Below are 54,159 nucleotides of genomic sequence, written 5' to 3'. Positions count from 1 at the left end.
CTGTCATTCCCTCTCAGGGTCTTGCGTTACGCGCGGTTCGCCAAGTACCGCTGGCGTCAGCGCCTTGAACACGAACAGCCCGCCCAAGCCTGCGGCCAAGCCCAGCACGATGGCGAACAGCGTGGCGCCGCCCGCCAATCCGAGCCGGTCGATCAAGAAGCCCGCCGCGACCGGCAGCAGTCCCGCCGGGATGTAGCCGCCGATGTTGAGCACTGCATTCGCCTCGGCGCGTCGTTCGTCGGGCACATGCAGGCCAATCAGGGTCAGGCCGCCCAACTGGCCCAGGCCCTGTCCGGCACCCGCCAGTAGCGCGGCCGCCACCAGTATCGGCGCGAGCGAGGCATGCACGGCGATGCCCAGGCTCGCCATCGCCAGTGTCGTGGCCGTGGTGCTGCCCAGGAAGATCGAGCGTATCGGCCAATGGCGAACTGCGAACTGCACGCCAGTGGCGGTCAGGAACATGGCGCACGCCATGCCGCCGGCGATCATGGGGCTGCGCACGTCGAGCAGCCGGGACAGTAACGATGGCCCCAGCGCCAGCACGAACGAGGTTGCCGTGATGCCCGGCCCGAAGGTGGCGATGCCGTAAGCCAGATGCCGTCGATTGCCGACGGGCACCGTGGGCAGCCGAAGCCGCAACGGTTGGCTGCTGGATCGCAGCGGACGCTGCAAGGGCAACAGGCAGACAACGATCAGCACACTGCCGAGGACAACCAGCTCGGTGACGAACACCGGCAGGATCGGATGGGTCATCGTCTGCGCCAGGCCGCCCGCGAGCAGCGGCCCCAACCCAGCCCCGAAGACCATCGACACCGAGGCCAGCAAGGCCGCCTGGCGCCTGCGTTCGCTGCCGGCCAGGTCGCCGACCGCCGCCATGCCGGCCGATACCGTTATGCCAACGGCAATGCCCGTCAGCAGGCGGGCAATGCCCAGCGCCAGCACCGACTGCGCACCGGCGAACAAAAGGCAGGCCGTCAGCGCGGCCAACAGCCCCGGCAGTAACACCGGCTTGCGGCCATAGTGGTCGGACAACTGCCCGGCCACCAGCAAGGTGCCCAACAGGCCGGCGATGTAGAGGGCGAAGATCACCGTCAGCGTGCCGGTGGAGAAACCGAGTTCCTGCTGCCAGTGGACGTACAGCGGCGTTGGCGAGTTGGACAGCATGAACACAGCAGTCACCAACCACGCGGCCGTCCACATTCGCCAAACGGGTTGGCCGGTCGCGAAGCGCGTGTGCTGCGTCTCATCGGCGACCATCCGCTCACTCATACCTTCACGCGCACTCAATACCGGCTCGGCCATGACTTCAACCTCTATAGATCGCGGCGCACAACTCCTGCGGTATCCGTCCGCCTGGGGATTGGCCGTCCAAACCGGAGTTGGTGAAAGCCACCAGACTGAGCTTGCACGCAGGATCGACAGACCACGAATGCCCGTAGGCCCCGCCCATGCGCCAGGTGCCGGGCGTTTCCGCAAAGCCTGCCGTCGCCGGATCGCGGAGGAGGGAGAAGCCCAGGCCAAAGCCGCGTCCCGGCCAAGGCGCGAGATCCATGCCGAGCGCATGGTCGGTGGCCATTACATCGACCAGTTCGGCAGGCAGAAGCGGCTCGCCGCCCCGCCGCAAAGTTTCGAGGAGGCGCAACACATCGCCCGCCGTACCGATCATGCCCGCGCCACCGGAGGGGAAGGCGTTCGCATCGAAAGCACGAGAGGGCGATAGGCGCAGTCCCTCGACTCCTTCCCAGAGAGGGATGGTTTCGGAATCCGCCATCCGGCGCGGGCCGGACGCTTCGTTGATGTAGGGTTCGGCCAGACGTGCGGCATCAACGACCGAGAAGCCGGTATCGGTGATGCCGAGCGGTGCCATGACCAGTTCTCGCACCGCTTCGGGAAGCGACACGCCCATGACCCGCGCGATCAGGGCGCCCACGACATCTGTTGCGAGGGAATAGCTCCACGCCGTTCCCGATGCGAACAGAAGCGGCACCGAAGCGATGCGGCGGATGTTCTCCTCAAGCGAGAGGTTCGACAGATCCATGCCGTCGGATACGCCGGCGCGGTGATAGGGCCCGTCCACCGGTTCGAGAAAGCCGTAGCCAAGCCCCGCCGTGTGGCTCAACAGATGGCGCAGGGTGATCTGCGCCTGCGAGCCGTCCGCCAGTTTCGGCCGGAAGTCCGCGAGCCATGTATCGACGGGTTCGTCGAGGGCCAGTCGGCCCCGTGCGACCAGCACCATCGCCGCGATCGATACGTAGAGCTTGGAAACGGAGGCCAGCCGGAACAGCGTGTCCTCGCGCATCTTCCGGTTTGCTTCGCGGTCGGCGAAGCCAATGGCCCGTTGATAGGCGATCTTCCCTTCGAGGGAGAGGAGGACGACGGCCCCGACAAGCCGTTGTTCGGCCATCGCCGTGTCGATGGCGGCATCGATGCGATCCGGGAGACCATCCATCTTGATCGCTGTGGAGGTGGATGTAGGTGCATTCATGTTTTTGTCCTCACTAAGTCTCGTTGTCCGACGTGTTGACGGCTTGTCCAGCGACGCCGACCGCCCCGATGGGGAACTGCGGGAGCACGTACTTCGCCAATTCCTCCAGCACCTCGGCGGCGGGTCGTCGCAGCGGCTTCAAATTCAGTGCGACGTGCGACACGCCTTGCGCCTCTTGTCGCTTCCACAAGGCGATCAGTGCATTCCTGCCAGTGCGGATGCCGCGGCCTACCTGCAAGGGCGCGTCCGGGTTCTCGTCGAGGTCGAAAAAGACGCCATAGCCGTAGGGCTTGAACACCTGCCCATCGCTACTGGCGCGCCATTGCGCGAGTACGTCCGGCAGGCGGTCGAAGTCGCTTTGATGCCAGATCCAGCCGTCCATGTGCCGAGCAAGCCAGTCAACGTCCTGGCCGCAGCGACCGATCGCCAACGTCGGCAGGCGGTTGCCCACGGGCTTGGGCACCAGGTCGAGGTTTCCATCGAGCTGCCCGTAGTGCGCCGTCTGATGCATGGGGAAACGCTGCTCGGTCACGACGCGCAGCAGCGCATGCGCTTCCCGATAGCGGTCCGCTCTGTTGTCATAGCGCTGGGCCAAGGCTGGGTACTCCGTTGCCCGGTCGCCCGTGGACAACCCCAGCAACAGCCGGCCGCCGGAGAGCTGATCGACACTGGCTGCCTGCTTGGCGATCAACACGGGATCGCGCAAGGTCATCACCATGCCGGCCGTGCCGATGGCGATGTGCCGGGTGATTGCCGCCAGCCAGCCGGCATAGACCATCGGATCGTGGATTTGCCCCACGTCCCCGAAACTGGGGTCGAGAAACGGCACGTCGCGCAGCCAGATCGCCGCGAAACCGAGTGCATCAGCTTGGGCAGCCAGGGCCGCGTGCCCCTCCAGCGTGGGCGCGGGTGCATCCGGGTAGCCTTCCAGTGGGGCGATGAATCCGAAGGTGAGCCGTCCCGGCTGAAAGACCCGCGCATAGGCCCGATGCCGTGCAAGGTCGGCGGGCAAGGAGTCTGTCCCGATTGGGTTCACGCCGCCGCTCCCGCTTCTTCATGCGCGCGTGAGCGGCCGAGCAAGACGAACACCAGCAATGCGGTCAGCGCCGACGAAGCGGCCAGGACGTACAAGACCCAGCGGAATGCGTGATCGTAAGTCGCCAGCAGCAAGGCGCGCTCTCCGGTAACGAGGGCGCTGGCCTGCGCCAGATCGCCGAGCGCGGCACGATTGGCCGCCTCAATCACAACGGCTGGATCAGCCGTGCCCAAGGCGTCAAGCAACCCGCCTTGGATCAGGAACGCCAGCAGCGCGCCCGCTACCGCAATGGCTATGCCGTCGGCCGAGACGCGCACGCAGTTGAAGATCCCGGTCGCCATTCCCGCGCGTTCTTTCTCTACGACGCTCACGGCCATGCCATCCATCAATCCCCACGGTAGGCCGATGCCGATGCCGATCAGCGCCAGCGGCGCCACCAGCGCAGGGCCGGCGCCGCCGGCCAGCACCTGGCCCAGCCAGACCAGCCCGACTGCCACCAGCAGCAGCCCGACGCCGGAAAGCACACCGGAAGTGAACCAGCGCGACAGCAGCGCGGCAAGGAACGGCACGACCAGCAGCGGTGCGGCCAAGGCAATCATCATTTGTCCCGCTTCAAGAGCACCCAGTCCGTCGATGCCGATGAAGCGGCCCGGCAGCATCACGATCAGAGTGACGAAGAAGAGGGCCGGCGACGCCGCCAGCACCTGCACGCCGACGAAACGCCCACGACTGAACAGCGACAGGTCGAGCATTGGGCGTGCGACGCGGCGCTCGATGCGCACGAATGCGATAAACAGCACGACCGAAGCCAGCAGTGCGCCGAGTACCGAAGCGCTGCGCCAGCCTTCTTCCGGCGCCAGCAGGATGCCGTAGGTGAACAAGGTCAGCGCGGCGGTGAAGCTGAGGGCACCGGGCCAGTCCAGCCCAGTAGAGTCCGGGTCTCGGGACTCCGTGGCGCTGACCGACACCAGCCCGAAACCGGCCACGCCGATCAACGCCGTAGCCAGGAAAACCCAGCGCCAGCCGGCCACTTCCACCAGCCAGCCCGCCGCCAGCGGCCCGAAGGCCAGGCCGATGCCGAACGTGGTGCCGAGCAGGCTGAACACGCGCGTGCGGATCGGGCCTTGGAAGGTCTGCGCCAGCGAGGACATGGCACCGGCGAAGGCGGCCGCACCGCCCAGTCCCTGCGCCAGACGCAGCCCGTCGATCCAGCCGACCGTCGGCGCAAGCGGGATGGCGAACGTCATCAACGCGAACAGCGCCAAGCCAACCAGCCACACGCGCTTGCGGCCATAGGTGTCGGTCAGGCTGCCGGCCGCCATCATGGCGCTGCCGTAGGTCAGGATGTAGCCGTTGACCACCCAGTTCAGTTGCACCGCCGTCCCACCCAGTTCCTGGCTGATAGACGGCAGCACGACGGCCGGCCCGGTGAAGCACAGCGGGATCAGGATGCCGGTGAGGCAGGCGGCGAGCAGTTGCAGCCAGTCGCGGCCAGTGGTGCCGCTTGTGGCGGCCTGGGCTTGTGTCATGGAAAACGTCCGCAAAGAGTCCGGGGAGGGACAGGCAGACGTCAAAGCCTTATCTCGAAAGCCAAGACAGCCGCATCTAACCTGTGCAGCCGTCAGCGTAGGGGCGTGCATAGTTAAGATAAATAGGCTAAGGTTCCGAACATATCGGACAAATATTCTTATATTGGCGGCAAAATGGACTCCCTCAATGGCATTGCGTTCTTCGTGCAGGCGGCCGAAGCCCGCAGCTTTTCGGAAGCCGGGCGCGTGCTCGGCATCTCGTCCTCCGCCGTGGGCAAGAGCGTGGCCCGGCTGGAGGAGCGGCTGGGCGTGCGCCTGCTTCACCGCAGCACGCGCAGCATTACGCTGACCGCCGAAGGCACGCTGTTCCTGGAGCGTTGCCGGCGCATCCTCTGCGAGGTCGAAGCGGCGGAATTGGAACTGTCGGAAACTCGGCAAGCACCCCAGGGCAAGCTGCGCGTGAGCCTGCCGCTGGTCAGTGGCCTGGTCATGCCGGCGCTGACGGCCTTTATGCACCGCTACCCGGCCATCGAACTGGACGTGGATTTCTCGGATCGGATGGTCGATGTGATCGAGGACGGGTTCGACGCCGTTATCCGCACCGGGGAGCCGACGGACTCCCGGCTCTTGTCCCGCCCATTGGGTACCTTCAAGCTGCTGCTGGTCGGCGCGCCCCGATATTTCGCGGCGCACGGCACGCCGCGCGTGCCCGCTGACCTGACGGGTCATGCCTGCCTGCAACACAAGTTTCCGAGCACCGGCAAGTTCGAGCCGTGGCCTTTGCGCATGCCAGAGGGCGAAGCAGAACCCGTCCTCTCGGCGTCGATGGTGTGCAACACCACCGAGGTCCTGGTTCACGTCGCCCAAGATGGTCTTGGAATCGCCTGCCTGCCGGACTTCATGGTGCGCGATGCCATCGCGGCGGGCGAACTGATGACGGTGCTGGACGACTTCAACCAGCATCAGGGCACCTTCCGCATGCTTTGGCCGTCGAGCAAGCACCTCGCGCCGAAGCTGCGTGTCTTCATCGACTTTATGGGTGCGGAGCTTTTCAGGACCTGACAGCATCCGACCAGTTCGGGGATGTGCCTGCCAAGGCTATGACCCCATGCTCGATCGCCCAAGGAAGATGAGCAGTAAGTTCTTCTACAACGGCCGCGGAAACGACGAAGAGGTAGTTCCATGCTCAGCCTCCTTGGCGGTCGGTTAGTTCATGCGTTCAAGTTCGGGGCGCGGCCCTGCTCTCGTCACTGCGCCGAGGCCTTCCCCGGCCCCTTGTAGCGCGACAGCCAATAGGCGTACTGGGTCGGCAGCACGCCAGCCGGCTTGTCCTCGCCCAGGGCCAGTGCGATCTGGTACGGGTAATGCGGGACGGCCAGGTGGGCGCGGCCCGTCATCACCAGGTCCACCTGCCTGTCTGCAACCACGCGCTCGGCGGTGTGCGGATCGTCGATGCACCAGCCCGATGCCACCGGCAGCCCAGCTTCGCGACTCACGCGTTCGGCGACCGGCGCCAGGAAGGCCTGTGTGCCCCACGGAACCCTGCCGCCCGGGATCACAAAGTTGATGCTGACGTTGAGCAGGTCCAAGCCACCCTGACGCATGTGCTTGACCAGCTCAATCGACTCGGCCACGGTTTCCTCGTCCTTGCCGTCGTACTCGATGACGCCCAAGCGCGCAGTCAGCGGCAGGTGTTCCGGCCACATCTCGCGTACCGCCGCCAACGTCTCCAACAGGAAGCGGGCGCGGTTGTCGAAGCTGCCGCCATACGGATCGATGCGCTGATTGGAATAGGCCGAGAAGAAGCTCTGCGCCAGGTAGCCGTGAGCGAAATGCAGCTCCAGCCACTCGAAGCCAGCATCCCGCGCGCGGCGTGCGGCTGCGGCGAAGTCGGCTTTAACCCGGGCGATGTCATCCAGCGTCATGGCCTTGGGCACGCGCGGCAGGCCGGCGCCAAAGGCGATCCCCGACGGCGCGATGGGCTGCCAGGCGTGCGGATTGTCCTCGGGGATGTGGTCGTCACCTTCCCATGGGCGATTGGCGCTGGCCTTGCGGCCGGCGTGGCCGATCTGGATGCCGGGCACCGCTCCAGCGGCCTTGATAGAAGCAGCAATGCGGGCCATGCCCTCGGCCTGGGCGTCGTTCCACAGGCCGGTGCAACGGGGGGTGATGCGGCCTTCCGGCGAGACGGCGGTGGCCTCGACGATCACCAGACCGGCGCCACCGCGGGCGATGGATGGGTAATGCACCTGATGCCAGTCGTTGGTGACGCCATCGATGGCGCTGTACTGGCACATCGGCGGCACCGCGATGCGGTTGCGCAGAGTGACGTCCTTCAGTTTGAACGGGGTGAACAGTGCGGACATGACGTTTCTTGACCTATTTCAAATTTCGAATGGAAGCGTGCCTTCAGTCAGTCGTTGCAGCGGTGGCAATGCCCTGCGCTGAGTCGGCTGGTGCCTGCGTCCTGTCGAGCCAGCCACTCCACAAGGTCAGCAGAAGGCCCGCGCCAACCATGACGGCGCCGACCCATGGCGTTGCGCCCAGTCCCAGACGCGAATCCGCCACCAGCCCGCCGATGAAAGCGCCGAGCGCGATACCTGCGTTGGCGGCCGAGACGTTGATGGTGGAGGCGATGTCCACGTTTCCAGGCCGGTGGCGCTGGGCAAGCTGCACGACATAGAGTGCCAAGCCCGGTACGTTGCAGAACATGAGCGCGCCGAGCACGCTGAGCGTGAGGATCGAGCCGATGATGGACGAGGCGGTGAAGGTGAAGATCAGCAGCACCGCCGCTTGCGCACCGAGCATCAGCGCCAGCGTCGGCACCACGGCCTTGTCGGAAACGCGCCCGCCGAGGAAATTGCCGACGATCACCGATACGCCGTAGAGGGCCAGCATCCAGGTCACGCCATTCGGCGTGAAGCCGGTGATGTGCGCCAGGATGCTGGGGAGATAGGCGAAGGCGACGAAGGTGCCGCCCCATGCGCAGAAGTTCATGCCGAATGCGATCAGCAGCCGACCGCTGCCCAGCACCTTGACCTGTTCCATGAGACTGCCGGCCGGCGCGATGTCGATCTTCCGTGGCAAGGTAGCTGCCATCGCAACCAGCGACACAAGGCCGATCGCTGCGACGAACCAATAGGACATCGGCCAGCCCATGCGTTGGCCGATGAGGGTCGCGAGTGGCACACCGGCTGCGACCGCGATCGTCAGGCCGCCAAACACGATCGCGACTGCCGAAGCCCTCCGGTCTTCCGAAACGAAACTCGCGGCGATCGCAGCACCAACGCCGAAAAAGATGCCGTGGGGCAGGGCGGAGACAACACGTGCGGCGATGAGGAACTCATAGCTCGTGGTCAACGCGGCGGCTGCATTGGCGATGACGAACACCACCATGACCGCCAACATCAGCGTCTTGCGCGAAAGGCGTCCCGTCAGCGCCGCGAGGACCGGCGAACCAAAGCTGACCCCCAGCGCATAGCCGCTGACGACCAGGCCGGCCCGCGCCAGGTTGATTCCGAAGTCATCGGCGATCTGCGGCAGAACGCCGACGCTCGCGTACTCGGTGGTGCCAATGGCGAAGCCCCCGACCATCATGGACAACAGGGCGGGCAAGGCGCCGCGCTGCGTGGAAACAGCCTGCATGAGAACTCCGGAATAGATCAGATTGATTGACCTTTCCGAGCGTAAATAGATTGATTATGATGAAATAGATGCTTCAGTGAATTTCATCTTGGAAATGGATTCATCTAATGTCTCGCCAGAATATCAATCGCGCTTTCGAGATGGAGGTGTTCGTCGCGGTGGTCGCGGCCGAGGGCTTCACTGCAGCTGCCGAAGCACTGGGCATGACGGCCTCGGCCGTGAGCAAGCTCATCGGCCGGATGGAGGTTCGCCTCGGAGTGAAGCTGATGCACCGGACCACGCGCAAGCTGCTGCTGACGCCAGAAGGCACTGCCTTCCACGAACGTTGCCTGCGCATCCTGGACGACATCGATTGCGCCGAGCACGAAGCAGCGCGGGCCGATGCGCCGCGCGGGCGCGTGCGGATCAACAGCCAGGTGGCGTTCGGCATCCACTACCTACAGCCGCACCTGCGGGAGTTTCTTGAGTGCTACCCGAATGTGCAACTGGATGTGGTCCTGAGTGACACGGTGGTGGACCTGCTCGACGACCGCAGCGATGTCGCCATCCGCACCGGGCCGCTGCCGGACTCGCTGCTGACGCAACGCCGGCTCGGTACCAGCGGCGTCGTGGTGGTGGCATCGCCCGACTACCTGGGGCGTGTTGGCACGCCCGCACACCCGGAAGACTTGCGACGGCACCAACGCCTCGGTCTCAGCTATGCGCGGCACGTGGACGCCTGGCCTTTCATCGACCGCGATGGTGTGGGAACTGCGATTGCTCCGTCGGGTCAGTTGCGCATGGGCGATGGCGAGAGTCTGCGCCAGATGGCCCTGGCCGGACTCGGTGTGGCCCGGCTGGCGCGCTACCACGTCGGTGCCGATCTGGCGGCGGGTCGGCTAGTGCCGCTGTTGGAGGACTGGAATCCCGGCGACGTGGAGGATATTCATGCGGTCTTCGTCGGTCCTGGCCGGCATATGCCGGCCAGAGTCAGGGTGTTGCTCGATTTCTTGGCCGAGCAGGTCGCTCAAGATTTGACCTGAAGCACTGGGCAAAAAGCCTATCCGATGGCAGGCCCCCGCTGCCGCCCAATCTCCCAAGATACCCCGCCGCCGCGCACCGTGGCGGCGATCTGCTGCCCCAGCCTCTGCTCGATCACCGGCTTCCACGGCACGAGGCTGAACCCCATACCGTCGTCGAGCAGCGCATAGCGCCCACTGGTAAGCATGACGCTGCGCCGGTAGATGCCGGCCACGCGCCGCGCGTCGGCCACCGGGCGATGCTCTAGGCCGGTTTCGGCGGCAATGTCCTGTGCGGTCTTCACCAGCTCGCGCGCCCGTAGCTTCGCCAACAGGTTGCGGGCGAGGATCACGCGCTGCCCACGCCGCTCGGCCAACCCATGTTCGGCCAGGAAGTCCGCGCGCTGCTGCATGGCCTGCCTGGCGTCGCCGCCAAAGCCCAGATTGCCCAGCCCGCGTCCACCGCCAATCAGTTGCTGGTCAAGCCATGTAGCGCCGATCACGCGGGCCTGCCGCTCGATGGGCAGGTGCGATTTCAGTTCCACTGCCACGCCGCCCAAGCGCTGGGCGTCGTACTGGCGGCCCCGCTCAGGCAGGTCGTCCGGCACCTTCCATAGGCCGTCGGCCGCGCGCTCCACGATGCCAGCACGGCGCAGGGCTTCAAGCCGGCGGACATGGGCGGCGACCACTTCCTGCGGGTCGCGTCCAGCCTTGGCCCGGCCTTGCTCGATCGCCAGGTGGTGATCGACGCGGTACAGGCCATTGTTCGCCAGGGTGACGATGTTCTTGTCGGCTGCGCGCATCTCGGCCGAACCTTTCACTTCTACCACCGCGCCGACTGGGTACTGCTCCAGCTCCGACCGCGGCGGCAGCGCGACGTAGTGCGCTTTGCCATCGGTGCCATCGACAATCAGGTAGCCCTTGTCGTACAGCTCGTCGGCCAGTCCCTTGCCGGACACGCGACCGACGATGACGCGGCCATCTTCGCCGGGCTGGAACACCGCCAGTTCGCGCTGTTTGCCGCTCATGGCTCGCTGCATCGTGCGGATGATGTCTCCACGCTCGCCCATCGCCCGCAGGGTCGGTTCGGCATCGGTATGGACGGTCCACACGGTGGGCTGAACTTCGGTCGCCAGCCCCATGCGCTGCAAGCGTTGGAGGCGGCCGACGAGCAGTAGGCGCTGGCGTTGCAGCCGAGGTTCGTTGAAGCGTTCGGTTTGCACCAGACCATCCACGGCCTCGCGCTGCAAGGTGCGATCCAGGCTGGTCCAGCGCTCCTGCTCCACTTCGCGGCTAAGCGTTCGCTGGATATCCAGCTCGCTGCGTGGCCCCAGCCATTCAGTGGCGAGTTCAGCGGCGCGCTCGCGCATGCCCTGGGTGATGTATTGCTGCGAGATGATGAGGTCTTTTCCGGTGTCGTCTTTGCCACGCAGCACGACATGGGTGTGCGGGTTGTCGGTGTTCCAGTGGTTCACCGCCACCCAATCCAGGCGCGTGCCCAGGTCGGCTTCCATGCGGTCCATTAGATGGCGGGTGTAGGTGCGCAGGTCATCGAGCTGCTCGGCATCCTCGGGCGAGACGATCAGGCGGAACTGATGACGGTCTTCCCGCCCGCGTTCTTCGAAGGCAGCGGTATCAGCCTCGTCTGTCATCGGACCATACGCCTTGCCGGTGTCCTGCTCACGGCCCACACCTTCGCGCTCGATGTAGCGCAGGTGGGTGATGGTCGAGCGCGCGCCGGCCTGCTTGAGATACACCAGCCGCACCTTGACCGTGGCGCGCCGGGACGACGCAGATAGCGACTGGCCGGTGAATCGCGCCGCCACATGACCGCGCCCCAGCCGTGAGCCGGGCGTGTTGCCGCGCTTGCCGCCGGTGGCGTTGGCTGCCTTGGTGGCCTGGCGCAGCACCTGCGAAACAAAGGCATCACCACGCTGCTTCGGCTTGCCGGGACGGATGCGGAAATGGTCCTCACCGTCCGAATTGCCGCGCCTGCTCATGGCGTGGCTCCAGGGCAGGCCAGCGGGTAAGAGCGTGGCATGCACGCGATTTCTCCAAGGCCGACAAGGCTTTGGACCGACTCGCGGCACGGTGCCGCGATAGAGCGCGTGCCGCGCCAACCCCACGTGCAGACTGGCGTTGTGCGCACCTTGGTGCCGCACCCTTCAATCTTGCCCTGCATCTTTCCCCGGCCTGACGGCACGGGGATGCGATGCCCCGGCGGCGCTGCGCGGTGCGCGGCCGGCCAGCCGGCGAACGCCCGCCATGCCACAGGCAAGGCGCGTTCGGGGCAAGCGGTCTGCACGGGGGAATACACGGCGCAACGCAGTAGTCGATGCCGTGCAAAGCGCGGCGCGAATGCGCTCGCGCTGCACGCACGGCGACATGGCGAGCCCATTCGCAGCGATACGCCTGATAGCACGTCAATGGCGTGCTGTATTGCGCCGGACGCGAGGTGGGCAGAACGTCGGCCAATGCGCCAGCGAGGCCGGAAGTGGGGCAAAGTCATCGCCGCTTCTCCAGGTAAATCGGCTGCGCGGTACCGATCACGGTGGATGCTTGGATCGGTCCGAAGTAGCGGCTGTCGAACGACGCTGGATTCGTCGTGCTCAACAGGAACAGTTCACCGGGGCGAAGACGCCGGCAATGTGGCCAGGATGACAGCGGTCGCCCCCTGCGGTCGCCAGGTAGTGCGGCGGCCGCAGGCACGCCGTCGATGCGCACCATGCCCTCCACGATGCAGACGTGTTGCGGCGCGACAGCACCCACACGTTTGAGCAACGGGATGTGCGATGGCAGGTAGCCGCGCTGCGCAGCAAGTGCCGCCACGTGAGCCGGAAGCCGGGCCAGCACGATGCTGTCCACGGGCAAAGGACGTGACGGCGAGCCGACAGGTTCGATGCGATACCAACCGACCGGAACACTGTCGGATGGGTTGTAGACGACGTGCGCCGCAGGCCGCACGAAGGACGCCCAGGCCAGCGCAGCGAGGCCACAGGCGGACAAGACGGCCAGCACGATGCGAACGCGCAGGCGCGAGCGAGGTTCTGGCGTGATTCCAGGCGCAGTGCCGGCTGTGATGGGCGTCATCGCAGCGCCCTCCCGGCCAGCCAGGCGGCGTGCCGCTCGGCGGTGTAGTTCGGCAGTGGCAGGCGAGCCGCCAGACGGTTGCCCAGCGTGCGCCAGTACGCGGGCGACACGTCGATGGCGGCAATGCCCATCGCCTCGATGGCGTCGATCTTCACCAGCACCGCGCGCACCTTCTGTTCGCCCTCGGCGTGCAGCAGCAGGCGCGCGCCGGGCTGCACGCCGGGGATGCGCTGCACGGCATCCAGCGGCGTGCAAGCCTGCATCACCATGAGCTGCCAACGTGTGGTGCCGTAGTCGTTCGATTCCCAGCGGATACGGCAGAAAATGGATGCCGGCAGAAACATTGCGCTGCGCCGCCAGCGGTCGAGCTGGAGGGTGCGCGCCGCGTCGCCAAAGCGCAGATAGAGATTGATGCGCTGCTCCACGAAGGCCAGCGCCACACGAGTCAACGGCACATTGCCGGCCTGGCCGGCGAGTGCGTGCAGCGACGGCGCTGCCGTGATTGTTGTGGCAGCTGTGGCCGCCAGAGTGGGGGCATTCATGGTGTGTTCTCCGGGAACTCGTGTTCCAGCAAGCCGCGCAGCAATTCGGCCACGGTTGTGTTCTGCGTAAATGCGGAAACCTTGATGCGGGCGCGCAGTGCGGGCGTCACGTCGAGGGTCAGGCGAGCCGTGTAAAGGTCGCTCTTGTTGAGGTCGCCACCGTCGCCCTGGCGAATCCACGCCTCGGCGTGTGGATTGGCGGGCGGACGCGCGCCGATGGCGATGCGTTTGCCAGTGCGTTTGTCTGGTCCGCTGCTCATGATGGCCACCGCAGCAGTTCATCGACCAATGCGGTGATTTCGCGTGCTGCGGCGCCGTCCGGTGTCAGCTCACGCGCCAGCCGACCCGCGGCCACGCTGTCGGCGAAGACGATGCGTTGGCGTATCTCGGCGCGCAGCGCGGGCAAGGGCTGATCGGCGAGCGCGCTGCGCGCCTCGCGTCCGATCACGGTGGTGCTGACGCGCCGATTGATGACGAAGGCCGCGCGCAGCGCAGGCCTGAACACCTGGGCTTCGCGGATCAGTGCCACCATCTCGGCGCTGGCCCACAGGTCGTAGGGACTGGGTTGTACCGGGATCAACACGCAATCCGCAGCCAGCAGCGCTGAGCGCGCCAAGGCGGCGATCCGGGGCGGCCCATCGATCACGACGTGATCGGCCCGCCTGGCAAGTTCTGGCGCTTCCTGGTGCAGGTTTTCTCTTGCCAAGCCTACGGCGCTGAACAATCGGGGCAGTCCTTGTTGGCTGCGCCGTTGCGTCCAGTCCAGTGACGAGCCCTGCGGATCGGCATCCAGCAGGATCACTGATTGCCCTCGCATCGCCAGTTCGCCAGCGATGTGGGTGGCGAGCGTGGTCTTGCCGACGCCGCCTTTCTGATTGAGCAAGGCGGCAATCATGGCGCAGCCCTCCCTGATGGGAAACCGGCCCGTTTCTGCTTTGCAGAACGTCTTTGGTTTTGGCTTCGGGTTTGCCGTTGCTTTCGGCTTTCAGCAGTTGTCCACCGAAACGGCGCGCCTCTACTAAAAGTTAGTGAATTTAAGTTAGGGAAGTTAGAAGGGCCGCAAACCCGCGCCGTTATTGGCTTTCCGACGATTTCGCACGCCTGATAGCACGATAGGGACACGCCCGATAGCACGATACCTCGCACGCCTGATAGCACGACGCCATTCACAGGCTGTACCGGAGTTATCCCCGTGGCGTTGGCGGCACGGGCCTGAAGGTCAGCAACTCCGCTCCGTCGTCCGGCATGCGCTCGATGCCCAGGATGTAGCCGGGCAACGATTGCCGCGCCACCAGGGCGCGCAGATCGCAGGCGAAGTCGTAGGGCTTGGCCGTGCTGCCCGACTTGCGGTGCAGATGCCGGAAGTCGAACTGCCAGCCGCCCGGCTGCTTGCCGCCATGCTTTCGCACCAGCCGGTACAGCCAGCGTTCGATGCCGCCGGTGAGCTTGAAATACGCCGGGTCGATGGTGAGCACCAATGCCGCGTCCAGCACGCCCGCATAGAACCAGTCCGGCAGGATCAGTTCGATTCCCAGCGGCACGCCGTTGGCGTCCGCCAGTTCCTTCCACTCGTTGATCCACGAGAAGCGATGCAAACGCCTGCCGGTCGTCTCGCGGATCGACGTGGCAATCGTGGTCGATTGCAGGCGATCCAGTGCGGCCTTCAGGCGCTGGTAGTCGCGCAGCGACTTGCCGCGCCCGATGAAGCGCAGGATCTCGTAGGGTGTGGCCTGCATCAGCCGCGAAGGGCGCAACCCCGCATCCTTGGCTTCGACGATCTGGCTGGCCGCCCAGATCAGGATGTCGGCATCCCAGATCGTGGCGATGCCATGCTCTGCCGTTCCCTCCACGCGGATCGTGACGTTGCCGCTGCGGAAGTCGATCGGCGCCACGCGCCGCGACTTCGCCAGCGAGAAGAACGGATAGGCCATCAAGTCCTGGCTGTCGCGCGGTGCCATGTCGCCCGGCAGCGCGCGGAACAGGTCGAGCTGTTCGCGGGGCCGCAAGGCTTGCCCTGACGGGCTGGGCATGGCGATGGCTACCGGCACGCCGCCAGTCAGCGCGCACGGCTGTCAGCCGAATGGTGTTCGGCGTACTCGGGGTCGGAAGTGGCCTCGAAGCTGCGGCTATCGGCCCAGGCGTCGAGGTCGGCTACGGCGTACATGACGCGGCGGCCGAACTTGCGGAACTTCGGCCCGCCCCCGATCACGCGCTGTTTCTCCAGCGTGCGTGGCGACAGCCGCAGGTAGTTGGCGGCTTCGTCGTTGGTCAGATAGCGTTGGGGCTGCGCAGGCGCAGCGACAGCAGCGGCGGCAGGCCGCAAGGGAGCAGGTCGCATGGTGAGAACCTCCATCGGTCAGGAAAGCCCGACCACACAGCGCGGCCGGATGGAGGCAGTCTCAAGAAGGCAGCGCGTCCTGCTCAGGGTCGTTTTGCAGGGAGTGCGGAACGACCCTCCCCAGGTGATTCGAGCTGTGCCAGGCGGCGGTAGCCGCCGCGCATCAGCTCTTTGCCACGCTGCACCAGGCGGCGCATCCTGGAGCGCAGGCCGCCATCGGTGTACCAGCCCTCGGCCGCCGCATCGGCGCCGAACAGCCCTTCGGCTGCCTCGCGCAATGACGCCCCCGCCAGGGCGGCATCGAGCGCCTGCAAGGTATGCAGTTCCAGCAGCGCGGCCGGAGAGGGGCGCGGTCGGGCCGTCGCTGGTACGGCATCGGTGGCCAGCTTGTCCAGTTCGGCGGCAAGCGCGCGATAACGGGCGCAAGGTGTGGCGCAGGCACGGATGGCATAGGCGTAGGCCATGCCATCGTCCAGGCCAGGCGCGAAGGCCAGGCGCAGGCAGCAGCCTGGCCAGCGAGTCACCAGCACCAAGCGCCGACCATCGTGGATCAGGTGCTTGTGCCCGGGGATGCGCCAGAACTCGAACGCCACCGCATCGGGCGGCGGGTCGGCATCGGGATAGAGCTGCACCACAGCATCGTGATCGGGAAACCAGGTCGGGTGCGCGTCGCGCGCATCCAGCCCGGGGTCTTCCAGCAAACGCAGGCCCCAGCGCTGCGCTGCATCCGGATGCCGGCGACGGCGCAGCCAGTCGCGCCGGTAGTCGGGATGACGGCGCAAGTACTCCCAGGCCAGAGCCGAGCCATCAAGGTGCAGCGCATAGAGATACGCGGCGGTCGGGTACCAGGGTTCGGTGCTTCGATCTGCCATGACGCAACCTCCTGTTGAATTGCAGGAACGTCACCACGGGATCGAAATGCGGGAGCTACGGAATCGTTGCCATCACGTCATGGGTAATGCGGCACACTGGCAGTGTCAAGATTGATGGGCTCCGAAGCGTTGCTGGAATCGTCCGAATGCGACGGCTGCGCAGTCTGAAAGTGGTGCGCGGCAAGGGACACGGTGCCGCAGCCCGCACGAAAGATCATGACTGTTTGCGTCCGACTCGCACCGCTCAGGTGCATGAGTGTCGATTGAGACCGGCAAGGTCTTGAGCAAGACCGAAAAAGACACAATGCGCCGCAACCGCCTGTGCCTGGATAGCCCACTGCGGCGGGCCGTGCGGATCGATCAGTCGATGATTGATCCGTTGATGCGTGCCAGCCGCGCATAGTCTGACAGCGTGCGCGTCGCTGTGAAATACAGGTCGCGCTCGATGGGCCGCTTGAGCGGTCCGACGATGGATGTCAGATCGGACAGCTTCACGGTGCCCAGCTCCGGCATGCCCAGCCCCAAGTCAATCAGGCCGTAGGCCGTATCGCCATCGGCGGGATCGAGCGAAGCCAGCAGCCAGGTGGCATGCGCATCCAGCGCGAACAGCCGCACCACGGGCAGTGGGTCGAGGCCCCGGCTGGCGGCGCGGGCCTGGCCGTTGGCCAGCAGTTGCGAGCGCTGGTCGGCGGTAAGGAGCGGCTGAGTCATGGCTGAGATCCCCACGAAACCGACGATGCACGGATGCGCTTGTACGCCCAAACACAGAACCGCCAATCCGGCTGCGTGCTATCGGTTGGAAGCACGAAAGCACAAGCCCACGAATCCGCAGAAGAACGGAAGCGCGGAAGCGGTTTTGTGGAAGTCAGGAAAGGCACGGATGCGACTCCCCAGCTTTGAAATTATCTGCCGATGCGGATTTCCGTAAAAGCACAAAAGCGGATAGGGCAACATCAGATGAACACTATAGATTGTAGCTCTATAGGGCGCAATCGACTGTCATCCATGGTTTCAAGGAAACCATTTGGATGGCGGCAAAGAACTCATTGGCAGCGGCATTGAAGACCGTCAGGAAAGCGCGTGGCTTGAGCCAGGAAGCGTTCTCCGACGTGTCCAGCCGCACCTACATGAGCTCCCTGGAGCGCGACCTGAAAAGCCCGACGCTGAACAAGCTGGCCGAGTTGTGCGAGGTCATGGAGATCCACCCGCTCACGCTGCTGACGCTAGCCTACGCCGGCGACAGCCCGCACAAGGCCAATCAGCTCTTGGAACTGGTGCGCCAGGAGTTGGAAGACCTGTTGAGGAAGCGCGCCTAGTGGGTAGGCGCGCGCCGAACTCGATCAGCAGCGCCGCAAAGAGCGGCATTGAGCGCATCGTGTCCACTCAACTTAGGTGAGGCGAGCGTCGCCGCATTGACAGGTGGTACGCGCTCGCCAATGATTGAGGCAGAGCGCATCTGGAGCGCCTCCTGTCCGCGGCAAGGGAGCCCTCCCATCCAGCCAGTATCGAGCGATCTTACGAGCCCTTCTTCCGGCCTTTCGTAAGCGGACGTCAGGCGATTGGAAGGAAGGTTGAAGATGACTCGTGTCCTCACGCCCCGAACCTCTGTTGAAACGCTCCGCAAGGATGCGAAGCGTTGGCTCAAGGCGTTGCGCGCCGCCGAGCCGGACGCAAAACGCCGCTTGACCACGGCTTGGCCCACCGCGCCTACCGAACCCGGACTTCGTGACGTCCAGCACGCGCTTGCCCGGGAATATGGCTGTGAAAGCTGGTCCGCGCTCAAGGCGTCGATCGAGGAACTGGCGCTTACCGGCAGCAACCGCGCCGATCGCCTCGACCGGCTGCTGCGCCACGGCTGGGACGGCGACACCAGGATCGCCCGCCGCATCCTCGATCTCTACCCGGACATCGCCCGGCACAGCCTGTTCACGGCCGTCACCTGCGGCGACCTGGCGGAGGTCGAGCGGCGGCTTGCACGCGATCCGAAAGCCGCGCCCCGGACCGGCGGCCGTCTCAATTGGACCGCGCTCACCTATGTTGCCTATGGCCGCCTCGACACCGAAAACGCTGTCACCATCGCACGCCTGCTGCTCGACGCCGGAGCAGATCCCAACTTCCGTTTCGATGATGGCTGGGGCAGCCCCTTCAAGATACTGACCGGCGCCATCTGGCTGGGCGAACAGCACAGGCCGAGCCATCCCCAGGCCGAGGCGCTCGTCGACCTGCTGGTCGCGGCGGGCGCCGATCCTTTCGATCTCCAGGCCTTCTACAACATCGCCTGCGTCCCCGGCGACGCCGGTTGGTACGAGCAGCTCTGGCAACATTGCGAGGCGCAAGGAGCCGCGCATAAGTGGAGCGACCCGTCGGCAGGCCGGCCGGGCGGGAATCTGGCAATCAGCACGCTCGATTTCCTGCTCGGCAGCGCGGCCGGCCAGAACCATCTCGCGCGCGCCGAATGGCTGCTCGCCCGTGGCGCCAATCCAGACACGATCCAGCCCTATCGCCACCAGTCGGTCCATGCGCTCGCCCAGATGTCGGGCTTTCTGAAGATGGTTGCCCTGCTCGAACGACATGGCGCGCAGCCTGCCGCGCTAGATGGTATCCAGGCCTTCCAGGCCGCCTGTCTTGCGGGCGACGAAGACAGTGTCCGCGCGATGCTCGCTGCCGATCCGATCCTGATCGACGATCCCGCTCCCCTGCTCGCCGCCGGGGAGTTCGGCAATGCCCGAGCCGTCGCGCTGCTGCTGTCGCTCGGGGCCCAGCCCCACAACCTCGGCGAGGATGGGATCAGCCCGCTGCACCGGGCGGCGCAATCGGGGTCGATGGAAGCGGTCGATCTGCTCGTTGCAGCGGGCGGCGATGTCGATCTGCAGGAGCGCCGCTGGGGCGGGACGCCCTTGAGCTGGGCGGTCATGATGGGCCAGCCGCATATCGCCGAGCGGCTCGCGCCGCTCAGCCGCGATCCGCGAACGCTGGGCTATATGGGCCAGACCGAGCGGTTAGAAACCATCCTGCGCGAGGATCCCGCCAGGGCCAATCTTGCCTTGTCCGACCCCGAAGGTCCCACGCCCCTCTTCATCCTTCCACCCGACGATCCTGATCGCGCGGCCGCGGTCACCCGCATCCTGCTCGCGCATGGCGCCGATGCCGGCAGGCGCAACGCCCATGGGCGAACGCCGATCGACTTCGCGCGCGATCAGGATTTCCACGAGGCGGCGGCGCTGATGGAAGCGAGTATCGCCTCGGGTTGACCGCAGATTGCTTGGTCAATGGAGGTTGATTCGACAGCGGATGCTCGAGGTAGCGCGACGCCCCGCCGCAATGGGCGGGGCGCGGTGGGCGGCCGGTCAGGCCGCCTGGGGCTTGCTGCGCGACCAGATCAGGTCGTGCGTGCCGTCCTCACCTTCGATCAGACGGGCATAGACCGTTGCTGGGAACGAAGGATCATCGAGAGTCACGGACAGGTAATCCCGCCCGGCCTCGCTGGTCTTCTTCCACGCCGCGCCGATGTCGTGACCGGCCGCCTGCAGGCGGAAGTCGGGGGCGTTCTCGCTGCTGCCCTTGTCGTTGGGAACCAGCTTGACCTTGACGTTGAGCGTCAGGGTGCGGAGCGTGCCGGTGAAGCCGTCTTTGTCTGCGGTGAAGGTGCCGATGTTAGCCATGATGAAGTTTCCTTTCGGGTGAACCAAGGCCGCACCCATCGCGTCCTTGTTGTGATCCGGCCGGCGGGGGATGGGCTGGCTGCACCGCGCAGCGGCCGCAACAACGTGAAGGGCCTGGAAGCGCAAAGAATTTGTCCCGCGAGGAAGCCGCGCAGCGGCGGGGAAATTGTTTTCGCGGGAAGGTTGCGGCCATGAAGCCCAAGGCGCAGCCGCGCCCCCACCAGGATTCACGACAAGCCAAGGACGCACGGGCCGCCTGTCCCGAATGGAGACCTGGCCGACTCGGCATCCCCGCATGACGGTTTCACCGGCTTGTGCCCTGACACGGGCAAGGCCAACACCCCAACGACAGGCAAGAACGCGCCTTACCGCTGATCGCGGCCATGTGCTTGAAGCGTGGCGTGGAAGTTCCATAAGCGAGGTCGGGACGGCGTGTCGGTGATCCATCCTTCGTGACGTACAGGCGATGAATTGCCAGCGTCGAGGACGGCACGCTTTCGCACAACCTGCCGCAGCAAGCCGGGGCGTAGCCCCACAAGCCCCGCCCCTTGCGGCGGGGTGCCATCGAAACCTTGCCCGCGTCAGCGGGCACCGATCGTCGTACGCGCGCAAGGCACTTGTGCGCTCGCCACGTCGCCGCCTGGTCGAAGGCGGCGACGTGGCGATTTTGCTTTGGGCGTTGAAACCGGGCGCGGCAGACCTGTCGCGACCGGTTTGAGGTGAAGCCCCGGCGCTGTGCGCCGGGGCCATGCTGCTATGTCACGCGGCGAGCGCGTGGGCTTCCACTTCCTCGGTGGCATCTTCCGGCGCCTCCACGTCCTCCGCGCCTTCCTGCGGCTCCGTGTCGTGTCCGCTCTTGAACAGGGCGGGCATCCAGCCCGTACCATCGGCCAGCCGTTCGGCTTCGCTGGCAATGTCGGCCTTCTTCAACTTCGCCAGCCGGGCAGCGTGCGACGGCGCGAACTCACCCACGGCTTCCAGAATCGCGGCCTTCGGCACATGCTGGAAATACCCGTCTGCGGTGGGCTTCCACCATGCGGCCATATCCAGCCCCACGGCCTGCGCCAGCTCCGCGCCCGGCTGGTGCAACGTGGCGCGGGGCGTCACCACGTCCACGGTTGCCGCCACGCATACCGCCAGCAACCGCACCAGTTCGCCTTGCTCCATCGCCAGCAGCGCGGCGAACAGTTCGGCGCTGTCCTGCGGCAACGCTTCGCCCGCGACTTGCTGCAACTCGCGCAGGGCCACGGCGGCGGGCGAATCGGGCCAGTCCGGGGCCAGGCCTTCCAGCCGGTTTTGCACGGTCAAACGCACGCCCAGCGGCAAGTCGTGGCCGTAGTGGTTGTCCTGCAAGATGGTCTGCACCATGCCATGCACCAGCGCGGCCAGCGCGACTTGCGGATGCCGGGCGACTTCGATTTGCAGCGCGGCGGTGCGGTGCGCGCTCAACCGCTGCGCCAGTCGGTCGGACAGGTTCGCGGCCTTGGGCTGCTCGGCGTTCTCGCTGTCGTCGTCGTTCCCGGCTTCGCCTTCCGCGCTGCCGAAACCCTGCCGCAAGCGTTCCAGCGTGCGCAGTGCCTTGGCTTCGGCTTCGCGCAGCAACCCGCGATGAATCACGGCTTCGCCGCTGCGGTCGAGGGTGACGATGGCACCGGCCACGGCGCGCACCTCCGGGGCGTAGCCCTGCAAGGCTTCCTCCAAGGCTTGCAGTTCCCCGGCGACCTGTTCGCGGCGCGGTTCCAGCGCCTTGGTCTTGTCCTCGTCTTCGGCGTCGTCGGCTTCTTCCAGTTCGGCGTCGATCTTGTCGAGGCGGGTTTGCAACGAGGCGATGCGGCGGGCCTCACGGGCGGTCGGTTCGCGGCGCTGGCGCGGCGCGTTCTGGAACGCCTGCCGCTCGGCGTAGCTCATGTGCGGCACGGCTTCCACCCACGCCCAACCTTCGGCGCGCACGTCCTCGGCCTGCGCATCCAGCTTCTCGCGCACCAGCGTTTCCAGCAGCGCGGCGTCGGTCAGGTAGGTTCCGGCGTCACCTTCCGCGAACAGATCGCGGCGGATGCCGCCGCCCGCCGCCGTGTAGGCGTCCAGCCCGGCGAAGCGCACCAGCGGATGCGTGGCGTCGATTTCGCGTTCGGTCAGGCGTTCGCGCAGCGCGGAAGCACCGCGCTGCCATTCCGGCGCGCCGTAAAACGCGGCTTCCTGTGCGCTGTGGTCGTCGGTGATGGTCAGGGCCATCAACTGTTCCAGCGTGACGGCCCCGGCCCGGTAGTCGGCCAGCAGGCGCGGCGAGACGTTGGCCAGCTTCAAGCGGCGTTGCACCACCAGCGGGGACACGCCGAAGTCGGCGGCAATGTCCTCCACCGGACGGCCTTCCTTGACCAGCGCGGCGAACGCCTCGAACTGATCGGCGGGGTGCATCTGCTCGCGCAGCAGGTTTTCCGCGAGGCTGACGGTTCGGGCAGAGGCATCGGACACCAGCAGGCACGGCACTTCATGATCGGCGGCGATGCGCTTCTTCTTCGCCAGCAGTTTCAAGGCGGTCAGGCGACGATCACCAGCGACCACTTCGTAATGCTCGCCATCGGCGGCGAGGATGACGACGAGGTTTTGCAGCAGGCCGATGCGGGAAATGCTCGCGGCCAGTTCGGGGATGGACAGGCGCGGGGTCGTGCGCGCGTTGCGCTTGGAGCGGCGCGGCAGCAATTGCGAGAGCGGAACCAAAATTAGGTTTTTGGTCGGGTCGGCCACTTCCAGCGGTGCTACGGCTTCGATGGCGATGGTTTCGGTTTGGGTAACGGCGTTCATGGTGATAACTCCTTGCGATTAGGGATACAGCAGCGAGAGAAGCGGCAAGGGCTGCTGCCTGCCCCTGCCGCGTGGGGTTCAGGCTTTCAACTGGCGCAGGCCATCGGCCAGCAGCCACAGGGCGCGATTTAGGCGGATGCCGTTGTCGATGCCCTGCACGGGTCGGGTGGTCTGGCGGCGACCGTTCGCGGCGCGGGCGGAAAGTCCGCCTTTGACGAGGTTTTCCTGCGTGCGGTTGAACACGCTCCACAGGTCGCGGTGGCTGTCGTCCGTGCGGCGCGGCATCAGGACTTGGCTTTCCGTGATGGGCGCGGGCTTGTCCTCGTCGTACTTCAACGCCAGCGCGGCGCGGGCGAACACTTCCGATTCACCGGTGTCGAGTGCGATGGCCTGCATGGCGTCGCGGGATTCTTGCGCCCGGTCGAAGCCATGCAAGACTTCGTAAGCGCCTTCGATGACATGCGCGGCCACGTCGCCCTTGTGGGGTATGCGCACGTCCGCCACGGTGTCTCCGCAGACGAGACCGTTTTGGCACACGAAGCGGAACATTCCAGCGAGCATCTGATAGCTGCTGGTTCCGTCATGCGAGTTCAGCAGGATGATTTCGTTGGCCTCACGGCCATTGATCTGGCTGGCATGGCGCAGCCGGATCATGTGCTTGGTGTAGTCGCGGCGGTCGTCGTTGCGCACGCGGGTCTGGCACACCATGAAAGGCTCGAAGCCTTCCCCGCGCAGTTCTTGCAGCACGGTGGCGGTGGGGATGTAGCTGTAACGGTCCGAGCGGCTTTCGTGCGGGGCGTCCGCGAAGATGGACGGGGCCACGACACGGATTTGGTCATCCGACAAAGGACGTTCCGAACGCAGCACTGGCGAACGGGATGCGAAGCGGGAAGCAAGTTGCATGGTCTTTCTCCTGACAAAGTTGGCTGTTGAAGAAACCGCACACCGGATTCCTAGATTCGGAGCCCAGCCTCTCGGCTGTTCGGTGCGGTCGGCACGAAGAACCCGGTTGGCCTCGTTGCCACCGTCTTTCCTGAGTTCATCGCCCGCGACGGAAGGGAGCCCGTGGACGGGGGCCGTCAAGGAGGCAAGCGCTGGGTTGGTGCGGCCCGCAGGCGCAGCCGAGGACACGGCCCTGCGCGCCTTGACGGCACATGGCCGCGGGCTACAGTCGCGAAGAAGGTGATGAGTTCAGGGAAGACGGCTGGACAGGCAACGACCATCCCTTTGTGCCGACCGCACGCAAGCGAAGCGCGCAGGCCCGAAGCTGGAAGCCGGGCCGTAGGCGTCAGCCGAGCGGAGCGAGGGAACGATGGAAGCCCGAAGGGGGCGAGACGCCGCAGGTGGCTCGATGCGCAGCACGACAGCGCGACCGGCCGCCTTCTTGGCCGGGGACGCCCAGACCTGAATCGGCATTGGGGTACCTGAGCACTCGTTCGATGACGGGCTCCGGGGTACCGACAGAACTGGCTTGGTCAACTACGCTGCCAGGCATCTTCACCATCAAAGACAGGCCATGAGCGCACCCCAATCCGATAACCCCAAGCAGATCTGCGAAAACATCCTCATCGAGGGGAAGCGCTACAACATCGAGCACCGCATCCTGCCCAGCGAGAACGCTGTTGCAGATCGGCTGCTTGCTCGTGGCATCGAGCTGACCGAGGCCTATGAGGAACTGCACGGCAAGCTCCACGCACATCCGCATGCGCTGCAGGTCTTTCTAGGGCTTGTCCTCAGCACCGCCGCGTTCTGGAGCCCGGAGAAGATCGCACAGGCGCGTGCCGCACGCGGCGATCTCGGCAACGTCAACCAGCAGATTGCGAGGAAGGCGGCAGAACTGGCTGGTCTGCTGCAGCAGCGCTCCGATCTTCACAACACCTCCGGCTTCAGCACCGACACCCATTACCACGTGTGCGATGTGATCGAGGCGGCGGCCAAGAGCAATTACCTTTTCACGTCGTACGTCCAGGAGCGCCTCGACGCTCTTCACGGCCAGTTCGATCTGAAGTACTGGCCATCACTGAGCGACGTCCTGCAAGAGCTGGCCTCCGATGCTGAGGATGCAGTCATGGAAGCCACAGACCCCCTGACCGCGGCTGCAACCATGGCTTCGCGCCCGTCCCGGGCCGATTTCATCAAGGCGCTGCTCGCCGCCATCGACGAGAACAGCGGGCGCAACTACGGCCAACTCCCCAACGACTTCAAAGTCACCGACAACACGCTCGCTTCCTTGGCGAGCTGTGTGTTGGGCCTGGGCGCCGACGACCTGGTCGATGGCCCTTACGTGAAGCGGCTCCGTCAGCGTGAACGCGATGGAGCCAAGTAGCCTCCGACGAGCCGTTCGGTGACTGCGTTTTGGGCCGATCAGGTGGAGCCCGATCGGCGACCTCCAGGGGCGCCAAGCGACGCGCGGCGCGGATGGGCTGCCAGCCGATCTCCTGGAGCCAAGCGCGGCGCGCAGGCTGCACCGGGGGCAGAGTCGGATGCCTACGACCGTCGCCGCGCATCCACGGTGCCGCTTGCAGCGATTCAAACGTGATGGTAAGATATTCTTACCGGCCGTAATGGCGTGCAAGGAGGTTCAAATGGATGCTGCTCTGATTCAGACGACCCTGGTGGAAGTGCTGCAGAACATACAAGCCACGAGCGAGCTTGAGTGCCCACCGCTTGGTGGCGCGACGAAACCTATCGAGGAATTGCCGAAGTTCGACAGCAAGATATGGCCCGTCGCCATTGGCATGCTGGGCGCGAAGCTCGGGATCAGCATCGCCAATGATGTGAACATCTTCCGGCAGGACGATTCCAGCATTGCGCTGACGATTGACGAGATCGTGGCAAAGGTCGTAGCCCTGGTAGAAGCCCAGGCCGTGGTTGAACCCAAGCAGGCGAACGCGCAATGACAGACGGCCCGGACACCCATCGCTCGGCGCTCGCCGAACGTCTCCGAGAGGCCAGAAAGGCCGCAGGTCTGTCGCAAGGCCAGGTGGCCAAGGTGCTGCAGATGCATCGGCCGACGGTTTCTGAGATTGAGGCCGGCAATCGCCGTGTTTCTGCAGAAGAACTGACGAGATTTGCGGAGACCTACGATGTCACCGTTTCATGGCTGCTTGGCGAAACAGCCGAGCAGCTCGAGATGAATGACCCGCGACTCCAGCTTGCCGCACGCGAACTGAGCAAGCTGAAGCCCGGCGATTTGGATCGACTGCTGCGGCTGCTGGCGTCGATGCGCAACTCGGACGCCGAAGAGGGAGGGGTGAGTAAATGAGTGCTCAGCTCTCGAACACGTCGACCGCGGGGCGAAAAGCCCTGGTGATGCAAGGCATGCAGGCTTCAATCGCGGCGCGCGTCAAGGCGGGCGTGGATCTCAAGAGTCCCATCTGCATCTATGGCTTGTGCGAGGCGCACAACGTCGCGGTCCGCTTCAACGATATCAATATGGAGGGCATGTACGACCGGATGCCGAAGCCGCGCATCCATGTTTCTGTGCTCAGGCCTTTGGCAAGACGAACTTTCACGTGCGCACATGAACTGGGGCATCACGTTTTTGGACACGGCTCGACCATCGACGAGTTGCGGGAAGATCAGGCCAATAGCGCCGATCGCCCTCCGAACGAAGTTCTGGCTGACGCTTTCGCGGCTTTTGTCTTGATGCCCACGCTTGGCCTACGGGAGGCCTTCGCGAAGCGGGGCTTGGACCCGAACCGCGCGACAGCCCTCGATATGTACGCCATCGCCTGCAATTTCGGTGTAGGGCAGGCGACTCTGGTGAATCACCTCGCCTACGGTATCAACATGATCAACCAGCTGCAGCGTGATCGCCTGGGGCGGATTACACCAAAGATGATCCGCACCGAAGTGTTGGGCGAGGTCACTTCCATGCCGCTAACAGTCGCGGATCAGCACTGGAATTCACCGACGCTCGACATCGAGCAGGACGGGCTGCTGCTGCTGCCAGCAGGTGTGGTTGTGGACGCCTCAATGCTCGCGCCTGAGCGTGAGCTGGCCGCCGGACGACTTTTTCGTGCTGCGAAGTGTGGAATCACGCGAGTGGTTATACCCGGTACCCAGTGGGCGACCTATGTTCGTATAGCCAGGCGTCAGTATGTTGGATTGGCTCGATTTCGTCACCTTGAGGAAACTGCAGATGACTAAGCTTCCCCATTCGATTGGCCCGCTTCTTGTCGACGAGCCTGACATTTCGCGAGCTTGGGCCAAGGCCGTGCTCCACGTCATTGATCATGCTGGTCCCGAGATATCGCCGCTTATCCTGAGCGTGACCGGCTTCGATGAGCGCGGCGTCGTACAGGAAACACCGGCTATCCGCTCGGCGCTTGACACGTTGCTGGCGGCCAAACGTATGCGCAGCGTTGACGATGTGGCTTTTACGATCTTCCCGCAGCGCTTATGGCAGGTAGCGCAAGGAGATCGTGCCGCGCTGTTCCGATACTACAAGGACGCATTTCCGCGCTATCAAGCGATGAACCCGCGAGACAACCGGCGCGGCCTCTACTTTGAGCGAATGACAGGCTATGGCCGGGGGCCCTGCAATGGCAATCAGCTCGAATGGATCCTGTCTCAGTTTGAAGGACGGGAGGGTGTACGGAGGTCGATGTTCCAGGCGAGCGTATTCGACCCAGCCCGAGATCATGTCGCCGATGCTCAACTTCAGTTTCCCTGCCTCCAGCACGTCAGTTTCGAGCCCACCAAACATGGACTTGTCATTAACGCTTTCTACGCGACGCAGCAGCTGTTCGTGAAGGCATACGGCAATTACCTCGGCATTGCCCAGTTGGGAGCCTTTATGGCTCATGAAATGAAAACCGATCTTCTAAGAATGAATGTTGTTGTCGGCGTTGCGAAGTTCGAACGCATCTCCAAGTCCGATGTCGATTTGCAGCCCTTGATCACCGCAGCACGCACAAGTTTCGCTCTGGAGGCGCCGGCTGTGAATGCAGAGCTGCGCGCGCAAGTTGTCGAGACTGCCGCGTGAGGGTTGGCATCAGCAAGAGTTACCAGCCTGCGGAAAGTGATCCCATGGCCGTGCCTGCGCCGACCGTCAGTCCATTGCATTTGCTGCCGATCAAAGTGACGCCGGTATTCGACAGCTACTGGCGGTTCGCCGTGGAGCGGCAGAACGTGTTCTGCCAAAGGTTGAAGGGGAAGTCAGCGCCGTGGACTACCGATCCTGTGATCTCGGTCCACAAGTTTACAAACGCGTATCGTGCTTCGGATCGTGTCAGCCAGTACCTGATCAGGCATGTGATCTACCGTGACGATCTTCCAAATTCGCCGTCCGAGGTGCTGTTCCGTACCTTGCTGTTCAAGCTGTTCAATAAGATCGAGACCTGGAAGTTGCTTGAGCACAGCTTCGGCGAGGTCACCTTCAAGAACTACAAGTTCGAGCACTATGACAAGGTTCTGAGCCAGGCGATGAAGGCGGGGGGCCGAATCTACTCGGCCGCCTACATCATGCCGCCTGGCGGCTCCGCCTTCGGGCATACGGCCAAGCATCAAAACCATTTGCGCTTGCTGGAACGAATGATGGCTGATGACCTTGCAGGCCAGTTGACACAGTTGAAGAAGATGCAGACCGCGTTCGAACTGCTACGAAGCTACCCAACGATTGGGGACTTCCTGGCATACCAGTTCGTGACCGACATCAATTACAGCGAAGTCACGGACTTCTCCGAGATGGATTTCGTCATCCCAGGTCCCGGTGCGCGCGATGGCCTGAAAAAGTGTTTCGCTGACAACGCGGGTCTCAACGAAGCGGAACTGATCCGATTGATGGCTGATAACCAAGAGCGCGAGTTCGAGCGGCTAGGCGTCAAATTCCAATCCCTGTGGGGACGCCGGCTGCAATTGATCGATTGCCAGAACCTCTTTTGTGAGGTCGACAAGTACGCGCGGGTCGCTCACCCAGAGGTGGCCGGAATCTCCGGGCGCACGCGCATCAAGCAAAAATTTTCTCCGACCGGACCTTTGGACCTGCCTTGGTATCCACCCAAATGGGGTATCAATTCCAAGATCGAGGCAGATCTTTCGGGCCGCGTCCACCAGATGCGGGATGAGAAAACCGCGAACAGGTCAACTGCCCAGTCAACCTTGGACTTAGGAAGCTCGTGATGAACTTGAACACCTACCAGCGGGAAGCACAAAAAACCGATCGCGTGCCCTCGCGACGGAAAAGCGGCGATGCAGGGAACGATCTCATGGTTCCTTTGCTCGGTCTGGCAGGTGAGACGGGCGAACTGCTCAGTGAGTACAAGAAGCACCTTCGAGACGGCGATTCCCATCTCCTATTCAGGGAGCGAGTGTCGGAAGAGTTGGGCGACTTGCTTTGGTATGTCGGAAACGTCGCTGCGAAGTTCGATCTCAAGCTTGACGATATTGCGCAGGCAAATCTGAAGAAGACTCGGGACCGCTGGGGGCCGCAGGATACAGGCTCGCTCGCTTTCGATGCCGAGTTCGAAGAGCACGAGCGGTTGCCTCGACGTTTCGAAGTTGAACTCAGCGAGGTCGTCGTTGACGGGCGCAAGAAGATTCGAATGCGCGTCAACGGCAAGAAGATTGGTGACGACCTAACCGATAACGCTGATGACCCTGATGGCTATCGGTTTCACGACGTGTTCCATCTCGGTTATGTCGCCGTACTCGGCTGGTCGCCGGTTATTCGAAAACTCTTGAAGAGGAAGCGCAAGAGCAGCCCTCGTGTAGACGAGGTGCAGGACGGCGGCAGAGCCCAGGTTCTGGACGAGGGCGTCGCGGCGCTGGTTTTTGACTATGCGAAGGAACACCGGTGGCTCGAAGGTGTCGGTGATTTGGACTACAAGTTGCTGCGCACGATCAAAGGTGTGACATCGCTACTCGAAGTGCGAGAAAGGTCGCTTGGAGAGTGGCAGCGCGCGATCTTGGTCGGATTTGAGGTCTGGCGCCAAGTCCTGAGCGCCGGCGGCGGAAAGATACTCGTGGATCAGGATGCTAAGAGTCTGACTTTTCTTGGGCCACCCGATAGCGTGCGACGGAAAGCTCCGCGCAGGTCGTGATGGCTATTGGAAGCTCATAACAACGCAAGGTCCTTGGCATGACCGACAACCATCAGCTCTCTAGGTTCGGGAACGTTGTGGCCCACGGCATAGATGTTGTTGACGTAGCAGATTTCTCCCGGCTGATGAACGAACAGGCCGGCGGCTTCTTGGATCGGTACTTCACTCTTGGGGAACTAGCCACTGCGAATGAAGGAGGCAACAGGGTCGAGAGGCTCGCCTCGCGCTTCGCCATCAAGGAGGCCGTGTTGAAGGCACTTGGTACAGGCTGGGGCGACGGCATCGCATTTACGGATGTCGAGGTCGTGTCTCAGCGGAAAGGCGCACCAACTGTTGCTCTGCACCGCAGATTGGTGGCGATCGCGGACGAACAGGGGATTGTCCGATGGCTGGTGAGTGCGAGCCACACGGCCACGGTTGCCATGGCAAGCGTTATTGCTCTGAGCTCATAAGGGGAGATCATGCATCTGGGGAACTTGACAATCTCGCGTTTCCGGTCGTTCGACAATGTGACCATCAGCCTTCGTTCCGATCTGACTGTCTTGGTTGGCGAGAACAATGGCGGGAAGTCGAACGTTGTCGATGCAATCCGGCTGCTGACACTGCCGCTGAGCGGACGTAGGGAGCGGTATCCAGAAGACGAGGATGTACGACGCCATGCCACTGTCCCCAACTTCCAAATAGAAGGCACTTTTAGGGGGCTTGGGGATACGTTGAAAGGTTTGCTGATCTCGGCTGTGCCGGACCCCACCCAGGATGAGGCGGTCTTTGGCTATCGATACGAGGCACGATCCGAGCGCGCCCCACGCGGCAAGACCACGATGTGGGCCGGGCGCTTCGACACCAACGAGCCTGAGGCTGGCTCCTCCGATCTGATCCGGCACGTGTACCTACCGCCGCTGCGTGACGCGCACCAAGCGCTCGGTACGGGCAGCGGAACGCGGGTCATGGCATTGTTACGCCACTTCCTGCCGAAGGAGCAAGAGCGGGATTTTCTTGCAGGTGTCCGCCGGGCAGTCGCCAGACCCGACATCCTGAAAACGATGAATACGGAGATCGGCACCGCGCTGGGGATGTTGACAAATGGTGTCCGCCCTCAGGTTGCAGCGTTGGACTTCGGGGAGGAAACATTACTCGACGTCGCCCGCGACTTGCGGTTCCGCTTGGCCGACATTGGCCTCGCACCCGAAGACATTCGAGCATCTGGCCTCGGCTACTCTAACTTGCTCTATATGGCCACGGTCGTTGTCGAACTGGCAAAAGCCAAGGAGGCCGACCTGACGATCTTCCTCGTCGAAGAGCCGGAAGCGCATCTGCATCCGCAACTCCAGGTGTTGGTCCTCGAATTCCTTCTGGAGCAAGCACGTCAATCGGCGGCACGCGCCATTGAGGCCGGCAAGCCGGAGGGCCGCATCCAGATCGTGGTCACTACGCATTCACCGAACTTGACAGCATGGGTCTCTCCATCGCATCTGGTGGTCATGAGATCGCGGCGGCGCGAAGAGAATGGGGTAGCGGTCTCTGAATCAGTCAGCGTGCCTATCGCCGAACTCGGACTGAAGCCGAAAACGCTCGACAAGATCAGCCGCTATCTAGATGTGACCCGCTCAGCGCTGCTGTTCGGCAATAGAGCCATCTTGGTGGAGGGAATCGCCGAGGCATTGCTGTTGCCGGTGCTCGCGCAGAAGATCGTTCTTCCCGCAGACGCTGACGGGTGGCTGCGATTCAAGGGAACCGTCATCGTGGCGATCGAGGGCGTGGACTTCCGCCCGTATGTCGAAGTGCTGTTGCGGCCGTATGGCGACGCACGCATTGCAGACCGGTTGATCGTGATCACCGATGCAGACCCGACCGTGCTGGGGAATCGGAAACTCGATCTGGAGAATCTCGCAGTAACACACCGCGCGCGGCAGGCCCTGACGGTGTTGACCAATCAGCACACGCTTGAGCACGAGATTTTCAGCGCGGGCAACGAAGCGTTCCTAAAGAGCGTGTTCCTTCGACTTCATCGCAATTCACGTCGCGACTGGACGGATCGAATAGAAGGTGTCGCAGCGCCAGAACGTCCCGATGCATTCCTCAAACTGATAGAGGCCAAGAAGACCCGTAAGGGCGATTTGGCTCAAGCGATTGCCTCACACATCGCAGCAGGCGAGGCTTTCGTGGTGCCGGACTATCTCGCCGAAGCGATCCGCGGCGCCGCGCACGCATGACCGGCATCCAGGGCCTAACCGGAGAGCAGGAAGCATTTTCCGCGTATGCCGGAGGCGTATTTGTGCATGCCTGCCCTGGTGCTGGCAAGACGCGGACAATCATCGCGCGCTTGATGAGGATCGCAGCCGCATTGCCGGCGCGACATGGCGTGGCGGTGCTGTCTTTCACAAACTCCGCCGTCGACGAATTTCGGGAACGCTGTCGTGCAGCGGCGCTCGATTCCCTATTGAGACACCCCAGCTTCATGGGCACGCTCGATGCGTTCGTTCGTCACTTCGTTGTACTGCCAGGCTGTGCCGTGGCAAGCCGAACGCGTCCGATCATCCTCGACAGCTGGGACAGCCTTGGCGTCGGCATTCGGCTGTCGGGGCAATTCGCCTTCCAAGGTGAGCCGGTGAGCTTGGATCTCTTCGACCCTGAAACCAATGTGATTCTGCCCGACAAGATTGGACACGCCGGACTTCGAAACCATGTTCAACAGCATCAAGCCAGGTATCAACAGGCTGCATCCCTTCGGCGACGTGGCTTGCTTCAGGCTGGCTATTTGAGCGCTGCCGATGCTCGTGTTCAAACTCTGCAGTTGATCCGCGATCCAGTAAGGGGAAGGGCACTAGGGCGTGCGCTGGCGGCACGGTTTCATGAGGTCATGGTGGACGAAGGACAGGATTGCAATCCGCTCGACTTGCAAATCCTCTCCTGGTTGCGGGGACACGGCGTGCGGGTCACCTTCGTGTGCGATCCCGACCAGGCAATCTACGAATTCCGCAATGGCAATCTGGCTGGTATTCAGGAGTTAAAGGACACCTATCCCGCAGAGGCGCGTCATGAGTTCACAGGGAATTTCCGCAGCAGCCCTGCCATCTGCAGGTTGGCTGCAACGCTTAAAAGCCAGGCGCAGGTAGACGACTCCGTTGGTGAGACCGCGACCGTTGCACATCCCGTACTACTTCTGTCATACGGTGGCCGCGGTCCGAGCGCGGCGATCGGCCAGGCCTTCCTTGGTCGGGTGGTCGAACTTGGTTTGGATTCGGCCAATGCAATTGTCTTGGCGCATTCAGGCAATGTCGCGCAGCGTGCCGCCAGCAGTGTGGCCGCGGTTGACTCGAATGGGACCTCGCGGATTGAATCGCTCGCCCGACGAGTGGCCGAGTTCTGGTCACCTGCCGCGACGGCGCGGTCCAAGGAAACGGTAGTGCAAGCGGCGGAAGCCCTGCTACTGGACTTCATGGGTTTGCGTCAGGAAGGCGAGCATCTTCGGCGGGCCTTCGAACGGACAGGTATGGACCGGCGCGCACATCGTCGACGAACTTTGACTCTCCTCATGAATCTACCCAAGGTGTGCGGGAATACCGACGCTGATCGCCTCGCGTGGATCGACACCGTGCATGCGCAGGTTCAACTGCTTGGCCTACCGCTGCCTCCGGGTGTGACGATGCGTACGTTCTTCCGAAAGCCGCCCAATGGGCAGTGGTCAAGTCATCTTCAGATTCCAACCGAAACCGGGCTGAGGTGCGCCAAGATTCATGAGGCGAAAGGGCGTGAGTACGATGCTGTCTGCGTCGTAATTCCTCCCAATCGAGCCCCGAGGAACCGCAGCGAGGCGCTTTTCGAATCGTGGGCAGATCGGATCGAAGCGGAGGCAAAGCGCGTGGTCTACGTCGGTGTCACTCGGGCGAGGCACCTTAGCGCTCTGGCTGTTCCAACTGCTTTTGCTGACCGTTGTGCCGCCCTGATGACGGACGGTGATGTCCCCTTTGCTAGGAGGAACATTTGAAGGTACTGACCACACGGTTGATCCGTCTCGGGCAATGGGGCTCATTGATTTAGATCAGTTGTATGCGGATACCGGCTCAGCCGGAGCAACAGACAACCGCATTCCCACGGCATGTAAAACCGCCAGCAAGGTCTTGAGCGTGGGGTTGCCTGTCGGTGACAGCGCCCGATAGAGCGCTTCACGGGTGATACCTGCTTCCTGGGCGACCGTCGCCAGTCCGCCATAGGCCTCGGCCACGTCACGCAGCGCGAGCAGGCCGACGGCGCGATGCTCCGGGTTGTCCAGTTCTTCCAGCGCGGATTTCAGGTACTCGACCGCAAAGCCTCGATCGGCACGCAGTTCTGCAATGGTGGCCTCGCTATGGGAGACCGAGGCGGCATGTTTGCGATTGCTCATGTATTTCTCCGTTTCCAGTCCAGCCAGTATTCCTTGGCCCGTTTGATGTCCGCATCCTGCGAGCGCTTGTCACCGCCACACAGCAAGATGACCAGCGCCGCGCCGTGCCGGCCGATGTACACGCGATAGCCGGGGCCGATGTCCTCTCGCAGTTCCAGGACACCTTCGCCGACCGGCTTGATGTCGCCAAGGATGCCCAGGGACACCCGCCGGAAACGGATTTCCAGCTTGGCCCGAGCCCGCACGTCCCGCAGATCGGCCAACCAATCGGTCAGCGGCACCGCACCATCGACACGTTGGTATCGCCTGACTTCAATCATGGCTTGGCCTCCATTGTAACTTATAAATCACAAACAGCAAGGTCGCCACCTTCATGACGCAAGCTCGGCCGGCGCATCGGTCGCACGCTTGCTGCCGGGCGGGACTGCGCGAGTGCCGTCTTTGCGATGCCGAAACGGTTTGTAGACCGCGACCGGGCTTTTTGGCTCCTGCGTCACCGGAGCTGAAGGCGGAACGTCGATGACTGGCGATGGCCGCGTTTCGATCACGACCTTGCGCCGGCTCGCCACCAACTCGGCGGCTGCGCGAACGGGATCGTCCTCGGTGTGCACGTACCGCATGAACATCGTGACCGTCTTGTGTGCGGTCAGCGCCATGCCGACCTTCACGGGGACACCTGAGTTGGCGATGTCCGTTGCCGCGCGATGGCGGATGCCGTGCGTTCCGACATGGGGAACGCCGGCGCGATTGAGGACGCGCCGCCATGCCTGATAGTAGGAGTTGGCGGTCAGCGATTTCTTGTGGTTGAAGATCGACGGGCAGACATAGGGAGAATTCTCGTAGCGCGCCGCGGTCGACAAGAGCCGGTGCGCTTCCTCGCTCATGGGCTTGGACATGTCGCCGGTCTTGCTGTCCGGCCAGACCACGCGCTTGTTGTGCAGGTCGATCCAGTCCCATTCCAGCAGCAGGATCTCCGACATGCGGGCAGCGAACTCGAACTGCAGCCGGATCGCCAGTGTCAGCGTCGGATGTTCCAGTCCTTCGGCGTCGGCCTTTTCGAGATAGGTGAACAACTGCGCCATTTGCGCGTCAGTGATCAGGCGCGTCTTGCCTTTCTCGGGGTACTTCGGAACGTGCCGGCAGGGATTGGAGCCATCGGGCCGGTAGCCCCACAGCTCGGCAAGGTTGAACATCTTGCGAATGCAGCCGAGCACCCGATTGGCCTGGATGGGCGACTTCTCCTTGCGCTTCATCAGCGCGGTCACATCCAGGCGAGTAACGTCCGCCACCTTCATGTTGCCGAAGGCCGGAATGATCGAGCGGTCGATCTGATGCTGGTATGAACGCTGGGTGCTCGGCTTGTTGCGGGTCTTGGAGTAGTCCTCCATGAACCGGGTGCACAGTTCGGCAACGGTCGGTGCCTTGCGCGCCTCCGCCTTCTGGCCGCCGGGGTCGCCACCACGACGGACTTCAGCCAGCCAGTTTTGCGCGAGCGTACGGGCTTGTTCCACGGTCAGTTCGCCGAACAGCCCGAGCGACGGCTTGCGGCGCTCGCCAGCGTTGGTGCGATACTGAACCATGAACACCTTCCGGCCTGTGGGGGTAACCTTGCACAGGAAGCCCGGAACCAGCGTGTCGCGTAGCTCAACGTCTGTGGATTGAGGCTGCGCCGCATCGACCGCCGTTTTCGTCAGTTTGATCTTGGCCATGATTGCTCCTTGGAATTGCCCGATTTCCAGGAGCCAGGCAGGAGCCAAGCGAAAGGGAACCGGGTCGATTTGCATCAAGCACCCGGGTATCATCAAGACAAGTTGCCCCTATGAAAACCTGCCTCAGGGGGCTTGATCCAAGCCTGGAGTGCCTCGGTGCAGTGCCGATTCTTCGGCTTACAATCCCACGGATGGGCAAAAGGAGAAGATCCGCGAGCGCGTGACCGGTTTCGTAAGGGGCATCCTACCCGTTGCACCCGTGGTCGCCGCAAACGTGGCACAGGACCATGGCCTCGGTGCGCGCAATGTAAAGAATTACAGCCTCTCCATCCGATTCAACGCCCAAGGCATCGTCGAGGATTATGACCAGATGGAGATGAACCGTTCGAGAGACTCGCTGTAAAGCACCTGCATGCAGGCTGCATAAAAAAACACGCCCCTTCTTTAAGAGGCGCTGTTCGTTGAAGCATTCTCAAGCCCCCGCATCGCCTCGAATTCTCCAGCCGATACCCTTGAAGCAATAAAACGTCGGCATTTCCCCAAAGGGCGTACCAGATGCGGCCGTAGTTACCAGCCGGTCGCAGTTCTCGGGCAACCTGACCCCCTGCCCAAAACAGGGGATCCCGAGAATCGGCGGGAACGCGGCGCGACTACTTCGCCACGACCTTGACCATTTCCAGACACTTGTTGGAATAGCCCCACTCGTTGTCGTACCAGGACACCAGCTTGACGAAGGTGCTGTCCAGGGCGATGCCGGCGTCGGCGTCGAAGATCGAAGTGCGCGCGTCGCCGCGGAAATCGGTGGCCACCACCTTGTCCTCGGTATAGCCGAGGATGCCCTTCAGCGCGCCTTCGCTCTGCGCCTTCACCTCGGCGCAGATCTCGGCGTAGGTGGCCGGCTTGTCCAGCTCCACGGTCAGGTCGACCACCGACACGTCCGAGGTCGGCACGCGGAAGCTCATGCCGGTCAGCTTCTTGTTCAACTCCGGGATCACCACGCCCACGGCCTTGGCCGCGCCGGTGCTGGACGGGATGATGTTCTCCAGGATGCCGCGGCCGCCGCGCCAGTCCTTGTTGCTGGGGCCGTCCACGGTCTTCTGCGTGGCGGTGGCGGCGTGCACGGTGGTCATCAGGCCGCGCTTGATGCCCCACTTGTCGTTGATCACCTTGGCCAGCGGCGCCAGGCAGTTGGTGGTGCAGCTGGCGTTGGAGACGATCGCCTGGCCGGCGTAGGTGGCGTGGTTGACGCCGTACACGAACATCGGCGTGTCGTCCTTGGACGGCGCCGACAGGATCACCTTCCTGGCGCCGGCGTCGAGGTGCTTCTGCGCGGTGTCCTTGGTCAGGAACAGGCCGGTGGATTCGATCACCACCTCGGCGCCGACCTCGTCCCACTTCAGTGCCGCCGGGTCGCGCTCCTGGGTCAGGCGGATCTGCTTGCCGTTGACCACCAGATCATTGCCGTCGACCGACACCTCGCCGTCGAAGCGGCCGTGCACCGAGTCGTACTGCAGCATGTACGCCAGGTAGTCGGGCTCGAGCAGGTCGTTGATGGCGACGATCTCGATGTCGCTGCCGAAATTCTGTACCGCCGAGCGCAGCACGTTGCGTCCGATGCGACCGAAACCGTTGATGCCAACCTTGATTGCCATTTCAGTAGCTCCTGCGGCCGCGCCTGACGCGGCGGATGAAAGGGGCCAGCATTCTATAATTCTGTACCGCCGAGCGCAGCACGTTGCGTCCGATGCGACCGAAACCGTTGATGCCAACCTTGATTGCCATTTCAGTAGCTCCTGCGGCCGCGCCTGACGCGGCGGATGAAAGGGGCCAGCATTCTATCAGGCCCGCCGCATCGCGCCCGGCACGCGCGTTTGATCAGGATCAAGGCGGCGCCGCGGCGGCGACAGGACACTGCGCCCACACCCAAACGAGACGCCCATCATGCGCAAGACCTCCCCCCTTCTGCTGTCCGGCCTGGCCGCCGCCCTTTCGCTGTGCGCCCTGCCGGCGCTGGCGCAGTCGCAGGGCGACTGGACCGTGGGCATCGGCGCCCACCAGGTCAACCCGAAATCCGACAACGGCAAGCTGGCCGGCGGCACCCTGCCGCTGAGCATCGACAGCGACATCAAGCCGACCGTGACCTTCGAATACTTCGTCCACCAGGACCTCGGCATCGAAGTCCTGGCCGCCTGGCCGTTCAAGCACGACATCAGCGTCAAGGGCGTCGGCAAGGTCGGCAGCACCAAGGACCTGCCGCCGGTGGTCTCGCTGCAGTACCACTTCAACAGCGCAGGCAAGGTGTCTCCGTTCGTCGGCGCCGGCCTCAACTACACCACCTTCTTCAGCGAGGACACCACCGGCGCGCTGGCCGGCAGCAAGCTCAAGCTGGAAGACTCCTGGGGCCTGGCCGCGCACGTCGGCGTGGACGTCGCGCTCACCGACAAATCGGCGCTGCGGGTGGACCTGCGCTGGGCCGATATCGACAGCAAGGTCAAGGTCGATGGCACCAGCATGGGCACCGCGCAAATCGATCCGCTGGTGTACGGCCTGGCCTACGTGATGAAGTTCTGAGGCCGCACGACCGCCGCGCTTCTCTGGCAGACTGCCTTCCACAAGGATGTGGATCGGTCGCCGCCGCGCCGACATTGGGATTCGCATCCGCCCATTCGCCGTCACCGGGGTTCCCAATGAAGCCACGCCTGTCGTTCCGCCGTCTCGCCGCCGTCGCCGCCGCCACCGCCTTGCCCGCCGCGGCGCAGTCGGCCGGCCACTTCACCACCAGCTACGGCATCCACGGCATGGTGCCCGGCTCCTCGAACGGCAGCCTGAGCGGTAGCGGGCAGCGCTTCAGCGCCGACACCGCGCCGGCCGTCTCGTTCAACTACGAATACTTCTTCCGCGGCAACCTCGGCGTGGAGATCCAGACCCTGGTCGGGCAGCAGAAGATCGGCCTGGAACCGGGCGGCGACATCGGCAGCGCCTGGGCGCTGTCGCCGACGCTGTCGCTGCAGCACCACTTCAACGGCAACGGCGACATCTCCCCGTTCGTCGGCGTCGGCCTCAACTACACCACGTTCCTCGGCGCCGACGGCAAGGGCGCGTTCTCCCGCGACGACGTCGAGTTCAAGGACAGCGTCGGCCCGGCCGTGCATGCCGGCGTGGACGTCGCCATCGGCGAGCGCAGCGCGCTGCGCGTGGACGCGCGCTGGACCAGCATGCGCAGCGACGTGGACGTGGACAGCGGCACGCTCGGCAAGGCCAAGCTGGATCCGGTCACCTACGGCCTCGCCTACCTGCTGTATTTCTGATCCGCCGCGCCCGCAGGCTGCGCCCGCGCGGGCGCGGCTTAGCGGTTGCGCAGCGGCGCGCCGACGCGGCCATGGCAACGTCATCGGCGCCGGCTAGAATCCGCGTATGAAATCCTCTCTCTTCGTTTCCGCCGCGCTCGCCGCGGCACTGGTCGCCGCGCCGTCCGCCGCCTTCGCCTGGGGCCCGCTGGGCCATCGCCTGGTCGCCGATCTCGCCGATTCCCAACTCACCCCGCAGGCCCGCGCGCAGGTGCAGCGGCTGCTGCAGGGCGAATCCGAGCCGACCCTGGCCGGCGTCGCCAACTGGGCCGACCAATTGCGCGAAAGCAACCCCGACATGGGCAAGCGCACCGGCCCCTGGCACTACGTCAACCTCGGCGAAGAGCAGTGCCACTACGAGGAAACCCGCGATTGTCCCGACGGCAACTGCGTGGTCGCGGCGCTGCGCCGCCAGGCCGCGATCCTCGCCGACCGCAGCCAACCGCAGGCGGCGCGCACCCAGGCGCTGAAGTTCGTGGTGCACTTCGCCGGCGACATCCAGCAGCCGCTGCACGCCGGCTACGCCCACGACAAGGGCGGCAATACCGTGCAACTCCAGTTCGAGGGCAAGGGCAGCAACCTGCACTCGCTGTGGGACAGCGGCCTGCTGCGCAGCCGCGGCCTGGACGAGGCGCACTACCTGGCGCAGTTGCAGGCGCAACCGCTGCCGGCGCCGGCGCCTGCCGGCAGCGTGCTGCCGCCGCCGGCCGCGGCCTGGGCCGAAGCCTCGTGCAAGATCATGCTGCGCCCGGGCTTCTATCCGCCCGGCGCCAAGCTGCCGGCGGACTACGTGGCGACCTGGCGCCCGGTCGCCGAAGCGCAGCTGCGCCAGGCCGGCGCGGATCTGGCGGCGACGTTGAACGCCGCGCTGGGCAAGTAGCGCGCGGTGGTCGCTTTTTGCAGGAGCGGCTCCGGGTGGCCTCGGGCCATCAGCCGCGACCGGGGCGTTCCTGGTAACGCCAGTTCGCGGCCATGCCGCAGCAAGGCCAGGGTCGGAATGCTGCGGATGCCGAAGCGCGCCGCCAGCGCCGGCTGCGCTTCGCTGTCCAGCTTGCCCAGGCGTATGCGCGGCTCCAACTGCGCGGCGGCGGCCTCGAACTGCGGCGCCATGGTCCGGCACGGGCCGCACCACGGCGCCCAGAAATCCACCAGCAGCGGAATGTCGCTGGGTTCGGCGCAGGCCGCGAAGGTGTCCGCGTTCAACGCAAGCGGCGCGCCGACGAACAGCGCGCGCTGGCTGCGAGATATGAGAATTTTATTCTATTAGAGCCAGCTGACATTATGAGCGTCGTTCATCCACCGGACCCCCCCATGCCCCATTCCTCCGCCCACACCCTGGTCGGGCAGGCGCGCCCGCAGATCCACGAAGTCGGCACCGATGCCGCCGCCACGCCGCTGCCCGGCGAATGGATCATCGATGTGCGCGAACCCGGCGAGTTCGCCGTCGGCCACCTGCCCAACGCGATCAACATCCCGCGCGGCATCCTCGAATTCCGCCTCGACACCGACCCGGCGCTGGCCCGGCGCGAGCAGCCGATCCTGCTGTACTGCGCCAGCGGCGGCCGCTCCACGCTGGCCGCGCTGAGCCTGCAACAGCTCGGCTACAGCGCGGTGCGCTCGCTGAGCGGCGGCTTCCTCGGCTGGACCGCCGCCGGCCTGCCGGTCGCGTTCTGAGTCCGATGGCCCGCCGCCTGCCGCCCGCGATGGATGCGGCCGCGATGCGCGCGCGCGCCAGCGAGGCCGCGCGCCTGTTGAAGGCGCTCGGCAACGAAAAGCGGCGGCGGCGGCTGTGCCTGCTGGTGGACCACGAACAGTCGGTGGGCGAACTCAACGCGCGCCTGGACCTGAGCCAATCGGCGCTGTCGCAGCACCTGGTGCTGCTGCGCGATGACCGCCTGGTGCAGACCCGCCGCGACGGGCAGACCATCTCTTATTCGCTGGTCCCGGGTCCGGCGCAGCGCATCCTCGACACCTTGCACGGCATCTACTGCAACGTCGGCCCTTCCTCTCCCGCCACGGCAGACCCATGAGCCAGGTTCCCAACGTCCACCCGTTCCACCATGCCGGTTCCGGCACCTGGAGCTATCTGGTCGAAGACGGTCGCGCTGCCGCGGTGATCGATCCGGTGCTGGAGTTCGAGCCGGACACCGCCACGCTGCGCGATGCGCCGGTGCAGGGCCTGGCCGAGCTGCTGTCCGCGCGCGGCCTGCAGCTGCGCTGGATCCTGGAAACCCACGCCCACGCCGACCACGTGTCCGCGGCGCAGTGGTTCAAGCAGCGCTGGCCGCAGGCGACGCTGGCCATCGGCGCCGGCATCCGCCAGGTGCGCGCGCGCTTCGCGCCGCAGTTCGGCCTGGCCGCGGACGCCGGCGACCCGCACTGCGGCTTCGATCGCCTGTTCGCCGACGGCGAGCGCTTCACGATCGGCGCTTTGTCCGCACAGGTGATCGCGGTGCCCGGGCATACCGACGACAGCATCGCCTACCTGATCGGCGATGCGCTGTTCCCCGGCGATTCGCTGTTCATGCCCGACAGCGGCACCGCGCGCTGCGACTTCCCCGGCGGCGACGCGGCCGCGCTGTTCCGCTCGATCCACAGACTGTACGCGCTGCCTGAGTCCACTCGCGTGTTCGTCTGCCACGACTACGGCGCCGGCGGCCGCGCGGTCGCCTGCGAAACCAGCATCGGCGCGCAGCGCCGCGGCAACATCCACGTGTGCGACGGCGTCGGCGAAGCCGCGTTCGTCGCGCTGCGCCAGGCGCGCGATGCGACGCTGGCGCCGCCGCGGCTGATGCAGCCGTCGGTGCGCGCCAACATCCAGGCCGGCCGCACCGACGACCTGCACGCCGCGCCGCGCTGAAGACGGTAGGATGCGGGCGTACCGCGCACGATCGCGCTGCCATCGCAGCGGCCTGCGCGCCAGGTCCAGCCGATCGCCGCCCGTCCCCTGATTCCTCGGAGCGCCCCATGTCCCGTTCGCTACGCTGCCTGCTGTGCCTGCTCTCGCTCACCGTCGCCATGGCCATGCCGCCGGCATTGGCGCAGACGCCGCTGACCGTGTTCGCCGCCGCCAGCCTCAAGGAATCCCTGGACGAGGCCGCCACCGCCTACCAGCAGTCCAGCGGCACGCCGGTGCAGGTCTCGTACGCGGCCAGCTCCGCGCTGGCGCGGCAGGTGGAGCAAGGCGCGCCGGCGGACGTGTTCTTCTCCGCCGACCTGGAGTGGATGGATTACCTGCAGCAGCGCCAACTGGTCGATCCGGCGCAGCGCCGCAACCTGCTCGGCAACACGCTGGTGCTGGTGGCGCCGGTGTCGAGCGCGGCCAAGGTCGATCTGCGCAAGCCCGGCGCGCTCGCCGCCGCGCTCGGTGCGCAGGGCCGCCTGGCGGTCGGCCAGACCACCAGCGTGCCGGCCGGCAAGTACGCGCGCGCCGCGCTGCAGACGCTCGGCCAGTGGGACGGCGTGCAGGCGCGCCTGGCCGAATCGGAAAGCGTGCGCGCCGCGCTGATGCTGGTCGCGCGCGGCGAAGCGCCGCTGGGCATCGTCTACGGCTCCGACGCCAAGGCCGAGCCGAAGGTGCGGGTGGTGGCGGTGTTCCCCGCCGACAGCCATGCGCCGATCGTGTATCCGGTGGCCGCGCTGCGCGCCAGCAAGCACCCGGCCGCGGCCGATTTCGTGCGCTGGCTGGGCACGCCGCCGGCGCAGGCGATCTTCCAGCGCCGCGGTTTCTCGCTCGCGCACTGAGCCATTGCCGTTGTTCGCATTCACCCCGCAGGAGCTGACCGCGATCGCGCTCAGCGTCAAGGTCGCGCTGCTCGCGGCGCTGGGCAGCCTGCCGTTCGGCGTGGCCTGCGGCTGGTTGCTGGCGCGGCGCCGCTTTCCCGGCAAGTCGCTGCTGGATGCGTTGCTGCACCTGCCGCTGGTGATGCCACCGGTGGTCACCGGCTATGTGTTGCTGATCGTGCTCGGCACGCAGGGACCGGTCGGCGCCTGGCTGCTCGAGCACCTGGGCGTGCAGTTCGCGTTCCGCTGGACCGGCGCGGCACTGGCCAGCGCGGTGATGGGTTTCCCGCTGATGGTGCGCGCGATCCGCCTGGCCCTGGAATCCACCGACCGGCGCCTGGAAGCGGCCGCGGCCACGCTCGGCGCCGCGCCGTGGCGGGTGTTCTTCACCATCACCCTACCCCTGGCCTGGCCGGGGCTGGTCGCCGGCACCGCGCTCGCCTTCGCCAAGGCGCTGGGCGAATTCGGCGCCACCATCACCTTCGTCTCGAATATTCCCGGGGAAACCCAGACCTTGTCGTCGGCGATCTACGGGCTGCTGCAGGTGCCCGGTGGCGAAGCCGGGATCTGGCGGCTGGCGGCAGTGGCCTTGGCGATCTCGCTGGCCGCGCTGCTGCTGTCCGAATGGCTGGTGCGGCGCCAGCGCGGGCCGGAGGCGGACGCATGAGCCGGCTGCTCGCCGCTGCGCGATGGCGTTCCGCGGGACCAATCCGCGTCGTATCGCGTCCGCCGCACGGGAGCGCGCGCCGATGCTGAGCATCGACATCGACGTGCAGCGCGGCCGCTTCCAGCGCCGCTTGCGGGTCGAGGAAAGCGCACGCGTGGTCGCGCTGGTCGGCCCTTCCGGCGCCGGCAAGACCAGCATGCTCAACGCCATCGCCGGCGTGCTGCGGCCGCGCAGCGGACGCATCGTGATCGATGCGCGCGTGCTCTACGACAGCAACGCCGGCATCGACGTGCCGACCCATCGGCGCCGCATCGGCTACGTGTTCCAGGACGCGCGGCTGTTCCCGCACATGGACGTGCGCCGCAACCTCGGCTACGGCCGCCACGGCCGCGGCCAGGCCCAGCGCTTCGGCTTCGATGCGGTGGTGGAGCTGCTCGGCATCGCACCGCTGCTGGCGCGACGCCCGGGGAATCTGTCCGGCGGTGAGGCGCAGCGCGTGGCGATCGGCCGCGCATTGCTGTCGCAGCCGGCGATCCTGCTGTTCGACGAACCGCTGTCGGCGCTGGACGCGCAACGCCGCGGCGAACTGATCCCGTACCTGCAGCGCGTGCGCGACGAAGTGCGCCTGCCGATGCTCTACGTCAGCCACCAGACCGAGGAAGTGGAACGCATCGCCGATGCGATCCATCGATTGGAGTAGCGCACGCCGACGCCGCGTTCACCGCCGATGGCCAGACTGTGCCATCGCCACCGCCGCGAGGATGCGCCCATGCGCCGCTACCGCAAGCACGATTTCCCGCTCGACCAGGTGCGTCGGTTCCTGGAACCCGGCCCGGTGGTATTGGTCGGTTCGGCGTGGAAAGGGCAGCGCGACATCATGACCATGGGCTGGCATATGCTGCTGGAATTCTCGCCGTCGCTGATCGCCTGCTGCATCTCCAGCGCCAACCACAGCTTCGAGCTGGTCCGGCGCAGCACGCAGTGCACGATCAACCTGCCGACCGCGGACCTGGTCGATACCGTGGTCGGCATCGGCAACAGCAGCGGCGCGCAGCGCGACAAGTTCGCCCGGTTCGGCCTGACCGCGGTGGCCGGTGCGCAGGTCGATGCACCGCTGATCGCCGAGTGCTACGCGAACTTCGAATGCCGCCTGCACGACGGCCGCCAGATCGCCAGGCACAATCTTTTCATCTGGGAGGTGGTCAAGGCGCACGTCGCCACGTCGCCGAAACTGCCCAGGACCCTGCACTACCGCGGCGACGGCAGGTTCATGCTGTCCGGCACGGAGATCTCGCGGCGACGGTTGTTCAAGCCGGAAATGCTGTAGCCGCGATGACAACGCGCGGTAGCGATTCTGCTGCCACCGCACGCGGTATCTCTGGCGAGATGCTGCCCTTTGTGGGAGCAACTTCAGTCGCGACGGACTTTACCAGTAGTGCTTGTCGCAACTGGCGGCTCGCAGCTACCGAAATTGATCCCAAACCCGCAATCATGTGACAAAAGCACTCCAGTCACGGGCCAGCACCAGCGCGCACGCTCAGCGCGCACCGCGGCCTCCCACCCGCCCGGCCTGCACGCTGGCCTTGCCCTCGCGCACCTCGAAGGTGAACGCGTAGGCCAGCGTCACCGGCACCTCTTCCACCGACACTGCATCGTCGCAGCGCCCCTCCAGCGCCGGCCGCTGTGCCGGATCGGCGTAGGTGCAGATCGCCGCGGGCACGAAGCGCCAGCGCGCGACCTCGCGCTGTACCGCCTGCAGCAGATCGGCGTTGTCCGCCAGCGCGCCGGCACTGCATTCCTTGCGGTCGTGCAAGGGCTCGCTGCGCTGCACGGCGCCTTGCGCGGACAGGATCACGCGCACGCACACGGTGGTCGGCGGCAGCGTGCGCCGCGGCGAATCGGCCGGCAGCTGCGGCGTCGCCGCGTCCAGCGGCTGCGGCATGCGGAATACCTGCTGTGGCTGCATCGTGTAGGCCGTAACGGCCCCACCCGGGGCGCCGTCGCCGCGTGGCGCAAGCAGGCGCCGATCCACCGAGTCCAGCCGCTGGGTCTGCTCGCGATGCGGCTGGCTGGCACAGCTGGCCAGGCACAGGCACAGGCTGGTCAGGCAGATCCTGCGCAGGCTCATCGCTTGGCCGTCTTTGCAGCCATGCCGCAATACAGGCGCGCGGCCGGTCCTTGCCCATCACGTTTGAACACGTCGCACATGCGCTGACCAACATCGGTCGCATCCGAATTCAACAGATACCAGCGGTAGTCCGAAACCCCCGCCAGCCCGGGCGGCGCCTGGACCGGATCCATCTCGGACTCGAACACGACAGGAATCTGCAACCGCCCCGGGACGGCCCGCCCATGCTCGCGGGCGGGAACGAAGCGCCATTGCCTGGAGGCCGCAATCGCCGCCTGGTCCAGCGCGGCATCGCCGCTGCCATGCCCGAGCAAGCGCACGTCGCTGACGCTACCGGCCTCATCCACATTGACCAGCAGCATCACTTTTCCCGAGGCACCCTTGCGCAACGCCTCGCGCGGATAGGTGGGTGGCGCCATCGCCAGTGGCTTGGCAGGCGTAGTCCCACGCTTGGCAGAGGCCGCCGCAGCGTCGGCTGCCCACGCGAACGCGGGCGAGGAAGGCATCGCGGTGCCGTCCGGCGCCACGCCCGACCCCGATGCAGCGCCCGCCAGGGCACCTGCATCCCGCCCTTGCGCATTCGACAGCGCAGGTGCGCTGTCGCTTCCCGCCAGCGCGGACGCCTGCAGCGGCTGCAACGCCCACGCCGCAACCCCGCCGCACATGGCCGTCGTCGCCACCACGGCGATACCGGCACGCCGCCGCCAACCGCGCACCGGCCGCCGCTGCAGCATCCCGATTCGCTGCCGCAAGGTCTGACCGGCCTGCCAATGGCAGCCGACCGGCAAGGCGATCGCGTCCAGCTGGGTCTGCAGCATCGCCTCGGCGTAGCTGCGGCGCGAAGCCGGATGCCGCGCCAGCACCGCCGCATCGCAGGCCAGTTCCTGGTCGAAGCGGAACCGCGCCGCGGCCCAGTGCAGCAATGGGTTGAACCAGTACACGCAACGCAAGGCCGCCAGCAGCAGATTGTGGCGGGTGTCGCCGCGGGCGATGTGCATGCGTTCGTGGGCCAGCACCAGTTGCGCCTGTGCGGCCGGATAGCGATCGGCGAAATCCATCGGCAGCACCACGTGCGGGCGCCAGGCGCCGAGCACCAGCGGACCATGCAACGCATGCTGCGCGTACAGTACGCCATCGGCGCCGGGCGACAGCCGCCCCAGGCTATGCCGGTAGCGCTGCTGCTGCCGCCACAACCTGGCCGCCATCGCCGCCGCGCCCAGCAGCCAGAGTGCGGCCATCCACAGCGCGACATGATTGCTCGCCATCGTCATCGCACCCGAAGCGCCAGCCGATCCCTGCGGCAGCCCCACCCAGACCTGCGCCAGCGCCAACCTCGCCGGCAGCGCCGGGCGCAGATCGCCAGGCAGCAGCAAGGCGAGCATGGCCAACGGCACCGCAGCCCATAACGCATAGGCGGCGCCTGCACCGAACGCGCGTCGCAATGGCGCGCGCAGCGCCAACACCAGCACGATCGCCGCGCTGGCGGACAGCGCCGTGGCCCACAGTCCCGCTACCAACGTGTCAACGCTCATCGTCCAGCTCCTGGATCAGTCGTTTGAGTTCGGCGATATCGGCGTCGCTGAGCTTGCCGCGTTCGCTGAAGTGCGCCACCAGCGGCGCGACGCGGCCGCCGAACAGGCGTTCGAGCAGGCCCTCGCTCTGTTGCTGCACCCATTGCCCGCGCTGCAGCAGCGGCGCGTACAGATAGCGGCGGCCCTGTTTGTCGGCGCCGATCGCGCCCTTGTTGAGCAGCCGATTGAGCAAGGTCTTGACCGTGGGCTCAGCCCAGCCGCCATGCCCGGACAGCGCCGCGAATACCTCTTCGGCACTGAGCGGATGCCGGTTCCACAGCACCTCCATCACCACGGCTTCGGCATCGCTGATCGGCATATCGTTTACGCCTGTAATTTTTATAGATTACATGGGTAATCGAAACCGTTGTCAAGCGCTTTCGCCAACCGCGGAAGCACGGTATCGCGGCGCTCGCCTAAGCTAGGCCGATGACCGACTCCCTCGAAGACCTCGACGCCGCTGCCGAGCTGATCCTGCAGCGCATCCCCGGCACGCACCGGATCAGCGCGATCAACCAGCTCTACGGCGAGGAGCGCTTGCGCCGCCTGCAACGGCGCGAGGCGCGCTTCTTCAACTCGTGCATGATGGCCAGCGGACTGGGCGCGTCGGTGTCCGACGCGCTGGACGACGGCCGCGTGGTGTCCGGCGTCGGCGGACAGTACAACTCGTGGCGATGGCGCACGCGCTAGACGATGCACGCAGCGTGCTGATGTTCCGCGCCACCCGCGGCGAGGCGCCGGCGCTGCACTCCAACCTGCGCTGGAACTACGGCCACACCACGATCCCGCGTCATCTGCGCGACATCTACCTCAACGAATACGGCATCGCCGACCTGTGCGGCATGACCGACGAGGACTGCATCGTGGCGATGACCGGCATCGCCGACGCCGCGTTTCAGCCCGCGCGGCTGCAACAGGCCCAACGCGCGCGCAAGCTCGGGGCCGATTTCGTCGCGCCGCCGCAGTGGCAGCGCAACCGCGCCGAGCGGGTGCGCGCCGCAATGGCCCCGTTCCGCGCCGACGGCAGCCTGCCCGACTATCCGCTGGGCAGCGACTTCAGCGAGGTCGAACAGCGCCTGCTGCGCGCACTGGCCTGGCTCAAGCGGCGTACCGCCGGCAGCGGCAAGAAGCGCGCCACCGTGGCGCGCGCGCTGCTGTCGCGCCAGGCCGGCGATCCGGCCTGCCTGCAGCGCATGGCGCTGGATGCGCCGCGCGGCATCGGCGAGCGCATGCAGGCGCGCCTGCTGGGCTACGCGCTGCAACAGACCAGGCCGTACTGAACGCGCGATGTTCGGCGTGTCCGGCACCAGACGCACAGGTGCCTCACCGCCTGGTGCCGACGCCCGCTGCCAGGGCCGCCACCACGACGCGATCGACATCCTGGCGCCGGCCGGCATGCCGCCGCGGGCTGGCCGGCCCGGCGTGTCATTCGCGTGTAAAATTACGCGTTTTACGCAGAAGCATGGCGCAAGCTCTTCCACGGCCGCCTGTCCCGGGCCCGGCGTTCATTCGCCTCCTCGCCCGTCTCACCGACGCCGACATACCGCCGTGCAGCCCTGCGCTGGCCGACCGGCTCGGCCAATGGCTCGACTGGACGCGCGCCGTGGCCGTGTCCAGGGCGCTGGACGGCAGATTGCCCGCGATCGATGCCGACGCCCCGTTCGAGAGCGCCAGCGAGACCGAATGCGCACGCGTGCGCGGCGCGCTGGAGCAGGCCATCGCCCGCGACACCGGCGCGGACGCCGGCCGCCAGACCGCCAGGCCTGGCCACGGCGCCGACCCGAACGCGCGGCTGGACTATGCGCCGTTCCGCCAGCGCTACCAGTCGCTGCAACGATCGATGCTGACCGCCAGCGGCCGCCTGCGCGGCCAGCTGCGCGACACGCTGGCGCGCTCCTCGGCCGACATGGCGCGGCTGGCGGAGGTGGACGCGGTCATGGAACTGACCCTGAGCCCACGCGAACAGACCCTGCTGGCCGCCGTGCCGGCACTGCTGGGACAGCATTTCGAACGCCTGCGCGCGGCCGGGCACACGCCGCCGGCCGACGCGCAAGCGGCGGACATCCCTCCGGCGCCGACCGCCGGCGCCTGGCTGGACCTGTTCCGCCAGGACATGCAGCACCTGCTGCGCGCCGAGCTGGACGTCCGCTTCCATCCCATCGACGCGCTGCTTGCAGCGCTTCGCACCCGCTGACCGAGACCTCCTGACCGAGACATCATGTTCAAGAACCTGTTCAATTCCGTCGTGTTCCTGGCCGGCCTCGCCGCCGTGTGCTGGATCGGCGTGGGCTACCTCGGCTCCAACCCGCTGGGCGCCAGCTTCGCGCTGCTGATCGGCGCGTGCTACGTGGCCGGCGCGCTGGAGCTGTACCGCTACCGGCAGGCCACGACCACGCTGGTCCACGCCGTGGCCGACGCGGACGCGGCGCAATCCGACCTGGGCGGCTGGCTGCAACGCCTCGACCCGAGCCTGCGCAACGCGGTGCGCCTGCGCATCGAGGGCGAGCGCGTGGCCATGCCGGCGCCGGGGCTGACCCCCTACCTGGTCGGCCTGCTGGTGCTGCTGGGCATGCTCGGCACCTTCCTGGGCATGATGGCGACCCTGCGCGGCACCGGCCTGGCGCTGCAAAGCGCGACCGACCTGCACGCCATCCGCGACTCGCTGGCCGCACCGGTCAAGGGCCTGGGCTTCGCGTTCGGCACCTCCATCGCCGGCGTGGCCAGCTCCGCGATGCTCGGCCTGCTCGCCGCGCTGTGCCGGCGCGAGCGGCTGCAGGCGGTGCAAGGGCTCGACCTGGCCATCGCGACCACGCTGCACGTCCATTCGCAGGCGTTCCAGCGCAGCGAAGCGTTCAAGCTGTTGCAGCGGCAGACCGAATTGATGCCGGCATTGATCGACCGGCTGCAAGCGATGGCGGCCGGCATCGAGCAACAGGGCGCCGCCAGCGGCGAACGCCTGGCGAGCAACCAGGACGCCTTCCACACCAGGACCGAGGCCGCCTACACGCGCCTGGCCGGCGCGGTGGAGCAGTCGTTGCAGGCCGGCGTCGCGGAGAACGCGCACGCGCTCGGCGCGGCGCTGCAGCCGGTGGTGCAGGCCACCCTGGACGGCCTGGCGCGCGAAACCGCCACGCTGCACGAGCGCGTCGGCCAGGCCGTGCAGCGGCAGCTGGACGGTCTGGCCAGCGGCTTCGAGAACGCCGCCGCGCGCGCCGCACAGGCGTGGGATGCCGCGCTGGCCGGCCAGCGCGACACCAACCAGGCGCTGGTCCAGGATCTGCGCAGCGCGCTGCAAGGCTTCGGCGACAGCTTCGCCGCGCGCTCCGGCGGCCTGCTGGACGCCGTGTCGGCACGCCTGGACGCCACTGCGGATGGTGCCAAGCAGGCCTGGAACGATGCGCTGGCGCGCCAGGAGGACATCAACGCCGCCCTGGCCGAGCGCAACGCGCAGGTGCTGGACGCGGCCGCGACGACGCTGGAACAACGCGCGGCGGCGCTGCTCGCGGCCATGCAGCACTCGCATGCGCAGCTGCAAGATGCGCTGCACGCGCGCGACCAGGCGCGCCTGGCCACGTGGACCGACACGTTCGGCGCGATGGTCGCGGCCTTGAACGCGGAGTGGGAGCAAAGCGGCGCGCGCAGCGCGCAGCGCCAGCAGGACATCTGCGCCACGCTCGAACGCACCGCAGCTGCGATCGTGGCGCAGACCCAGGCGCATGCCAGCGCGACCATCGCCGAGATCTCGCGCCTGGTGCAGACCGCCTCGGAAGCGCCGAAGGCCGCCGCCGACGTCATCGCCGAGCTGCGCCAGAAACTCTCCGAGAGCATGGTCCGCGACACCGCCATGCTGGAAGAGCGCAGCCGCCTGCTGGACACGCTGCACACCTTGCTCGACGCGGTGAACCACGCTTCCACCGAGCAGCGCACCGCAGTGGACGCCTTGGTCACCACCTCGGCGGACCTGCTCGATCGCGTCGGCACCCGCTTCACCGATCACATCCAGGCCGAGACCGGCAAGCTCGAATCGGTCGCCGCGCAGGTCGCGGTCGGTGCCACCGAAGTGGCGAGCCTGGGCGATGCCTTCGGCGGCGCGGTGGAGGCGTTCAGCCACTCGAACGCGGCGCTGCTGGAGCGCCTGCAGGGCATCGAGCAGGCGCTGGACAAATCGCTCGCGCGCAGCGACGAGCAGCTGGCCTACTACGTGGCGCAGGCGCGCGAAGTCATCGACCTGAGCCTGCTGTCGCAGAAGCAGATCATCGAGGAATTGCGCCAGCTGCCCGGCCAGCACGCCAACGGCGGAGCCGCAGCGGCATGAGCGACGAGCTGGAAATCGATGCCGAATCCGGCGCGCCGATCTGGGCCGTGTTCGGCGACCTGATGTCGGTGCTGCTCGGCGCCTTCGTGCTGATCCTGATCGGGGTGATCGGCGTGCAGCTGCAGCTGTCGCACAAGCTGGACGAGGAAGTCCGGCAGCGGCAGGCCGAGGCGCGGCAGCGCAAGACCCTGCAACAGGCGCTGGCCGCGCCGCTGGCGGCAGGCCGGGTGACCCTGGTCGACGGCCGCATCGGCATCCGCGGCAGCGTGCTGTTCGCGCTCAATTCCGACCAGTTGCAGCCCGACGGCCGCGAGCTGCTGAACAGCCTGGCCGCACCGCTCGCCGGTTACCTCAAGGCACGCGGCGAGATCCTGATGGTGAGCGGCTTCACCGACGACCGCCAGGTGCGCGACGGCAACCGCCAGTTCGCCGACAACTGGGAACTGTCGGCGCAGCGCGCGCTGACCGTGACCCGTGCGCTGATCGAGGAAGGCGTGCCGGCCGACGCGGTGTTCGCCGCCGCATTCGGTGCGCAGCAACCGGTGAGCCCGAACGTCGACGAAGCCGGACGCGCCCGCAACCGGCGCGTGGAAATGGCGCCGCTGCCGAAGCTGTCCACCGCCGCCGCGATGCCGCATGCGCGCTGACGGAACAGCGGCGAGCGAGCTGATCGCTGCATGGCGCGCGCAGCAGGCCGAGCGCCTGGATCCGCTGCGCTTGCGCTTCATCGCGGCGCTGGCGCGGCGTGCCGATGCCCACGATGGCGAAGCGCGGCGCCTGCTGCAGCAGAAGCTGTCCGCGCTGCTCGATGCGTATGCGGCGGACCTGGCCACAATGCCGGCTACGGCAAACAATGGCGATAGCAATAGCGACGCCAATGGCGATGATGCCGATGCCGCGCCGGCCGCGACCGCGACCGCGCGCAGCCCGCTCGGCGACCTGCTGGACCGCTTCGCCGGCGGCACAGCGAACGACGCGGCGAACGCCAGGCCGGCGCCGTCTGCGCCGCTGCCCGCGCTCGACGACGCGCGCAGGCTGTGGACCGAATTGCGCGGCCGCAGCCAGCTGCGGCAATCGCTGCAGCAGGCGCCTGCCGGTGCCGGCCCGCTGAATTCAGGCGTCCTGGTGCATCGTTCGCTGGCGCTGATGCGCACGCTGTCGTCGGGCTATCTGCAGCACTTCCTGGCCTACGTCGACGCGTTGTCGTGGCTGCAGCAGCTGCACGACGCTGGCGCGCTGGCGACGCAGCACAAGCCCGACGCCGCCATCGGCAAAAAGCCGACGCGCGGCAAGCCGCGCAAGCGCTAAGTGGCGGTCACCCCGCTCGGCGTGACGCATGCCCGCCACGTATCTTGATTCCGGCGATGACCCTTGTGGGAGCGACTTCAGTCGCGACGGGCGTTACCGATAAAGCCCGTCGCGACTGAAGTCGCTCCCACAAATAGCAGCATCATCTGCATTGCGACAGCACAGACACACGCAAGAAAAAGGCCGGCTTGCGCCGGCCTTTTTCGTTCCCGCGGGATACGGCGGGTTACAGCGCCTTCGCCGCCGCGACCACGTGCTCGGTAGTGATCTGGAAGTACTGGTACAGCTCCTCGGCCGGTGCCGACGCGCCGAACGTGTCGATGCCGACCACCGCGCCGTCCAGGCCCACGTACTTGCGCCAGAAACCGGTGACGCCGGCCTCCACCGCCACGCGCTTGCGCACCGCGTTCGGCAGCACCGATTCGCGGTAGGCCGCGTCCTGGCGGTCGAACACGTCGGTCGAGGGCATCGACACCACGCGGGTCTTCAGGCCCGCGGCGTCCAACACTTTCTTCGCGTCCACGGCCAGGCCGACTTCCGAACCGGTGCCGATCAGGATCACGTCCGGCACGCCGCCCTCGGCATCGGCCAGCACGTAGCCGCCGCGTTCGATCTGCTTGATCTGCGCGTCGCTGCGCGCCTGGAACGGCAGGTTCTGGCGGCTGAACACCAGGCAGCTCGGGCCGTCCTGGCGGGTGATCGCGGCCTTCCAGCTCACCGCCGACTCGACCGTGTCGCACGGACGCCACACGTCGTTGTTGGGGATGTAGCGCAGCGCGGCCAGGTGTTCCACCGGCTGATGGGTCGGGCCGTCTTCGCCCAGGCCGATCGAATCGTGGGTGTAGACGTGGATCGCATGCGCCGGATTCAGCGCGCTCATGCGCACGCCGTTACGCGCGTAG

General features: G+C 65.7%; 57 protein-coding genes and 2 pseudogenes (2 of these 59 running past the window's edge). 30 read left to right on the top strand and 29 right to left on the bottom strand.

All coding sequences use genetic code 11. The features are described from left to right. The 5 genes in view from FZ025_RS13955 to FZ025_RS13935 are tightly spaced (at most 20 nt apart) and all read right to left on the bottom strand, a layout consistent with a single transcriptional unit that may run on beyond the window. Position 1 carries a 1-nt sliver of a LysR family transcriptional regulator gene (locus FZ025_RS13955; protein WP_104558243.1) on the bottom strand. Its footprint begins 944 nt before the window's first position, so only 1 of the gene's 945 nt is visible here; only part of the start codon is in view: it crosses the left edge, with 1 base visible at position 1; its stop codon lies off the left edge, out of view. A 2-nt stretch (positions 2-3) separates the two neighbouring features. Next, a complete protein-coding gene (locus FZ025_RS13950; RefSeq protein ID WP_046977710.1) occupies positions 4-1,302 on the bottom strand; it encodes an MFS transporter in 1,299 nt (432 codons plus the stop codon). Positions 1,303-1,306: 4 nt separating this feature from the next. After that, entirely contained in the window at positions 1,307-2,485 is a 1,179-nt protein-coding gene (locus FZ025_RS13945) for a serine hydrolase domain-containing protein (protein ID WP_208803652.1), read from the bottom strand. Between the two features lie 13 nt (positions 2,486-2,498). Next, positions 2,499-3,497 (bottom strand): TIGR03571 family LLM class oxidoreductase, encoded by a 999-nt coding sequence (locus tag FZ025_RS13940; RefSeq protein WP_244292380.1) that lies wholly within the window; start codon positions 3,495-3,497, stop codon positions 2,499-2,501. A 20-nt stretch (positions 3,498-3,517) separates the two neighbouring features. Continuing rightward, positions 3,518-5,050: an MFS transporter gene (locus FZ025_RS13935; RefSeq protein ID WP_046977713.1), complete on the bottom strand. Its 1,533-nt coding sequence runs from the start codon at positions 5,048-5,050 to the stop codon at positions 3,518-3,520. A gap of 174 nt (positions 5,051-5,224) precedes the next feature. Here FZ025_RS13935 and FZ025_RS13930 point away from each other — a divergent pair, with 174 nt between their 5' ends. Next, positions 5,225-6,112, top strand: coding sequence for a LysR family transcriptional regulator (locus tag FZ025_RS13930; RefSeq protein WP_046977714.1), 888 nt, complete (start codon positions 5,225-5,227; stop codon positions 6,110-6,112). Between the two features lie 185 nt (positions 6,113-6,297). On the opposite strand, the gene FZ025_RS13925 is transcribed toward FZ025_RS13930, so the two are convergent. Both FZ025_RS13925 and FZ025_RS13920 read right to left on the bottom strand, forming a co-directional pair. After that, complete coding sequence (locus tag FZ025_RS13925; RefSeq protein WP_046977715.1) at positions 6,298-7,416, bottom strand: NADH:flavin oxidoreductase/NADH oxidase; 1,119 nt, start codon at positions 7,414-7,416, stop codon at positions 6,298-6,300. A gap of 43 nt (positions 7,417-7,459) precedes the next feature. Continuing rightward, positions 7,460-8,695 (bottom strand): MFS transporter, encoded by a 1,236-nt coding sequence (locus tag FZ025_RS13920; protein ID WP_208803650.1) that lies wholly within the window; start codon positions 8,693-8,695, stop codon positions 7,460-7,462. Positions 8,696-8,802: 107 nt separating this feature from the next. On the opposite strand from FZ025_RS13920, the gene FZ025_RS13915 reads away from it, so the two are divergent. After that, entirely contained in the window at positions 8,803-9,717 is a 915-nt protein-coding gene (locus tag FZ025_RS13915) for a LysR family transcriptional regulator (protein ID WP_104558242.1), read from the top strand. A gap of 17 nt (positions 9,718-9,734) precedes the next feature. On the opposite strand, the gene FZ025_RS13910 is transcribed toward FZ025_RS13915, so the two are convergent. The 5 genes from FZ025_RS13910 to parA all read right to left on the bottom strand — a co-directional run bounded on the left by FZ025_RS13910 (position 9,735) and on the right by parA (position 14,220). Next, complete coding sequence (locus tag FZ025_RS13910) at positions 9,735-11,693, bottom strand: relaxase/mobilization nuclease and DUF3363 domain-containing protein (RefSeq protein ID WP_104558241.1); 1,959 nt, start codon at positions 11,691-11,693, stop codon at positions 9,735-9,737. A gap of 505 nt (positions 11,694-12,198) precedes the next feature. Continuing rightward, positions 12,199-12,783, bottom strand: coding sequence for a S26 family signal peptidase (locus tag FZ025_RS13905; RefSeq protein ID WP_046980909.1), 585 nt, complete (start codon positions 12,781-12,783; stop codon positions 12,199-12,201). Beyond that, positions 12,780-13,325 carry a DUF2840 domain-containing protein gene (locus tag FZ025_RS13900; RefSeq protein ID WP_046980908.1) on the bottom strand — a complete coding sequence of 182 codons (546 nt, stop codon included), beginning with the start codon at positions 13,323-13,325 and terminating at the stop codon, positions 12,780-12,782. The genes FZ025_RS13905 and FZ025_RS13900 overlap by 4 nt, the downstream gene beginning before the upstream one ends. Continuing rightward, positions 13,322-13,585 carry a hypothetical protein gene (locus tag FZ025_RS13895; RefSeq protein WP_046980911.1) on the bottom strand — a complete coding sequence of 88 codons (264 nt, stop codon included), beginning with the start codon at positions 13,583-13,585 and terminating at the stop codon, positions 13,322-13,324. Before FZ025_RS13895 ends, FZ025_RS13900 begins: the two co-directional genes overlap by 4 nt. Beyond that, positions 13,582-14,220 (bottom strand): ParA family partition ATPase, encoded by a 639-nt coding sequence (gene parA, locus FZ025_RS13890; protein WP_046980907.1) that lies wholly within the window; start codon positions 14,218-14,220, stop codon positions 13,582-13,584. Before parA ends, FZ025_RS13895 begins: the two co-directional genes overlap by 4 nt. Between parA and FZ025_RS22725 the strand changes: the two genes are divergently transcribed. Continuing rightward, positions 14,219-14,347 (top strand): hypothetical protein, encoded by a 129-nt coding sequence (locus FZ025_RS22725; protein ID WP_280117171.1) that lies wholly within the window; start codon positions 14,219-14,221, stop codon positions 14,345-14,347. The two genes, parA and FZ025_RS22725, sit on opposite strands and share 2 nt — an antisense overlap. A gap of 162 nt (positions 14,348-14,509) precedes the next feature. On the opposite strand, the gene FZ025_RS13885 is transcribed toward FZ025_RS22725, so the two are convergent. The 4 genes from FZ025_RS13885 to FZ025_RS13870 form a co-directional block, all read right to left on the bottom strand. Continuing rightward, positions 14,510-15,355: a replication initiator protein A gene (locus FZ025_RS13885; protein WP_046980906.1), complete on the bottom strand. Its 846-nt coding sequence runs from the start codon at positions 15,353-15,355 to the stop codon at positions 14,510-14,512. 26 nt (positions 15,356-15,381) lie between these two features. Further along, entirely contained in the window at positions 15,382-15,663 is a 282-nt protein-coding gene (locus FZ025_RS13880) for a helix-turn-helix domain-containing protein (protein WP_104558275.1), read from the bottom strand. A gap of 83 nt (positions 15,664-15,746) precedes the next feature. Then, the gene (locus FZ025_RS13875) at positions 15,747-16,535 is read right to left on the bottom strand and encodes a DUF2285 domain-containing protein (protein WP_104558239.1); all 789 of its coding nucleotides are present in this window, start codon (positions 16,533-16,535) and stop codon (positions 15,747-15,749) included. A 360-nt stretch (positions 16,536-16,895) separates the two neighbouring features. Next, positions 16,896-17,246: a DUF2958 domain-containing protein gene (locus tag FZ025_RS13870; protein WP_046980904.1), complete on the bottom strand. Its 351-nt coding sequence runs from the start codon at positions 17,244-17,246 to the stop codon at positions 16,896-16,898. 317 nt (positions 17,247-17,563) lie between these two features. Here FZ025_RS13870 and FZ025_RS13865 point away from each other — a divergent pair, with 317 nt between their 5' ends. Both FZ025_RS13865 and FZ025_RS13860 read left to right on the top strand, forming a co-directional pair. Beyond that, positions 17,564-17,851, top strand: a complete 288-nt coding sequence (locus tag FZ025_RS13865; protein ID WP_046980903.1) for a helix-turn-helix domain-containing protein — start codon at positions 17,564-17,566, stop codon at positions 17,849-17,851. A gap of 261 nt (positions 17,852-18,112) precedes the next feature. Beyond that, positions 18,113-19,786, top strand: a complete 1,674-nt coding sequence (locus FZ025_RS13860; RefSeq protein WP_046980902.1) for an ankyrin repeat domain-containing protein — start codon at positions 18,113-18,115, stop codon at positions 19,784-19,786. Between the two features lie 96 nt (positions 19,787-19,882). Here FZ025_RS13860 and FZ025_RS13855 read toward each other — a convergent pair whose 3' ends face one another. From FZ025_RS13855 to FZ025_RS13845, 3 genes are all read right to left on the bottom strand, one after another. Then, positions 19,883-20,197, bottom strand: coding sequence for a DUF736 domain-containing protein (locus tag FZ025_RS13855; protein ID WP_104558274.1), 315 nt, complete (start codon positions 20,195-20,197; stop codon positions 19,883-19,885). Positions 20,198-20,956: 759 nt separating this feature from the next. Beyond that, positions 20,957-22,999 carry a ParB/RepB/Spo0J family partition protein gene (locus FZ025_RS13850; RefSeq protein WP_046980570.1) on the bottom strand — a complete coding sequence of 681 codons (2,043 nt, stop codon included), beginning with the start codon at positions 22,997-22,999 and terminating at the stop codon, positions 20,957-20,959. Positions 23,000-23,077: 78 nt separating this feature from the next. Next, positions 23,078-23,902 carry a DUF932 domain-containing protein gene (locus FZ025_RS13845; protein ID WP_046980571.1) on the bottom strand — a complete coding sequence of 275 codons (825 nt, stop codon included), beginning with the start codon at positions 23,900-23,902 and terminating at the stop codon, positions 23,078-23,080. A gap of 613 nt (positions 23,903-24,515) precedes the next feature. Between FZ025_RS13845 and FZ025_RS13840 the strand changes: the two genes are divergently transcribed. The 10 genes from FZ025_RS13840 (at position 24,516) to FZ025_RS13795 (ending at position 34,033) form a co-directional block, all read left to right on the top strand. After that, positions 24,516-25,325, top strand: coding sequence for a hypothetical protein (locus FZ025_RS13840; RefSeq protein WP_046980572.1), 810 nt, complete (start codon positions 24,516-24,518; stop codon positions 25,323-25,325). A 259-nt stretch (positions 25,326-25,584) separates the two neighbouring features. After that, the gene (locus tag FZ025_RS13835) at positions 25,585-25,899 is read left to right on the top strand and encodes a hypothetical protein (RefSeq protein ID WP_046980573.1); all 315 of its coding nucleotides are present in this window, start codon (positions 25,585-25,587) and stop codon (positions 25,897-25,899) included. Beyond that, positions 25,896-26,264, top strand: coding sequence for a helix-turn-helix domain-containing protein (locus FZ025_RS13830; protein ID WP_046980574.1), 369 nt, complete (start codon positions 25,896-25,898; stop codon positions 26,262-26,264). Before FZ025_RS13835 ends, FZ025_RS13830 begins: the two co-directional genes overlap by 4 nt. Next, entirely contained in the window at positions 26,261-27,151 is an 891-nt protein-coding gene (locus FZ025_RS13825; protein ID WP_046980575.1) for an ImmA/IrrE family metallo-endopeptidase, read from the top strand. Before FZ025_RS13830 ends, FZ025_RS13825 begins: the two co-directional genes overlap by 4 nt. After that, on the top strand, positions 27,144-27,989 hold the full coding sequence (locus FZ025_RS13820) for a thymidylate synthase family protein (protein ID WP_046980576.1): 846 nt from the start codon (positions 27,144-27,146) through the stop codon (positions 27,987-27,989). The genes FZ025_RS13825 and FZ025_RS13820 overlap by 8 nt, the downstream gene beginning before the upstream one ends. Before the next feature lie 44 nt (positions 27,990-28,033). Next, positions 28,034-29,125: a nucleotide kinase domain-containing protein gene (locus FZ025_RS13815; protein WP_046980577.1), complete on the top strand. Its 1,092-nt coding sequence runs from the start codon at positions 28,034-28,036 to the stop codon at positions 29,123-29,125. Then, entirely contained in the window at positions 29,125-30,045 is a 921-nt protein-coding gene (locus tag FZ025_RS13810) for a nucleoside triphosphate pyrophosphohydrolase family protein (protein WP_046980578.1), read from the top strand. Before FZ025_RS13815 ends, FZ025_RS13810 begins: the two co-directional genes overlap by 1 nt. A 38-nt stretch (positions 30,046-30,083) precedes the next feature. Next, on the top strand, positions 30,084-30,497 hold the full coding sequence (gene acpS / locus FZ025_RS13805; protein WP_046980579.1) for a holo-ACP synthase: 414 nt from the start codon (positions 30,084-30,086) through the stop codon (positions 30,495-30,497). Positions 30,498-30,506: 9 nt separating this feature from the next. Beyond that, positions 30,507-32,258 carry an ATP-dependent nuclease gene (locus FZ025_RS13800; protein WP_046980580.1) on the top strand — a complete coding sequence of 584 codons (1,752 nt, stop codon included), beginning with the start codon at positions 30,507-30,509 and terminating at the stop codon, positions 32,256-32,258. Beyond that, a complete protein-coding gene (locus FZ025_RS13795) occupies positions 32,255-34,033 on the top strand; it encodes an ATP-dependent helicase (protein WP_046980581.1) in 1,779 nt (592 codons plus the stop codon). Before FZ025_RS13800 ends, FZ025_RS13795 begins: the two co-directional genes overlap by 4 nt. Positions 34,034-34,087: 54 nt before the next feature. Here FZ025_RS13795 and FZ025_RS13790 read toward each other — a convergent pair whose 3' ends face one another. From FZ025_RS13790 to FZ025_RS13770, 5 genes are all read right to left on the bottom strand, one after another. Next, positions 34,088-34,429, bottom strand: a complete 342-nt coding sequence (locus FZ025_RS13790; protein WP_046980582.1) for an addiction module antidote protein — start codon at positions 34,427-34,429, stop codon at positions 34,088-34,090. Further along, complete coding sequence (locus FZ025_RS13785) at positions 34,426-34,749, bottom strand: type II toxin-antitoxin system RelE/ParE family toxin (RefSeq protein ID WP_046980583.1); 324 nt, start codon at positions 34,747-34,749, stop codon at positions 34,426-34,428. Before FZ025_RS13785 ends, FZ025_RS13790 begins: the two co-directional genes overlap by 4 nt. Before the next feature lie 51 nt (positions 34,750-34,800). After that, on the bottom strand, positions 34,801-36,138 hold the full coding sequence (locus FZ025_RS13780; RefSeq protein WP_046980584.1) for a tyrosine-type recombinase/integrase: 1,338 nt from the start codon (positions 36,136-36,138) through the stop codon (positions 34,801-34,803). A gap of 650 nt (positions 36,139-36,788) precedes the next feature. After that, a complete protein-coding gene (gene gap, locus FZ025_RS13775; RefSeq protein ID WP_046980585.1) occupies positions 36,789-37,790 on the bottom strand; it encodes a type I glyceraldehyde-3-phosphate dehydrogenase in 1,002 nt (333 codons plus the stop codon). A gap of 1 nt (position 37,791) precedes the next feature. Next, on the bottom strand, positions 37,792-37,920 hold the full coding sequence (locus FZ025_RS13770; RefSeq protein ID WP_104558236.1) for a glyceraldehyde-3-phosphate dehydrogenase: 129 nt from the start codon (positions 37,918-37,920) through the stop codon (positions 37,792-37,794). A 159-nt stretch (positions 37,921-38,079) separates the two neighbouring features. Between FZ025_RS13770 and FZ025_RS13765 the strand changes: the two genes are divergently transcribed. The 3 genes from FZ025_RS13765 (at position 38,080) to FZ025_RS13755 (ending at position 40,365) form a co-directional block, all read left to right on the top strand. Further along, complete coding sequence (locus FZ025_RS13765) at positions 38,080-38,709, top strand: OmpW/AlkL family protein (protein WP_046980586.1); 630 nt, start codon at positions 38,080-38,082, stop codon at positions 38,707-38,709. A 116-nt stretch (positions 38,710-38,825) separates the two neighbouring features. Continuing rightward, positions 38,826-39,446, top strand: coding sequence for an OmpW/AlkL family protein (locus FZ025_RS13760; RefSeq protein ID WP_046980587.1), 621 nt, complete (start codon positions 38,826-38,828; stop codon positions 39,444-39,446). Between the two features lie 106 nt (positions 39,447-39,552). Next, positions 39,553-40,365, top strand: coding sequence for a S1/P1 nuclease (locus FZ025_RS13755; protein WP_046980588.1), 813 nt, complete (start codon positions 39,553-39,555; stop codon positions 40,363-40,365). Positions 40,366-40,445: 80 nt separating this feature from the next. Here FZ025_RS13755 and FZ025_RS22435 read toward each other — a convergent pair. Further along, a pseudogene (locus FZ025_RS22435) lies at positions 40,446-40,727 on the bottom strand (thioredoxin family protein); the annotation flags it as partial. A 69-nt stretch (positions 40,728-40,796) separates the two neighbouring features. On the opposite strand from FZ025_RS22435, the gene FZ025_RS13745 reads away from it, so the two are divergent. From FZ025_RS13745 to FZ025_RS13715, 7 genes are all read left to right on the top strand, one after another. Continuing rightward, positions 40,797-41,159, top strand: coding sequence for a rhodanese-like domain-containing protein (locus FZ025_RS13745; RefSeq protein ID WP_104558234.1), 363 nt, complete (start codon positions 40,797-40,799; stop codon positions 41,157-41,159). Between the two features lie 5 nt (positions 41,160-41,164). Further along, on the top strand, positions 41,165-41,515 hold the full coding sequence (locus tag FZ025_RS13740; protein ID WP_046980591.1) for an ArsR/SmtB family transcription factor: 351 nt from the start codon (positions 41,165-41,167) through the stop codon (positions 41,513-41,515). Continuing rightward, complete coding sequence (locus FZ025_RS13735) at positions 41,512-42,345, top strand: MBL fold metallo-hydrolase (RefSeq protein ID WP_046980592.1); 834 nt, start codon at positions 41,512-41,514, stop codon at positions 42,343-42,345. Before FZ025_RS13740 ends, FZ025_RS13735 begins: the two co-directional genes overlap by 4 nt. 107 nt (positions 42,346-42,452) lie before the next feature. Continuing rightward, positions 42,453-43,229, top strand: coding sequence for a molybdate ABC transporter substrate-binding protein (gene modA / locus FZ025_RS13730; protein WP_046980593.1), 777 nt, complete (start codon positions 42,453-42,455; stop codon positions 43,227-43,229). A 10-nt stretch (positions 43,230-43,239) separates the two neighbouring features. Beyond that, on the top strand, positions 43,240-43,935 hold the full coding sequence (gene modB / locus FZ025_RS13725) for a molybdate ABC transporter permease subunit (protein WP_046980594.1): 696 nt from the start codon (positions 43,240-43,242) through the stop codon (positions 43,933-43,935). Positions 43,936-44,017: 82 nt separating this feature from the next. Next, on the top strand, positions 44,018-44,635 hold the full coding sequence (locus FZ025_RS13720) for a molybdenum ABC transporter ATP-binding protein (RefSeq protein WP_046980611.1): 618 nt from the start codon (positions 44,018-44,020) through the stop codon (positions 44,633-44,635). Positions 44,636-44,704: 69 nt separating this feature from the next. Continuing rightward, the gene (locus tag FZ025_RS13715) at positions 44,705-45,262 is read left to right on the top strand and encodes a flavin reductase family protein (protein WP_046980595.1); all 558 of its coding nucleotides are present in this window, start codon (positions 44,705-44,707) and stop codon (positions 45,260-45,262) included. A 210-nt stretch (positions 45,263-45,472) separates the two neighbouring features. On the opposite strand, the gene FZ025_RS13710 is transcribed toward FZ025_RS13715, so the two are convergent. Genes FZ025_RS13710 through FZ025_RS13700 form a run of 3 tightly spaced genes read right to left on the bottom strand, consistent with a single transcriptional unit; the run spans position 45,473 to position 47,953 of the window. Continuing rightward, positions 45,473-46,063, bottom strand: coding sequence for a hypothetical protein (locus FZ025_RS13710; protein ID WP_046980596.1), 591 nt, complete (start codon positions 46,061-46,063; stop codon positions 45,473-45,475). After that, positions 46,060-47,595 (bottom strand): TonB family protein, encoded by a 1,536-nt coding sequence (locus tag FZ025_RS13705; RefSeq protein ID WP_046980597.1) that lies wholly within the window; start codon positions 47,593-47,595, stop codon positions 46,060-46,062. Before FZ025_RS13705 ends, FZ025_RS13710 begins: the two co-directional genes overlap by 4 nt. Continuing rightward, positions 47,585-47,953 (bottom strand): BlaI/MecI/CopY family transcriptional regulator, encoded by a 369-nt coding sequence (locus FZ025_RS13700; protein WP_046980598.1) that lies wholly within the window; start codon positions 47,951-47,953, stop codon positions 47,585-47,587. The genes FZ025_RS13705 and FZ025_RS13700 overlap by 11 nt, the downstream gene beginning before the upstream one ends. A gap of 161 nt (positions 47,954-48,114) precedes the next feature. On the opposite strand from FZ025_RS13700, the pseudogene FZ025_RS13695 reads away from it, so the two are divergent. From FZ025_RS13695 to FZ025_RS13675, 5 genes and pseudogenes are all read left to right on the top strand, one after another. Beyond that, positions 48,115-48,914: pseudogene (locus FZ025_RS13695) on the top strand (acetyl-CoA hydrolase/transferase C-terminal domain-containing protein); the annotation flags it as partial. A 182-nt stretch (positions 48,915-49,096) separates the two neighbouring features. After that, positions 49,097-49,828: a DUF3348 domain-containing protein gene (locus FZ025_RS13690; RefSeq protein ID WP_046980599.1), complete on the top strand. Its 732-nt coding sequence runs from the start codon at positions 49,097-49,099 to the stop codon at positions 49,826-49,828. A gap of 24 nt (positions 49,829-49,852) precedes the next feature. After that, on the top strand, positions 49,853-51,949 hold the full coding sequence (locus tag FZ025_RS13685) for a DUF802 domain-containing protein (RefSeq protein WP_046980600.1): 2,097 nt from the start codon (positions 49,853-49,855) through the stop codon (positions 51,947-51,949). Further along, positions 51,946-52,596: an OmpA family protein gene (locus FZ025_RS13680; protein WP_104558224.1), complete on the top strand. Its 651-nt coding sequence runs from the start codon at positions 51,946-51,948 to the stop codon at positions 52,594-52,596. The genes FZ025_RS13685 and FZ025_RS13680 overlap by 4 nt, the downstream gene beginning before the upstream one ends. Further along, positions 52,586-53,257 carry a DUF2894 domain-containing protein gene (locus FZ025_RS13675; protein ID WP_046980602.1) on the top strand — a complete coding sequence of 224 codons (672 nt, stop codon included), beginning with the start codon at positions 52,586-52,588 and terminating at the stop codon, positions 53,255-53,257. The genes FZ025_RS13680 and FZ025_RS13675 overlap by 11 nt, the downstream gene beginning before the upstream one ends. Positions 53,258-53,483: 226 nt before the next feature. On the opposite strand, the gene tkt is transcribed toward FZ025_RS13675, so the two are convergent. Beyond that, positions 53,484-54,159, bottom strand: partial view of a transketolase gene (tkt, locus tag FZ025_RS13670; protein WP_046980603.1) — the 3' portion only. The gene runs 1,325 nt beyond the window's last position; 676 of the gene's 2,001 nt are visible here — the last part of the coding sequence; the start codon falls outside the window, past its right edge — the gene reads right to left on this strand; the stop codon is at positions 53,484-53,486.

The sequence above is a fragment of the Xanthomonas hyacinthi genome, from assembly GCF_009769165.1.
Lineage (GTDB): Bacteria > Pseudomonadota > Gammaproteobacteria > Xanthomonadales > Xanthomonadaceae > Xanthomonas_A > Xanthomonas_A hyacinthi.
The sequence above is the reverse complement of the archived record's forward strand: the minus strand, read 5'-3'. Positions and strand labels throughout refer to the sequence as shown.

Coding starts and splice junctions, on each gene's coding strand:
- parA (WP_046980907.1), bottom strand. CDS start 14,220: ATGATTGCCGCCTTGCTCAATCAGAAAGGCGGCGTCGGCAAGACCACG.
- gap (WP_046980585.1), bottom strand. CDS start 37,790: ATGGCAATCAAGGTTGGCATCAACGGTTTCGGTCGCATCGGACGCAAC.
- FZ025_RS13740 (WP_046980591.1), top strand. CDS start 41,165: ATGGCCCGCCGCCTGCCGCCCGCGATGGATGCGGCCGCGATGCGCGCG.
- FZ025_RS13755 (WP_046980588.1), top strand. CDS start 39,553: ATGAAATCCTCTCTCTTCGTTTCCGCCGCGCTCGCCGCGGCACTGGTC.
- FZ025_RS13705 (WP_046980597.1), bottom strand. CDS start 47,595: ATGAGCGTTGACACGTTGGTAGCGGGACTGTGGGCCACGGCGCTGTCC.
- FZ025_RS13880 (WP_104558275.1), bottom strand. CDS start 15,663: ATGCGACCTGCTCCCTTGCGGCCTGCCGCCGCTGCTGTCGCTGCGCCT.
- FZ025_RS13835 (WP_046980573.1), top strand. CDS start 25,585: ATGGATGCTGCTCTGATTCAGACGACCCTGGTGGAAGTGCTGCAGAAC.
- FZ025_RS13825 (WP_046980575.1), top strand. CDS start 26,261: ATGAGTGCTCAGCTCTCGAACACGTCGACCGCGGGGCGAAAAGCCCTG.
- FZ025_RS13915 (WP_104558242.1), top strand. CDS start 8,803: ATGTCTCGCCAGAATATCAATCGCGCTTTCGAGATGGAGGTGTTCGTC.
- FZ025_RS13910 (WP_104558241.1), bottom strand. CDS start 11,693: ATGAGCAGGCGCGGCAATTCGGACGGTGAGGACCATTTCCGCATCCGT.
- FZ025_RS13760 (WP_046980587.1), top strand. CDS start 38,826: ATGAAGCCACGCCTGTCGTTCCGCCGTCTCGCCGCCGTCGCCGCCGCC.
- FZ025_RS13815 (WP_046980577.1), top strand. CDS start 28,034: ATGGCCGTGCCTGCGCCGACCGTCAGTCCATTGCATTTGCTGCCGATC.
- FZ025_RS13905 (WP_046980909.1), bottom strand. CDS start 12,783: ATGACGCCCATCACAGCCGGCACTGCGCCTGGAATCACGCCAGAACCT.
- FZ025_RS13700 (WP_046980598.1), bottom strand. CDS start 47,953: ATGCCGATCAGCGATGCCGAAGCCGTGGTGATGGAGGTGCTGTGGAAC.
- FZ025_RS13715 (WP_046980595.1), top strand. CDS start 44,705: ATGCGCCGCTACCGCAAGCACGATTTCCCGCTCGACCAGGTGCGTCGG.
- FZ025_RS13745 (WP_104558234.1), top strand. CDS start 40,797: ATGCCCCATTCCTCCGCCCACACCCTGGTCGGGCAGGCGCGCCCGCAG.
- FZ025_RS13895 (WP_046980911.1), bottom strand. CDS start 13,585: ATGAGCAGCGGACCAGACAAACGCACTGGCAAACGCATCGCCATCGGC.
- FZ025_RS13675 (WP_046980602.1), top strand. CDS start 52,586: ATGCGCGCTGACGGAACAGCGGCGAGCGAGCTGATCGCTGCATGGCGC.
- FZ025_RS13690 (WP_046980599.1), top strand. CDS start 49,097: ATGGCGCAAGCTCTTCCACGGCCGCCTGTCCCGGGCCCGGCGTTCATT.
- FZ025_RS13765 (WP_046980586.1), top strand. CDS start 38,080: ATGCGCAAGACCTCCCCCCTTCTGCTGTCCGGCCTGGCCGCCGCCCTT.
- FZ025_RS13810 (WP_046980578.1), top strand. CDS start 29,125: ATGAACTTGAACACCTACCAGCGGGAAGCACAAAAAACCGATCGCGTG.
- FZ025_RS13785 (WP_046980583.1), bottom strand. CDS start 34,749: ATGATTGAAGTCAGGCGATACCAACGTGTCGATGGTGCGGTGCCGCTG.
- acpS (WP_046980579.1), top strand. CDS start 30,084: ATGACCGACAACCATCAGCTCTCTAGGTTCGGGAACGTTGTGGCCCAC.
- FZ025_RS13735 (WP_046980592.1), top strand. CDS start 41,512: ATGAGCCAGGTTCCCAACGTCCACCCGTTCCACCATGCCGGTTCCGGC.
- FZ025_RS13865 (WP_046980903.1), top strand. CDS start 17,564: ATGGCGGCAAAGAACTCATTGGCAGCGGCATTGAAGACCGTCAGGAAA.
- FZ025_RS13845 (WP_046980571.1), bottom strand. CDS start 23,902: ATGCAACTTGCTTCCCGCTTCGCATCCCGTTCGCCAGTGCTGCGTTCG.
- FZ025_RS13795 (WP_046980581.1), top strand. CDS start 32,255: ATGACCGGCATCCAGGGCCTAACCGGAGAGCAGGAAGCATTTTCCGCG.
- FZ025_RS13900 (WP_046980908.1), bottom strand. CDS start 13,325: ATGAATGCCCCCACTCTGGCGGCCACAGCTGCCACAACAATCACGGCA.
- FZ025_RS13870 (WP_046980904.1), bottom strand. CDS start 17,246: ATGACTCAGCCGCTCCTTACCGCCGACCAGCGCTCGCAACTGCTGGCC.
- FZ025_RS22725 (WP_280117171.1), top strand. CDS start 14,219: ATGGCGCAGCCCTCCCTGATGGGAAACCGGCCCGTTTCTGCTTTGCAG.
- FZ025_RS13840 (WP_046980572.1), top strand. CDS start 24,516: ATGAGCGCACCCCAATCCGATAACCCCAAGCAGATCTGCGAAAACATC.
- FZ025_RS13790 (WP_046980582.1), bottom strand. CDS start 34,429: ATGAGCAATCGCAAACATGCCGCCTCGGTCTCCCATAGCGAGGCCACC.
- FZ025_RS13710 (WP_046980596.1), bottom strand. CDS start 46,063: ATGAGCCTGCGCAGGATCTGCCTGACCAGCCTGTGCCTGTGCCTGGCC.
- FZ025_RS13925 (WP_046977715.1), bottom strand. CDS start 7,416: ATGTCCGCACTGTTCACCCCGTTCAAACTGAAGGACGTCACTCTGCGC.
- FZ025_RS13950 (WP_046977710.1), bottom strand. CDS start 1,302: ATGGCCGAGCCGGTATTGAGTGCGCGTGAAGGTATGAGTGAGCGGATG.
- FZ025_RS13720 (WP_046980611.1), top strand. CDS start 44,018: ATGCTGAGCATCGACATCGACGTGCAGCGCGGCCGCTTCCAGCGCCGC.
- FZ025_RS13800 (WP_046980580.1), top strand. CDS start 30,507: ATGCATCTGGGGAACTTGACAATCTCGCGTTTCCGGTCGTTCGACAAT.
- FZ025_RS13935 (WP_046977713.1), bottom strand. CDS start 5,050: ATGACACAAGCCCAGGCCGCCACAAGCGGCACCACTGGCCGCGACTGG.
- FZ025_RS13860 (WP_046980902.1), top strand. CDS start 18,113: ATGACTCGTGTCCTCACGCCCCGAACCTCTGTTGAAACGCTCCGCAAG.
- FZ025_RS13945 (WP_208803652.1), bottom strand. CDS start 2,485: ATGAATGCACCTACATCCACCTCCACAGCGATCAAGATGGATGGTCTC.
- FZ025_RS13820 (WP_046980576.1), top strand. CDS start 27,144: ATGACTAAGCTTCCCCATTCGATTGGCCCGCTTCTTGTCGACGAGCCT.
- FZ025_RS13850 (WP_046980570.1), bottom strand. CDS start 22,999: ATGAACGCCGTTACCCAAACCGAAACCATCGCCATCGAAGCCGTAGCA.
- FZ025_RS13875 (WP_104558239.1), bottom strand. CDS start 16,535: ATGGCAGATCGAAGCACCGAACCCTGGTACCCGACCGCCGCGTATCTC.
- FZ025_RS13780 (WP_046980584.1), bottom strand. CDS start 36,138: ATGGCCAAGATCAAACTGACGAAAACGGCGGTCGATGCGGCGCAGCCT.
- FZ025_RS13930 (WP_046977714.1), top strand. CDS start 5,225: ATGGACTCCCTCAATGGCATTGCGTTCTTCGTGCAGGCGGCCGAAGCC.
- FZ025_RS13885 (WP_046980906.1), bottom strand. CDS start 15,355: ATGCCCAGCCCGTCAGGGCAAGCCTTGCGGCCCCGCGAACAGCTCGAC.
- FZ025_RS13830 (WP_046980574.1), top strand. CDS start 25,896: ATGACAGACGGCCCGGACACCCATCGCTCGGCGCTCGCCGAACGTCTC.
- FZ025_RS13680 (WP_104558224.1), top strand. CDS start 51,946: ATGAGCGACGAGCTGGAAATCGATGCCGAATCCGGCGCGCCGATCTGG.
- FZ025_RS13685 (WP_046980600.1), top strand. CDS start 49,853: ATGTTCAAGAACCTGTTCAATTCCGTCGTGTTCCTGGCCGGCCTCGCC.
- FZ025_RS13770 (WP_104558236.1), bottom strand. CDS start 37,920: ATGGCAATCAAGGTTGGCATCAACGGTTTCGGTCGCATCGGACGCAAC.
- FZ025_RS13920 (WP_208803650.1), bottom strand. CDS start 8,695: ATGCAGGCTGTTTCCACGCAGCGCGGCGCCTTGCCCGCCCTGTTGTCC.
- modA (WP_046980593.1), top strand. CDS start 42,453: ATGTCCCGTTCGCTACGCTGCCTGCTGTGCCTGCTCTCGCTCACCGTC.
- FZ025_RS13855 (WP_104558274.1), bottom strand. CDS start 20,197: ATGGCTAACATCGGCACCTTCACCGCAGACAAAGACGGCTTCACCGGC.